This window comes from Chitinophaga sancti, assembly GCF_034087045.1.
In the GTDB taxonomy this organism is placed as follows: Bacteria; Bacteroidota; Bacteroidia; order Chitinophagales; family Chitinophagaceae; genus Chitinophaga; species Chitinophaga sancti_B.
The window spans coordinates 6,333,885-6,391,555 of sequence record NZ_CP139247.1 but is presented as its reverse complement, the minus strand read 5'-3'; the positions used below and the strand labels follow the sequence as shown (position 1 = coordinate 6,391,555).

Sequence of the window (57,671 nt, the reverse complement as noted above, 5' to 3'; positions counted from 1 at the left end):
CAGTTATGTAGAAGCTCACGGAACGGGTACCTCCCTGGGAGATCCCATCGAAATTCAGGGGCTGGTGAAAAGTTATGGTCAATATACACAAGACAAGGAATACTGTGCGATCGGTTCTGTGAAATCAAATATAGGCCATGCGGAATCTGCCGCAGGCATCAGTGGCTTAAGTAAGGTAATATTACAGTTGTATCATAAAACGCTGGTACCTTCTCTTCATTCGCTGGAAGTGAACCCATACCTGCAGTTATCGCAAACACCTTTTTATATCCAGCATGAAACGGAACACTGGAAATGCCCTGTAATCGAAGAAGAGGGGCAGGAAAAGGTATACCCGCGCCGGGCGGCGGTAAGTTCTTTTGGTGCTACAGGCTCTAATGCGCATGTTATACTGGAAGAGTATGTGCCTGCGGAAGATGTTTATAACGTCATTTCCGTACCTCATGTTGGGCTTCGGGTAATCCCCTTGTCAGCCAAAAGCAAAACGCAGCTACAGGAGTATGCATATAAACTCCTGATGTTCCTCAAAAATGCAGATACGGCAGAAGAGACGGTGCAGCCACAACTGGAGAAAGCCATTGGGGATACTATCAGTACTGTGTTGTCTACTGTAATGTCTGTTCAGAAAGAGGCGATTGAACCGGATCAGGAATGGAACGAATATGGTATAGAATCGATTCATCTTTCCAGGCTTAAAAAAGAGCTGGAAGATATACTCAGGGTAAATATTGACGCGGTGGAACTCGGAGTGGGAACTTCCGTTTCCTCTTTGGCGGCGTTTCTTGTTAAAAATGAGGCGCGAAAACTTGCTGCATTTTATGCACACGGCAATGCTGCTGTTAAGGCCGATAGAAAAGAACGGGTTGCAGACACAAAAATTAGTCTGGATGATGTTGCCTATACGTTGCAGGTAGGCAGAAAGGTAATGGAAGAGCGCGCGGTGTTCTTAGCTGTTGATATATCTGATTTAATTTCAAAGCTGGAAGCATTTCTGCAGGAGCAAACACTTGTTGATGGTTATTACGCGGGCCGCATAAAAAAGCCTAAAGAGTTAAGTAATTATATTAATCCTGGTGATACCGCTGAAAAACTGGTGGAAACATTGTTGGGTAGCGGTCAGCTGACGCGTTTGGCGGAGCTTTGGACGCTGGGATTTGAGGTGAACTGGTCGTCGCTATACAAAGATGATTATCCGGGAAAAATAAGTCTCCCTACGTATCCTTTTGCACGGGAACGTTACTGGATACCGGAACAAAGCCCCCTTGAGATTGCGCCGGTGCATACTTTGTTGGGAGGAGTGGTATTACACCCGTTATTACATACCAATACCTCTACTTTTTTTGAGCAACGTTTTACTTCCCGTTATACCGGAACAGAATTTTTCTTAAAAGACCACCAGGTACATGGAGTACGTATCCTGCCTGGGGTGGCTTACCTGGAAATGGCCCGGGTGGCGGTAACGGAGGCAATGGGCGCAGCAGTGGAAGCCGGCAGCAGCTGCTGTCTGAAAAATGTAGTATGGATACAGCCTTATGCATTTAATAGCGATAGTTTACTGCATGTAAGCCTGTTGCCGGGAGATGACGGGGAAATCGCTTTTGAGATATATAGTGAAGCCGCTGAGGGTACCCGGATGGTACATAGCCAGGGAACAGCGGTATGGCGGCAGACCATGTCTCCTGCAACAATAGACCTGCCTTCAATAAGTGCGGGATGTACGAAAATACTTTCATCCGCCGCATGTTATGAAATGTTCCGTGAGATAGGGCTTGCGTATGGTCCCGGCCATCAGGGAATACAGGATTTGTACAAAGGTAGTGATACCGTGTTGGCGCGATTAGAATTGCCTGTTGGAGATGCTGGTTTTGTGCTTCATCCCGGGATGATGGATGCGGGCTTTCAGGCTGCGATAGGGATGGCGTTAGGTGCGGGCGGCGAATCCCCGGCAGGGATGGGTGCCATGTTACCCTTTGCACTGGACCAGCTGGAAGTTTATAAAAGCTGCGTGTCGTCTATGTGGGCGTTTGTTCGTTACAGTGATAACGGTCAGGGCTCTTCCCGTATGGGGAAACTGGATATTACCTTATGTGATGAAACCGGATCGGTATGTGTTAAGCTGAATGGTTTTTCTACACGTGCATTGGGTAATACAGGCACAGGTGTATTGATGATGGAGCCGCAATGGCGTCAACAGGCGTTGGCATCTGTAGTGCCAACCGTCGCCAAACGGCTGGTCATATTGGTAGACAATGAAGATGCGGTGGCCAGACAAGTGTCGGTGCTGTTGGGGAATGTCCGTTGTCAGCATCTGCAATCAGGAGAAAACCAGTATCGGGAAGCAGTTTACTGCATTTGCGCTGGAGATATTTGAAACGGTCCGGCAGTTGTTGCAGAACAAGGGTACCGATACTCAGCTGGTGCAACTGGTTGTCACCTTGGGAAGTACCCGGCAATTATGGGGCGCACTATCAGGGCTGCTTAAAACAGCACAACAGGAAAATCCCCGTATAATGTGGCAGCTGATAGAGTTGCCATCAGTTGCAGATGCGGCGTTAATAGCTGGTAAAGTAGCAGAAAATGCAGGTTCGGCGGAACGCATTGTACGCTATAACGGCACTACCCGTGAGGTATTACGTTGGGAGGAATTAGCCGTGACAGCCAATGATAACAAGCCCTGGAAGCCTGGCGGCGTATATCTAATAACTGGAGGTGCTGGTGGCCTGGGCCAGGTGTTTGCGCGTGAAATAGTGGCCTATGCTAAAAACGCGCAGGTGGTACTTGCCGGGCGCTCAGCGCTGGATGAGACCAGGCGTCAGCAGGTGGCGGAATTATGCGTTAACGGAGCTAATGTGACCTATTACCAGGTAGACATCAGCAACGGGGAAGCGGTGTCTGAAATGTTGGGTACAATCACAAAAAATTATGGCGGATTAAATGGTATCATCCACAGCGCGGGTGTTATCCGAGATAATTTCCTGACGAGGAAAACCCGGGCAGAAGTAGAAATGGTACTTTCTCCGAAAGTAACAGGTACGGTGCTGCTGGATGAATACAGCCGGAACCAGCCCCTTGACTTTTTTATACTGTTTTCATCGGTAGCGGGGGCGCTGGGCAATGTAGGGCAGGGAGATTATGCGATGGCCAATGCTTTTATGGATAGTTATGCTGGCTACCGGAATACGCTGGTGGCAGCAGGGCAGGCCAATGGGAAAACGATTTCCTGTAACTGGCCGCTGTGGGAATCGGGAGGAATGCAGGTAGATACCCAGACGGCAAAAATGATGGCGGAGAGTATCGGTATGCACGCGATGACAACGGCCAGCGGATTGCGGGCGTTTTATGATATTGTGAATAGTGATAAACAGCAGGTGCTGGTCATGGAAGGGGACCTGGCAAAAATGAGAGCTGGTTGGCAGCAACAGCAAAAGGAACCTGCTGTAACAACCGTGCGGCCGGTGGTAACGATTGCCGCTCAGCAGGATGGAATGGGAGAGCGGGCAACAAATTTTTTCAAGAAGCTATTGTCATCTGTATTAAAATTACCAGCAAACAGGATCAATGCAGACGCCGCATTTGAAGAGTTTGGGATTGACTCTGTAATGGTGATACAACTTACCAATGAGCTGGAAAAAGTGTTTGGCTCCCTTTCTAAAACATTACTTTTTGAATACCAGACAATAGAGGCGTTAACCGAATACTTCATCGCAGCATACCCTGATCAGTTACAAGCCTTAACAGGAGTGAAAGACAAACAGGTTGCGATTGTTGCTAAGGAAGAGATGAATGTTGCCCCCGCGCAGGAAGTAATAAAACGGAAGCAGCGTCGTTTAGGTGATCCCATTATTTATACTGCGAAGGAGAAGGAAACAGAAGAGACGGATATTGCTATCGTGGGACTGGCAGGCAGATATCCCCAGGCAGTCGATATAGCAGCCTTCTGGAACAACCTGAAAACAGGAAAGGATTGTATTACGGAGATACCCAAAGACAGATGGGACCACAGTCTATATTATGATGCGGATAAAAATAAACCTGGAAAAACGTATAGCAAATGGGGTGGTTTTATAGAGGGGGTAGATCAGTTTGATCCTTTATTTTTCAATATTTCCCCCCGTGAAGCAGAAATAATGGACCCTCAGGAACGTATTTTCCTGGAGTGTGTGATGGCCACGCTGGAGGATGCAGGCTATACCCGTGAAACGCTGGCGGCGAACCGGAACAATGGCCTGGAAGGCAATGTCGGCGTTTTTGTGGGCGTGATGTATGAAGAGTACCAGTTATACGGGGCACAGGAAACAATTCAGGGCAGGCCGCTGGCCATCCCTGGTAATCCATCCTCGGTTGCTAACCGGGTATCTTACTACTGTAATTTTCATGGCCCCAGCCTGGCTGTTGATACCATGTGTTCCTCTTCACTGACAGCCATTCACCTGGCTTGCCAGAGTATTATCAGGGGAGATTGTGAGGCGGCGGTAGCAGGCGGTGTGAATGTTTCAGTTCACCCCAATAAATACCTGATGCTGGGTCAGGGAAGATTTGTTTCCAGTATTGGCCGTTGCGAAAGTTTTGGGGAAGGAGGAGATGGTTATGTGCCAGGTGAGGGCGTAGGAGCGGTGTTGTTAAAACCATTGTCTAAAGCTATTGCCGACGGAGATCATATCTACGGTGTTATCAAAAGCAGTGCTGTTAATCATGGCGGTAAAACCAATGGTTATTCTGTGCCCAATCCGGGAGCACAATCTGGCGTGATCAGCCATGCATTCAAAAAGTCAGGTGTTGATCCCCGCAGTATCAGCTATATAGAAGCTCATGGTACGGGCACCTTCCTGGGTGATCCGATAGAGATAGCCGGATTAAATAAAGCATTCCGGGAGTTTACGTCAGATAAACAATTTTGTGCTATTGGCTCAGCAAAATCCAATATTGGGCATTGTGAGAGTGCTGCTGGCATAGCGGGGCTGACAAAAATCCTGCTCCAGCTAAAACACCGGCAACTGGTACCGTCTTTACATTCGGCTGTATTGAACGTTAACATCGATTTTGCCAATAGTCCTTTTGTGGTGCAGCAGGAGCTATCCCCGTGGGAGCGGCCATTATTGGAGAAGAACGGCCGTATGGAGGAATGTCCGCTGCGTGCAGGAATCTCTTCATTTGGCGCCGGAGGCTCGAATGCACATCTGGTGATAGAGGAATACCGGGTTACGTCATCTTCACCGGCATCCACAGCTGGCCCATATATGCTGGTCTTGTCAGCCCGTACGGGAGAACGTTTAAAAGCCTATGCGGAGCGGTTATTACATTACTTCACCTCTCCTGCAGGGGAGTCGCTGCAGGATATCGCCTATACGCTGCAAACAGGCCGTGAGGATATGGAAGAGCGTATGGGTATGTTGGTGCACACCCGTGAAGAAGCCACGGATAAATTACAACGATATATAGCCGGGGAAGAAGATATAGAAGATCTCTATACGGGCCAGTTGAAGAAAGATAAAGAGAGTTTATGGTTGTTGACTGATGAAGATTTTCACCAGGGTGTAGTCAGCTGGATCCGGAAAGGGAAGTACGGCAAGTTACTGGAGCTTTGGACGAAAGGATATCATCTGGACTGGCATCTTTTATATCCATCCGGAACGGTGAAAAAGGTGAGTCTTCCTACATATCCCTTTGCACGGGAGCGTTACTGGATACCGGAACAAAGCCCCCTTGAGGTTGCGCCGGTGCATACTTTGTTGGGAGGAGTAGTATTACACCCGTTATTACATACCAATACCTCTACTTTTTTTGAGCAACGTTTTACTTCCCGTTATACCGGAACAGAATTTTTCTTAAAAGACCACCAGGTACATGGAGTACGTATCCTGCCTGGGGTGGCTTACCTGGAAATGGCCCGGGTGGCGGTAACGGAGGCGATGGGCGCAGCAGTGGAAGCCGGCAGCAGCTGCTGTCTGAAAAATGTAGTATGGATACAGCCTTATGCATTTAATAGCGATAGTTTACTGCATGTAAGCCTGTTGCCGGGAGATGACGGGGAAATCGCTTTTGAGATATATAGTGAAGCCGCTGAGGGTACCCGGATGGTACATAGCCAGGGAACAGCGGTATGGCGGCAGACCATGTCTCCTGCAACAATAGACCTGCCTTCAATAAGTGCGGGATGTACGAAAATACTTTCATCTGCCGCATGTTATGAAATGTTCCGTGAGATAGGGCTTGCGTATGGTCCCGGCCATCAGGGAATACAGGATTTGTACAAAGGTAGTGATACCGTGTTGGCGCGATTAGAATTGCCTGTTGGAGATGCTGGTTTTGTGCTTCATCCCGGGATGATGGATGCGGGCTTTCAGGCTGCGATAGGGATGGCGTTAGGTGCGGGCGGCGAATCCCCGGCAGGGATGGGTGCCATGTTACCCTTTGCACTGGACCAGCTGGAAGTTTATAAAAGCTGCGTGTCGTCTATGTGGGCGTTTGTTCGTTACAGTGATAACGGTCAGGGCTCTTCCCGTATGGGGAAACTGGATATTACCTTATGTGATGAAACCGGATCGGTATGTGTTAAGCTGAATGGTTTTTCTACACGTGCATTGGGTAATACAGGCACAGGTGTATTGATGATGGAGCCGCAATGGCGTCAACAGGCGTTGGCATCTGTAGTGCCAACCGTCGCCAAACGGCTGGTCATATTGGTAGACAATGAAGATGCGGTGGCCAGACAAGTGTCGGTGCTGTTGGGGAATGTCCGTTGTCAGCATCTGCAATCAGGAGAAACCAGTATCGGGAAGCAGTTTACTGCATTTGCGCTGGAGATATTTGAAACGGTCCGGCAGTTGTTGCAGAACAAGGGTACCGATACTCAGCTGGTGCAACTGGTTGTCACCTTGGGAAGTACCCGGCAATTATGGGGCGCACTATCAGGGCTGCTTAAAACAGCACAACAGGAAAATCCCCGTATAATGTGGCAGCTGATAGAGTTGCCATCAGTTGCAGATGCGGCGTTAATAGCTGGTAAAGTAGCAGAAAATGCAGGTTCGGCGGAACGCATTGTACGCTATAACGGCACTACCCGTGAGGTATTACGTTGGGAGGAATTAGCCGTGACAGCCAATGATAACAAGCCCTGGAAGCCTGGCGGCGTATATCTAATAACTGGAGGTGCTGGTGGCCTGGGCCAGGTGTTTGCGCGTGAAATAGTGGCCTATGCTAAAAACGCGCAGGTGGTACTTGCCGGGCGCTCAGCGCTGGATGAGACCAGGCGTCAGCAGGTGGCGGAATTATGCGTTAACGGAGCTAATGTGACCTATTACCAGGTAGACATCAGCAACGGGGAAGCGGTGTCTGAAATGTTGGGTACAATCACAAAAAATTATGGCGGATTAAATGGTATCATCCACAGCGCGGGTGTTATCCGGGATAATTTCCTGACGAGGAAAACCCGGGCAGAAGTAGAAATGGTACTTTCTCCGAAAGTAACAGGTACGGTGCTGCTGGATGAATACAGCCGGAACCAGCCCCTTGACTTTTTTATACTGTTTTCATCGGTAGCGGGGGCGCTGGGCAATGTAGGGCAGGGAGATTATGCGATGGCCAATGCTTTTATGGATAGTTATGCTGGCTACCGGAATACGCTGGTGGCAGCAGGGCAGGCCAATGGGAAAACGATTTCCTGTAACTGGCCGCTGTGGGAATCGGGAGGAATGCAGGTAGATACCCAGACGGCAAAAATGATGGCGGAGAGTATCGGTATGCACGCGATGACAACGGCCAGCGGATTGCGGGCGTTTTATGATATTGTGAATAGTGATAAACAGCAGGTGCTGGTCATGGAAGGGGACCTGGCAAAAATGAGAGCTGGTTGGCAGCAACAGCAAAAGGAACCTGCTGTAACAACCGTGCCGCCGGTGGTAACGATTGCCGCTCAGCAGGGTGGAACGAAAGAATATATGGAAAGTTACGTCACAAATCTGTTGTCGACCCTTCTCAAATTACCGGTACACAGGATTGACGCAGATGCAACATTTGAAAAGTTCGGTATTGACTCAGTGATGACGATACAACTTACCGGTGAACTGGAAAAAGTGTTTGGCTCTCTTTCTAAAACTTTACTTTTTGAATACCAGACAATAGGTACGGTGGCGGAATATTTTGCAACGCATCATCCTGAAAAAATACAAACATTAATGGGCGTTAATGTACCAGTTGTTGCAGCTGTTATACCTGTACAACCGGTCATGCATGCTGCAAAGCAGGTAGTGGCTGTAGGTAATCGTTTTAAGGAGGCCGTTGTCGCGGAAAGAAAAGTAGTGAAAGCCGACCATCAGGACATCGCTGTAATTGCGGTGACTGGTCAGTATCCACAGGCGGCGGATATCAATGCCTTCTGGGATAACCTGAAAGCAGGGAAAGATTGTATTACCGAGGTGCCGAAAGAGAGATGGGACCACAGTGAATATTACGATCCCAAAAGAAACCAGCCGGGAAAAACGTATAGCAAATGGGGCGGATTCATAGATGGAGTAGATCAGTTTGATCCGTTGTTTTTTAACATTTCTCCACGGGAAGCCGAAATGATGGACCCACAGGAAAGACTGTTTATGCAAAACGTCTGGACTTTATTTGAAAGCGCCGGTTATTCACGAAGCCGGATACAACAGCAGTTCCAGTCGAAGGTGGGCGTGTATGTGGGTGCCATGTACAAACAATACCATTCATTTGACGGGGATAATATTAACGATGCTGCTTTGTCGCTGAGCTCCTACAATTCCATTGCTAACAGGGTTTCTTATTATTTTGATTTACAGGGCCCCAGTGTTGCAATTGACACAGCTTGTTCATCTTCCCTGATTGCCATACATATGGCGTGTGATAATTTGCTGAAAGGCGAATGTAACCTGGCGGTAGCGGGAGGTGTAAATCTCTCTATTCATCCTAAAAAATACCTGGGTTTAAGTCAGTTGCAGTTAATTGGCAGCAGCAATAGCAGCAGGAGTTTTTCAGAAGGAGATGGATACCTGCCTGCGGAGGCTGTAGGTGCTGTTTTGTTGAAACCCTTGCAGGATGCTGTTCAGGATGGTGATACAATTCTGGGGGTGATCAAATCAACGATGATAAATCATGGTGGTAAATCAAATGGTTTTTCTGTTCCTAATCCCAATGCGCAGGCTAAACTGATTGCAGATAATTTTAGTAAAGCAGGTATTGATCCCCGCACAATCAGCTGGGTAGAGGCAGCGGCAAATGGTGCACCCATTGGCGACTCTATCGAGATGACAGCATTGGGGAAAGCTTTCCGCCAGTTTACGGCGGATAATGGATTTTGTCCGATTGGTACTGTTAAATCAAATATTGGGCATGCTGAAGCGGCTTCCGGTATTTCGCAGTTTACTAAAGTGTTGTTGCAGCTGCAACACAAACAGCTGGTTCCCGCTATTATGACGGCCCCGTTGAACAGTTTGATAAATTTTTCGAATAGCCCCTTTTATCTGCAGGAAAAATTGGAAGACTGGAAACGACCGGTTGTCCGGATAAACGGCACTGAAAGGGAATACCCGAGACGTGCGACTGTTAGCTCTTTCGGCGCTGGTGGGTCCAATGCTCATGTCATACTCGAAGAATATACGCCGGAAAAGGAATCTATCCAGGAGACCCATATAACGGGCGCTCCACATTTGATGGTATTCTCGGCCCGGACTCCGGACAGGCTGCGGGCCATCATCTCTGACATGCTGAATTACCTGAAAGTGGCAGATAATATCAGTATGTATGATCTGGCCTACACCTTACAGGTAGGGAGAGAAGCAATGGAATGCAGGATGGCTGTGGTGGTAAATTCTATGGAGGAATTATTGACAGTCATGGAGGATTATCTTCAATCCTCCGGAGAGGATAGCAAGAGTGCAACTCCTGTTTATACCGGTAATGTAGAAGATAAGTCAGCCGAAATAACCCGGCTTTTTTCCGGGAAAACGGGAGAATTGTTTTGCCAGTTATTGTTGAAAGAAGGCAACCTGGAAAAACTGGCTGTTTACTGGACGCAACAACAGGGCAAAATAGCATGGGACACGCTTTATGCCGGAAGAAAGGCCCAATTTATCGGGTTACCTGCTTATCCATTTGAAAAGCGCCGATGCTGGGTTGCTTTTAATAAGACCAGTAAAAAGGTATCGTTGCCTGCACCCGCTGTAACTGCGCCGGTTACGCCGGTCCGGGAATCAGGACCGCAGGAGTCTGTTGGCAAAACCGTGGCCAATATCATTGCAAATATGCTTGGGTTATCGGCAACAGAATTGAATATCAAAAAACCATTGGACCAATATGGTTTTGATTCCATTCAGCTGATGGAGCTGTTCCAGCAACTGAAGTCTGCTGTACATCCGTTATTAGACCTGGAGACATTACAAAACTGCGTCAATACGGAAGATATTATTCAAGTGATGCCAAAAGTAAATGGTGTTGCGCCACAAATGGCAGAAGAAAACCTGGCAGATGAACCGACTGTCAAAACTGATTGGCCGCAGTTCCCTGAACTTTTCCACCTGAATAATAAATTTAAGGGAAGGCCGGTATTCTGGTTGCATGCCGCGCTGGGTGGGGTACAGTCTTACAAAGCAATTGCAGAAACGTCTGAAAGGCCCTTTTTCGGTATCCAGGCGCGGGGATGGATGACTAAACGTTCTCCGTTGCATGGGCTGGAAGCCATGGCTACTTATTATATTCAGATCATACAGTCGGTACAACCTCAAGGCCCGTACGATCTGGGCGGATATTCTATGGGCGGTATCCTCGCCTATGAAATTACCCGGCAACTGCAGGAACTGGGGCAAAAGGTAAATTCAGTGACGATGCTGGATGCTATTTACAGGACCGATCTCAAAAGAGGAAAAGTAGATAAGCAGACCTCTATTTTGCAGGCAGTAAATTTATCATTGTTAACCAAAATAACGCAGGAGCCGGAGAAGTTTACATCGGTGCTTATCCATAGAGATGAGGTAGATACAGAACTTGATGATGAATCGTTTCTGAAAGCGCTTATTGCCATCGCGGAAAAGCGGGGACTGACCAGGACAGAAGATCAGTTAAAAACATTGATAGCTCAAAACGTAAAAGTACAACAGGCATATGAAATTGATAAATATGTGGTGCCTGAATTGCCGGATCCTGCTGGTGTTGTATGTTATTACTTCCGCAATAAAAGCGGCTTGTTTTATGGCAATCTCGAGCCATTTTATAAGATCAGGGCAACAGAGTTTACACTAGATCACAAAAATTACTGGGAAGAATGGGAAAAACAAATGCCTAATCTGCATATCATGGATGTGGATGCATCCAATCATATGATGATGCTGTCTGAACAAAAGGTGTATGAAACCATTTTTGAGTTCAGCCGCAATCTATATTCTCTTAGTGGTCTTGTATCATCGTTTTTGAGTGATTTTAAGTCCAGGACGATTGCTATACATGGTATCAAAAATACAGACGATAATATATCTGAACATATTAATGGCAAACATGTGAATGTATGAGTGAAAAAAATGTATTCATGTTTTCCGGGCAGGGAGGTCAGTATTATCACATGGGAAGCGAACTTTATACAAAAGAGCCTGCCTTCAGGTATTGGTTAGATAGTATGGACGGGTTGTACAAGGGTATTACGGGATCGTCTGTTATACCGGTTCTTTTCGATACCACAAAAGGGAAATGGCAGGATTTTTCTGATACGGTGTATACACATCCGGCCATTTTTATGGTAGAATATGCACTGGCGATGATGCTGACAGACCGGGGTGTGAAACCTGATTACGTGATAGGTACGAGTTTGGGAGAATTTGCAGCGGCAACCCTTGCTGGCATGGTCACTAAAGAAAGAGCGCTCGAATTGGTGGTCCAGCAGGCTTTGTGTATTCAACGGTTTTGTGAGGAAGGGGAGATGTTGGCTGTAATGGATACTCCGTTGTTATATGATAAGCTTGCTGCTATATTCCCAACGGTAAGTCTGGCTGCTATCAATAGCGACAATCATTTTGTTCTGGCTGGAAATAAGAAAAGCTGCGAAGCGGTGCGTAAATATTTTACGCAGCAGGAGATCTCCTTTCAGGCGCTGCCGGTTTCGCATGGGTTTCATGCTGCAAATATTGATGCCGCAGCAGGGGCTTTTCATTTATATGTAGAGAAGGATAATTTTAAAAAACCTTCCCTGTCATATATTTCATCCTTAACAGGAAAGATAATAACGGAACCTCCAGGTGGCAGTTATTATTGGGATGTTGTAAGAAAACCTATTCTTTTTAATGCTGCTTTGGATACCCTTTATGAAACAAATCATACCTATAATCTTGTGGATGTGGGGCCTTCCGGCACGCTTGCGAATTTTACGCGCCGTCATCCGCTGACGGCCCGGCAGGGATCTGTGTACCTGGTGATGAGTCCTTTTGGTAAGGAGATGGAGAATTTAAGTAAACTAAATTTTAAAAAAGACATTAATATGCTCACTACAAAAGCTAATGGCCATGATAAACTGGCGTATGTATTTCCTGGTCAGGGTTCACAGAAAAAAGGAATGGGAGAGCCTTTGTTCGACGAGTTCAGGGAGCTGACTGACAAGGCGAGCAATATTTTGGGTTATTCCTTGAAAGATTTATGTATTAATGACCCAGAAAATAAACTGGGTAAGACACAGTATACGCAACCGGCGCTTTATGCGGTGAATTGTCTGAGTTTTCTGAAGATACAGCAGACAGAAAACCAGCAGCCTGATTTTTTAGCGGGACATAGCCTGGGTGAATACTGTGCTTTATTTGCTGCAGGCGTTGTTGATTTTGAAACAGGATTACAGCTGGTGCAAAAACGCGGAGATCTGATGGCCGGCGCCCGCGATGGTGGTATGGCGGCTGTGCTGGGAATGACGGAAGATATGGTGAGAGATGTGCTGGTTAGCGAAGGGCTTCGTTCCATAGATATTGCCAATTTAAATTCCCCGAAACAAATTGTTATCTCAGGTCCTAAAAGAGATGTGGAAAACGCACGGAGCATTTTTGAGAAGGCGGGTTGTAGTTTATATGCATTGCTGAATGTAAGTGGTGCTTTTCATTCCCGCTTAATGGCAGAAGCAGGGAAAGAGTTCAGTGGATTTGTCAATCGTTTTGTATTCTCGGAGATGAAAATACCGGTTATTTCAAATGTTTTGGCTCGCCCTTATATACACAGCCAGATCGCACAGTTATTGTCAGATCAGATTACGCATTCTGTAAAATGGACGGAATCTGTTCGTTACTTAATGGGTAAAGGTGTAAACAATTTTGTGGAAGTAGGGCCGGGCAATGTATTGAAGGCAATGGTAGCGAAAATAAAAAATGAAGCGGAACCGTTAATTGTTGCCGAAGAGACGCCTTACCAGCAAAAAGTGCCAGCAGCGGACCATCAGCAGGTGATAAAAGCAACAAACAACCCTCCGGCGGAAAAAGTAACTGTAAATATCGAACCTGGTATTTTACCCAATCCTCCGGCAGTTTTAATAACGGCAGAAAAGCTGGGCAGTGAAGCGTACAAAAAGGATTATAACCTGAAGTATGCATATGTTTCCGGTGGTATGGTACATGGTATTGCATCTAAGGAAATGGTGGTCAAAATGGCGAGAGCCGGTATGATGGGGTATTTTGGTACTGGTGGATTGAAGGTACCGGATATAGAAAATGCGATCCTGTATATTCAACGGGAATTGGGTCCGCAGCAGTCCTACGGGTTTAATTTGCTGAACGGGTCCCGTGAACAGGAAACGGTGAATCTTTTGCTGAAGTATAAGGTAAGAAATGTTGAGGCGGCGGCGTATATGGAAATTACACCTGCACTGGTGAGGTTCAGGCTTAAAGGACTGCATCAAAACCCGCAGGGCCAGATAGAGACCAATAACAGGGTGATGGCAAAAGTATCGCGGCCGGAAGTGGCTGCCTGCTTTTTGAGTCCTGCTCCGGAAAGAATAGTACAAAAACTGCTGGAAGAAAACGCTATTACCAAGGAAGAGGCGGCGTTGTCTCAAAAGATACCGATGGCCGATGATATATGTGTGGAAGCTGATTCCGGCGGACATACCGACATGGGGGTGGCATCTGCACTGATACCTGCTATAATTGCCCAACGTGATGAATATATGAAGCGGTATAACTACCGGAAGAAAGTAAGGGTAGGTGCAGCCGGAGGGATTGGTACTCCCGGAGCGGCGGCAGCGGCGTTTATATTGGGGGCGGACTTTATCCTTACAGGGTCTATTAATCAATGTACTGTTGAATCGGGCGCCAGCGACGTAGTGAAAGACCTGTTGCAGGACATTGATGTACAGGACACTGATTACGCACCGGCAGGCGATATGTTTGAAATGGGCGCTAAAGTACAGGTGTTGAAAAAAGGCGTGTTTTTCCCGGCCAGGGCCAACAAACTGTATGACCTTTACCGTAATTATAACGCCATTGAGGAAATTGATGAAAAAACAAAAAACCAGCTGGAACAGCGATATTTTAAGCGGAGTATTGCGGACGTTTATGAAGATGTGAAAAAATATTATAGCGCGGAAGATATTGCACGTGCAGAAAAAAATCCCAAACAGAAAATGGCTTTTATTTTTCGCTGGTATTTCGGATATTCAACTAATCTTGCCTTGAAAGGTATTGCGGAACATAAAGTTGATTTCCAGGTACATTGCGGACCAGCATTGGGGGCCTTTAATAAATGGGTAAAAGGTACTGAACTGGAAAGCTGGCGTAAAAGAAATGTAGACAAGATAGGAGAAAAAATAATGCAGGAAACAGCAGTATTGTTAAATGAAAGATTTAAAAATCTTTTATCACAATAGAATCATTAGAAATGAAGGACTAAAAAAGGATACATGATTTTTAAAGATGCGATAGCTAGTGAAATAAGTGTTTTTTCAATTAAGGTAAGAAAGCAGAATTTTATCAATTACACCTACCTGGTAGTAGATGCCAACAGTAAGTGTGCTATTATGGTAGATCCTGCATGGGAGGAAGATAAGATTGAAGAAGTGCTGGTATCCATGAATGTTAAGCTGACAGGTATCCTCCTTACGCATTCCCATAAGGACCATACTAATTTAGTAGATTATTTTGTCGCAAAATATCATTGTAATGTTTGGATGTCGGTGGCGGAAATAGACTATTATGGTTATAAATGTGATAATTTGATAGGGTTTAACCAGGATCAGACGTTAGTTATCGGAGGGATAACTGTTAAGGTGCTGCTAACACCTGGTCATACCAAGGGGAGTACCTGTTATCTCATCAGTAATAACCTTTTTTCCGGAGATACCCTGTTTATAGAGGGTTGTGGCTTATGTTGGGGCAATGGAGCAAACCCGTATGATATGTTTGATAGTTTACAGTTGTTAAATAATAGAATTGGAAAGGAAGTACTTGTTTTCCCGGGGCATTCGTATGGAAAGGCTCCGGGAATGGCTTTTGAGGAAGTGTTAAATAGTAATATTTACCTTCATTTTAAGCAGAAGGATATGTTTGTGGCCTTTAGAATGCGCAATGATCAGCGAACGGTTTTTTCATTCAGGTAACGGAATATTTATAATATGATTCATGTTTTGGCGGCAAAAGTGGAGATGCAATTGGCGGATGATATTTACCGGAAATACCTGGATTTTTTACCTCCATCCCTGAAGGAAAGGAACTTAAAATTTGTAAGATGGGAAGACCGGCAAACAAACTTATTCGGTAAAATTTTATTGATGGAAGGCCTGCAGCAGTTGGGTTTTGAGCGTAGTGTGCTGGACGATTTACGGTATAATAGTTATGGGAGGCCATTTCTGAACGCTCATATTGATTTTAATATTTCACATTCGGGTTATTATGTGTTATGTGCTATCAGCAGTGGGCAAAGGGTAGGAGTGGATGTAGAGATGCTAAGGCCAGTTAACCTGACCTACTTTGAATCGGTGATGACAGCAGCGGAGTGGGCGCTTATCAAAAATTCCGGTAATGACACACAATTGTTTTTTAAGTACTGGACGATAAAGGAAAGTGTTGTAAAAGCAGACGGACGCGGACTTAATATCCCTTTACAGCATATTGCAGTGCATAATAATGAAGTCTGTTACGATGGGGTTACCTGGTATCTTAGCGAGTTGGACCTGGGGCCGGGATATTGCGGACATGTTGTAACTGATCGTCCGGCTGATAACATAACGTTTCATCTGAAGTCGTATGCATAGGTTATCAGGGGACATAAAAAAACTGTATTTAAAGGCCTGAAGTTATCTTGGTCCTTTAACACAGTTTAATTGTTGTCCGCGAAGCGGATAAACAGAAATAAGCTATTCTGATAGCTTTACGCACATCCAGGAAGCTTCTGCCACAGGTACATCTTGACTATAGGCTACGCCTGATTGTTTAATGATGTTGCCACTTAACTTGATATTTTTAATAACATATTTTAATTCCTGATCATATTCAGCAACTTTAAAAAACTCGGCATGCTCAATACTTACAAGTCCAAAAAGCCCATCCATGACACCAAGGAGTTTTACGCCTGCGCCCCCACATTGTGCCATTGATTCTATGATAAGGGGTCCAGGTACAAAATTGGAAAGATTCTTTTGTAATATAGAATTGGAGCGGCGGAAGGTATGTAGGCCAATAGTTCCTTCCGGAGTAACGGACAGGATTTCGTCTAAAAACAAAAATGGGTGTCTATGAGGTATTAACTGTTCAATTTCACCTGATTTAGCGGAAGTTTTCATGTTTGATGATATATATATTATCTGTTTAATTGTATTGAATTACCCGGGTTACGGTTTTAACAAAGGAACTTTTAAAGTCTTTAAGGTTATTTATAAGCTTGTATTAACTTGGCTCGACTCGAAGGTTAAATATATCTGAACAACACTCAGGACGCCAAAGAACAAACAGGTATTCATGTGAATATGCTATATCTTAGCAACCAAGGTATAGTATTTTATCTAAATCGCAAAATCAAATTAGCTGACAGGCAATTGAATGCGGGTTCCATTTTCAGCATGGCAATTAGCAGAAATGAGGGGGAGAATTTATTAAAATGCCATCGGTTGGAAGCCGGATAAAATAAGGATACATTTTGTAATACTTTTTATATATAGAATGCAGATGCAGGTTTTGATGGAACAGTATTTAGAGAGTATTGCTTAGAAAAGGGACTGGAAGCAAATATTGCCTCCAATCCTCGTAATAGAAAGAAAATAACCACATTATATCAATACTTTGATGATCAATTGTATAAAAGACGATATAAAATTGAACAAGCGAATGCTTGGATGGATAGCTTCAAAGCGCTACTGATTCGATTTGAAACTAAAGTTGCTAACTGGAAAGCATTGCAGTGGATCGCAATTATTATCATCTTTTGTAGAAAATTTAAAGACTAAACAACTTCATTAAAAAAATAAACTTCTTTTGAATATTTTTTGAATATTTTGCCTCCTATTTTAATACAGACTTACTGCTCCCGTCGATGAAATGTGGTATTGAGCGGTATTTGAATAGGATTGACAATAAAGAAACATGATAATAATCAATACTTTTGAAGAGTACAAGACGTATCTTGGTAAAGAATTAGGTGCTTCCAACTGGCATAAAATAGGCCAGGAACAGATTAATAAATTTGCTGATGCAACCCTGGATCATCAATGGATACATACAGACCAGGAAAAAGCTAAACGCGAAGGCCCATTTCATGCCACTATCGCTCACGGCTATTTGACTTTATCATTGATTCCTTATCTCTGGAAACAAATTGCGGACGTACGTAATATTAAAATGGAGATAAACTATGGAATCGAGAATTTAAAATTTGGCCAGCCCGTTTTGGTGGATAATGAGGTGCAGCTGAAAGCCAAACTCAATTCGATCGCCAATTTAAGGGGTGTTACCAAAGTTATTATTGAGGCTACGCTTATTATTAAAGATCAGCCCAAACCTGCCTACACTGGTAATGTTGTTTTCCTGTATCATTTTGTATAGTGGCTACGTATATATTACGTCAAACGTACCTATTCTGAATACTGTTAGATGATGCAAAAAACTATATCTATAATTGTTATAATCAACTGTTATTGCTGGATATAGGCTAATTTGGTTCGAAATTCGTAACGGCTGGATCACCTCTTCGGACCGGCTTCCAATTTTGGAAGCCGGTCCTTTTTTTGCCGTTCGTAATCCGCTCCCAGCCGGCAATGGTATTGAGTGAGCGGCGATCATTCTCTACCTCCGGGGCCGCCAGATAGAACGCCAGCATGATTCTTAGAAACAATTGAATAACTGCAGTTCAACTTAGCGGTTTCGCTCCATTATAATAGCCAAGCTATTATTGTGCGTTTGTATTTTTAAATTTCGTATCAAATATTTTTCCTCTGAATAAGAAAATAGGCTTCCTGCAAACATTTTTTACTAACCAACGGCTTGAAAAATGAACCTCAATTAAACGACTGTCTAAACGCCAATGGAGAAACGCTTGTCTTTATCTTAAATAGTTTACTGAATGATTGTGAATGTTCAAATCCTAATTGATAGGCAATTTCACTTACCGTTAAGTCTGTAGTTGATAGTTTCTCTTTTGCTTTTTCAATCAGTTTGTTGTGTATGTGTTGTTGTGTGTTCTGTCCTGTAAGTACCCGTAGCAAATTGCCCAAATAACTTGGTGAAACATGTAAATTTTCTGCAACGAATTGAACTGAAGGCAATCCCTTTGAAATCAAATCATCGCTATTGAAATATTCAGATAATAGATTTTCCAATTGTTCCAAGATTTGGTGATTGGCTTTCTCTCTTGTTATGAATTGTCGATTATAAAACCTTTCTGAATAATTTAGCAGGGTTTCAATATGTGAAATGATGATTTGCTTGCTATACTTGTCAATATTTGAATGACATTCCTGATTGATATTTTCAATGATTCCATTAATGATCCTTTCTTCCTTATCTGACAAAAACAAAGCTTCGTTTACGGAATAGTCAAAAAAATCGTATTGTTTTATGGTTGCCGCCAAAGATGTATTCCATAAAAAATCTGGATGTACTAATAGCATGTAGCCGCTAGGATGAAACTTATTTTTATCTTCGATTTTTACACCAAAAAGTTGGCCTGGTGACATAAAGAACAATATTCCATCATCAAAATCATATTGCTGTTGCCCGTATGTAAACTTACTGCCGAAGTTTCTTTTTAAGGAAATGGAATAGAAATCGAATATCCAATTTACTTCTTCTGTTTCTTCTGTATATTCAATACTACTAAAATTAACAATACTTATCAATGGATGCATAGGCTTAGGTAAGCCCCTAAGCCTATGATATTCACTAATTGTTTTTATCTTAATTAATTTCTTGCCCAACATTGATTAAAGCATTATTATATGTTTTGTAAAAGTAAAAATTAGAAGGCATACTATTAAGCATTTGCTGCAAAGTCAGTTGATGTTGAAACTGATTGCCACTTTTGAAATTCATCTATATTTGCTTTCATTTTTTCCATTGCCATTTGGTAAGCATCGCTTCCTAACAATAAATGCAACGGTGGGTTTTCTAATTCAGTTACGTTTTTTAAAGCTATTGCAAATTTATTAGGGTCGCCAGGCTGATAACCGCTATATTGTTGCCACATTTTCATTTGCTCTTCTGATTTGTAATCACCAATTAAGTTCGAAGCAATTTGAAGTGAATCGTTATTCATAAAATTGGTTCTAAATAAGCCTGGAATTACTACGGTGACTTTTATGCCTAAATCTTTCACTTCATTATGAAGTGATTCCGTTAAGCCAATAACAGCAAATTTTGCTGCATCATAACTACCAGAAAATGACGACCCAATGTACCCTGCTATAGATGAAATATTGATAATATAGCCGATCTTCTGTTTTCTTAAATGGGGCATCACTACACGTATAACATTTATGGTTCCAAATAGATTAACATCCATTGTACTTCTAATTTCTGCGTCAGTAAGTTCCTCCAAAGCCCCAACCAGTCCATAACCAGCATTGTTTACTATTACATCAATTGAACCAAATCGGGCAATGGTTTTAGCAACTGCATTTTTAATTGCTGTTTCGTTGGTTATATCCATATTCACTGCCAACAAATTTTCATTGTTGCCACATTCAGCTATAATTGAGGTGGCATTACGGGAAGTTGCAACAACTTGCTGACCTGTTTCTAATAAGTATTTTGTGAGAGCTAAGCCTAAACCTTTTGAAGCTCCTGTAATAAACCAAGTTTTGTTTTCTGTATTACTCATTGTTTGTTTTCTAATTTAAAAATCTAAATGCTTATTGTTGATTGTACACAAATGCAAACTCCTTCGCAAAATCTTTCATTTTTACACTACCCAATACAGGTCTATTACTGTTATAATCATCATACAGATTTTGAACTCTTCCAGTATTCATTTCTACCAATCCTTTTGCTGTATTATGATTAAAACCAGCACATAATAACCCTTCCAGAAATTGATCAGATGGAATGGAGATCCATTTTAGCCCGGGTTTACCAATGGTTTCTCCCAAAATTTGGGCTACTTCATTAGGCGAAACTTCATCGCTGGCAATATATCTCACTGTTCGGCCCGAAAATGGTTTGTCAAATTCTTCGGCAATTACAGTTGCAATATTCATATTTCTGCTTTTTGTTTATGCAAAATTGCAGCAGTTTCAAAAAGCGGATGTAGCCAATATGACTGTTTTTGTAGTTAAAATGAACTATTTGCAAAAGTCATATTATTGGGTTTAAGCTTGACTCTTTTATTGTTCCTGAGAAGTCCGGTTTTTCTTGTGGCTGAAGGGCTTGGCTATTCTGTCGAAATCTGTTCGATGTTTTTTTAGACCTGCAAAATATACCGGCACGGGCTTTTGTCGTTTGTGTATTGTTTTATGAGAATTGACTTTTAATTACTTTGTCAAGCAGTTTGTCCGACAGTATTTTTCGCATAAAGAGAGTAGGTTTTGCCATAAAACCACCTGCATATCTTGCTTTGGGATTTTTTGCTTCAATAGCTTTGTAAATTAAATCAACTATAACTTTTGGGTCTGAAGATTTGCTTTCAAGTTTTTCAACTGATGCTGCAAAACTTAACGCACCTTTTTTATAGGCTGAATTTTCGCTCTCTGACACTTTCCGCAAATTGTCCATAGCAATGTTTCCCCATTCTGTTTTTATTGACCCTGGCTCAATAACGATTACGTCTATTCCGAATGATTTTACTTCGTTGCGAAGGCTGTCACTTAAACCTTCTAATGCAAATTTACTTGCGTGATACCAACCGCCGAAAGGTCCGGCAAATTTTCCCCCGATTGAGGTGATATTGAGAATTTTCCCGAATTTGTTTTTTCTCATATAAGGTAGTACCAACTGTGTTAATCTTACCAAGCCAAATAGATTTACTTCTAGTTGATACCTTGCGTCAGCTATTGGCACGTCTTCAATTGCTCCGTGAGAGCCAAAACCTGCGGAATTAACTAATACGTCAATCCGTTTTTCGGTTGCAATAATTTTTTCTACAACCATGACCATTGATTGATCATTGGTAATGTCCATTTCTAATGTGTGGACACCCAATTTTTCCAAGTCTTTCATTTTTTCTGTTCTACGAGCTACACCATATACGATATAGCCTTTTTGTACTAACAGTTTTGCAGTTTCTTTACCCATTCCTGCCGAAGCACCTGTGATTAATGCTACTTTCTTATTACTCATTTCGTTTAATTTTTAATGTAAAGGTATCAGTAAAATGATATACTTTTACAACCAGTATTCAAAAGGATACCAAAATGAATTATGAAAGGAATGACAGACGAAGAAGCAATGAAACACTTGCAAGACACATTATTTGTAATAGGCGGGAAATGGAAAATGCCTATATTGACGGCATTGAACAAAGGTTGTAGTCGTTATCGGGAAATACAACGAAATGTCCCAAACATTACCACACGGGTATTATCAAAAGAGTTGAAACACCTTGAAGAAAACAAATTAATTGAAAGAAAGGTTTTTGATAGTCCGCTTTCAGTAGAATACAAGTTATCTCAATACACCTATTCGTTGTTGCCCATATTGGAACAAATGGTTGTCTGGGGAAAAAACCACAAACAAGTGATTAATAAAAAATGATTTACATATTATAAATATAAATCTTTTTATATGCAGTTTTTCTTTGGTCTAAATTGTTTCGGCAGTTGATTTTGAGACGCATTTTCAGCAATTTCTAAAATTCTTTTTAGCTGTGTTATGTCTGTTTTTGCGAGTGCTATCCAATATAGTAAAACCTTTTTCTTGCTTTTACTTAACGATAAAAAATAGTCTTTTGAGTTCTCAAAACGGCAAAAAGCTTTTTCCAATTCTGTCGGTACGGTAAGTTCTTCTGCTTCGTCCAAAATTGTCCAGGAGCCATTTTGTTTTGCTATATCAATAACCTTAAAACCTGCGTCTGCCATTAATCCCTTTGCCGCTAAGATTTCAATTTTTTGTTTGTTGATTTTACTCCAAGTGCTTGTTGGTTTCCGTTTGCAAAAATATTGCCTAAATGTATCCTTGTCTATCGTTTCCCCTTTACTATCTATCCAACCAAAACAAAGGGCTTCGTCAACTGCATCAGTCCGGGCTACTGATGGTTTGCCAGTATGCTTCTTATAAAAAATAAGCCAAACAGCATCTTTTGTTAAATGATTTTCTTGTAACCATTCTCTAAAATGCTGTTTGGTTGTATATTCCTATGCATTGTGACCACCCTTTCTCAGCATTCTGACCATCACTTCCTGGCATGTTGACCATTAGCATAAAATGGTATTCCTGTGATTTTGACCACCCCAAGAATGGTCCATTCAGGATCATTCCTGTGATCCTGACCACTTGAGGTATCATGAGCAACTGCCATTCTTACCATCTTGACCACCTGGTAAGCTATTTATGCTGACATTCCTGCAATCCTGACCACCCTTTGGTATGGTGCCTATAATCGTTTTGCTTTGCAGTTTTACCTCAAAAGACTGCGGATCCATGGCTGGAAAAACGATTATCATGAGTAAGTTGAAGCAAATTATCATGTTGCGTAATGAAGGCACTCCACTTCAAACGATTGCAAAAGCTGTATCGATAGCTCGTAATACAGTCAAAAAGTATTTACGCCTTATCGAAATCAAAGGGTTAGATGCTGCGGTGCTACTAAAAATGGAAGATACAGCTCTTGAGGCATTACTTGAAGATCCGGATCCTGAAGACCAGGAGCGCCTGGCTAACCTGGAAGAGTTATTCCCATATTTTGAGCAGGAATTATCAAGAACAGGTGTGACGAGATGGATTTTATGGGGTGAATACAAACAACAGTATCCTTCCGGATTTAGTTATTCCCGGTTTTGCGCACACTTTAGCCAATGGAAAAGAAGCAGGTCAGCTACGCTTTTCTTTGAACACCAGCCTGCTGATAAACTATTCATTGATTTTACAGGCAAAAAACTAATAATAGTTGATCGCAACTCCGGCCAGGTGACAGAGGTAGAAGTATATGTTGCTGTTTTAGGATACAGTCAGCTTACTTATGTACAGGCTGTTCCTTCGCAGAGGAAAGAAGATTTTATAATGGCAACAGAAAACGCACTGCTTTTTATTGGAGGAGTACCTAAAGCTTTGGTACCGGACAATCTAAAAAGTGCTGTTGTAAAGGCTGATAAATATGAACCTGAAGTCAATCCTGATTTTTTGGATTTTGCTAACCACTATGGAATAACAGTCCTGCCCGCCAGAAGTTATAAACCCAGGGACAAGGCACATGTGGAACGAGCAGTTAACATTGCTTACTCAAGGATCTTTGCACCATTACGCAACCGGGTATTTTATAGCATCCAAACTCTAAATGATGCAATCCTGGAACTACTGAATGAACATAATAATAAACCTTTCCAACAGAAGCCTATCAGCAGGAAAGTACTTTTTGAGCAGGAAGAACGTCACCTGTTAAACCCACTGCCAATTACCCGGTTCGAACTTAAAAAGTTTAAGGAGGCCACAGTTATGAAAAATGGTTATGTTCAGTTGTCAGAAGATAAGCATTACTACAGTGTTCCCTACAGATTTATTGGGTGCAAAGTCAAGATCATTTACTCGCCCACGCAAGTATCTGTTTTTTACAACAAAGAACGCATCGCCTATCACTCGCGGAGTTCAAAACGATATGGGCACTCAACCATACATAATCACATGTCCTCTTCTCATCAGTTCGTTAGTGAATGGAATCCTGATAAATTTATTAGTTGGGCTGAAGGCATATCGCCAATAGTGCAGGATTATATTACTCATATTCTGGAAACAGTCACATACCCTGAAACTGCCTATCGTAGCTGTATTGGTATACTTAGTTATGAAAAGAAGGTTGGTCGTCAAAGATTAATATTAGCAGTACAAAGGGCGACTTACTATGGAGCATATAATTACACGATAATAAAAAGAATACTACAGACAGGTCTGGAGCAAATAGCGTTTGGGGATGAATCAACAGCGAATGGAATGCTACCTGCTCATAATAACATCCGCGGAGCTTCGGAATACAAATAATAAAATATATGAGTACCATCATTTTAAACAAAATGGCGCAGCTAAAGCTGCACGGTATGTTACGAACATACCAATCATTGCTGGATAATCGTCAACATCATAACCTGACACATGATGAATTTATTAACACATTAATCCAGGCAGAATGGGAAGATAAGGAGCATAAGAAAGTCACTCGCCACCTGAAATCAGCCAGGTTCCGATATGCTGCAAGTATTGAAGAACTAAATTTTACAGGTGATCGGGGACTAGATAAGACACAGGTACTCCACCTTGCTGATGGCTGTTATATTGACAAAAAAGAAAACTTACTAATAACTGGTCCGACAGGTGTTGGGAAAAGCTATCTGGCCTCTGCACTTGGGCATCAGGCATGTCAATTGGGTTATAGAACGCTTTATTATAATGCTCAAAAGCTGTTCGCCAAACTCAAAATGACAAAAGCTGATGGATCATATGCGAAGGAAATAGGTAGAATTGAAAAACAAGACCTTCTAATTATTGACGATTTTGGATTAGCGCACTTGGACAATACTGCAAGGATGATCCTTATGGAGATTATAGAAGACAGACATGGAAGAAAGTCAACCATTATAGCCTCTCAACTTCCTGTGGCTCAATGGTACGAAGTTATAGGAGAATCAACGGTTGCTGACGCAATACTTGACAGGATGGTACATACAGCCCATAGAATGGATTTAAAAGGACAATCTCTAAGAAAGAAATAGAAATCACTATTTTTGCAACACCAGCTCTTTAACAGATTATAGTAACCACCATCCCAGGGTGGTCAGCATCGTAAGAACGATGGTCACAATGACGAGATTATACATTTGGTTTCCGGGTAAAACTGTTCTATTTCATTTTTTTTTGCTCATTTCTTACACATTGCTTGCAAAATAAGGCAAGACACTAATATACTAATCAATTGAAATGCACCAACTAACAATCCATATGCCATTGGATGTGGAATATTTGGATCAATGGCTATATTAAATGTATTGGCAACCAAAAATCCCGAACCTATAACCAGGGTAAATTCAATTTCAGCTTTTCTTTTGTGGATATTTTGCACTATCATCAACAAAGCAGTTGTCAAAATAGTGGGTAAAATGGCTAATGCTGGCCCATAAAAATAAATAGGGTCTGGCTTGGCTGGCATAATTCCTAATTTATCTAATGTGCTTGCATATTGATTTGGAAATAATGCAGTGAACCATAGCCAACCGAAAAAAGAGTAAAACACTAATGACAGCAAGACGGCTAACCAATTAATTCTTGAAAAACTTTTTATCATTTTAAATTTGCTTATATTATTTATGATGCAAAAGTAAAATGAGCCCTTGACAATAGTATGTCAAGGGTTTTAAATGACCGTGAAATTTTTCGAAAAATTCTTGTAACGTCATTTTATGTGGTGTAAAATTGTCTGGTTGAATTTGTAAGTTTTGAATTCTGTCCAACCTAAAATAGCGAAATTCATTTCTTAATCTACAAAAAGCCACCATCAACCAACCTTCTGTTATGCTTATTAAAGCAAAAGGCTCAACAATTCTTTTACTCTCTTTGTTTTCAGCATTGATTTATTCAAATTTAACAAGGTAGAAATTGGTAAGTGCATTTTGTAAGGAAGATAAAATGTTGCTCTTAATTTCATAATTGTCAAGTTTCGCAAATTTAGTTCTTAATGAAAGCAAATTAGCTTTGTCTTTTTCAGTTTGTCTTAAAACAGCTTTTATTTTATCAATGGCTTCGGCATAATCTTTAATTAAAGAACTATCCCTGTTTTTTAAAACTAACTGTTTCGGCAATAATCAATGCGTTTGCTTGTTTTTCGCTAAACATAATTAGTGGAATTTTGTAGCCTTCCATCAAAGTGTAGCCTTTTCCGTCTTCTGTCAATATAGGAACACCTGCCTGTTCTAAGGCTTTTAAATCTCTATAAATTGTTCTTGTACTTACACCAAATTTTTCAGCAAGTTTCGTAGAATTTACTATTCGTTTTGTTTGTAAAATTGTTAAAATTGCTACAAGTCTGGATAGTCTTTTTGTATCGTCATCATTCATTCTTCAAATGTCTGAAAATTTTGATTAGTAGTAGGGTGTCTTAAAATGGCAATACCTTCTTAGCGGCTGGTCTCTTTCGTTTGTCTGGCAATTTCTGTTAGTGTTACACCAAATTGCTTTTTGAAGGCATAAGAAAAATGGGATAATGTTTCAAAACCCAAATCCAAATAAATGTCCGACGGTTTTTGTTTTTTCTTTTCAATAAGAAAATGGGCTTCCTGCAAACGTTTTTTTACTAACCAACGGCTCGGCGTGTCGTTGAAAATGGCTTTAAAATCACGCTTAAATGCAGACAAGCTACGACCTGTCAAAAAAGCAAAGCGTTCAACGCTTACGTTGAATTTGAAATTTTTATTGATAAATTCTTCAATATCGATTTTTTGTGGAATGCTAAAATCGAAAAATAAACCAACCAAATCAGGTTGTTTTTCTAAAAGAATCAAAAGCAATTCTTCACGCTTTACATATGCAAAAGGTTCCCGGATTATTCCTTGATGCATTAAAGGGTATAATGATTGAAAAAAAACAGGCAACAGCTCATTTAGATTTAATTGTATAAACGTGTTTTCGGACTTGAATATGACTGCTTGAGTGTTATATTTTTCTTGAAAGCTTTTGAGGAATGTTTCATCAAAATGAATAAATACCGTTTCGTTCTCATTGATCGTTTTTTTCTTGCTGTATCTTGCAAGGCGGTTTTTTCGGATGAGTCCATACTCTCCCGATTTGAAAACAAATGTTTTATTCCCGTCATAACACGTTGTCTCCCCTTTCTTGATATAAAAGAACATGTGTTCGGAAATAAAATGTTCTCCCGAAATTTCAGCATTTACATATTCTGATGTTTTATCTAAACTCATTTTGACGTTCTTATTTAAGAAGCAACCCAAGACAAAAAGGCCGGTGGATAACGTTCTCCTTTAAATGCCCCTTCGTTAAAGGTTTCATTTAATAGTTGAAGCTCACTGTTTGTGAAATTAATTTTTAGTGCTTCTGTATTTTCTGTTATCCGTTCAGGTTTTGTCATTCCAACAATCGGAATAATGTCATCACCTTGATTTAAAAGCCAGGCCAATGCTATTTGGCTGGCACTTGCATTTTTGCTTTTTGCAAATTCCTTTAGCTGTTCTACCATTTTTAGGTTATGTTCCAAATTTACATTTTCAAATCGTGGCAACATATTTTTATAATCATTTTCAGGTAAAGGAAATTTCATTTTACCGGTAAGTAAACCATAGCTGAAAACAGAATATGGAACGATAGCTGTACCCAGGGTTCTTGCGACTTGTAAAATCTCATTTTCAATAAACCGGGTTGCTAATGAATACTCGATTTCCAATGCAGAAACCTGATGTATTTTATTAGCCCGCTGTAATTGCTCCGCATTTGCTTCGGATAGTCCTAAATATCTAACCTTTCCTTCTGCAATCAAATCTTTAATTGCACCAACAGTTTCCTCAATTGGAACTTCAGGGTCAACACGGCAAGGTTGGTACAAATCAATCTCATCTACCCCCAAACGCTTGAGTGAATAGGCGCAATAATTTTTTATCCCTTTTGGACTTCCGTCCAGTCCTGTAAAATGTCCATGCGGGTTGATGACTGCACCTGTTTTAACGCTGATGAATACGTCTTTTCTTTGTTCTTTAATGACTTCTCCAATCACAAGTTCACTAATCCCACAACCGTAAAAATCAGCGGTATTGATAAAATTAATTCCTGCGTCTATTACCTGATGCAAAGTTTGGCTTAATCGTTCTTTAGACTGATGCCATTCTGATAAACTGTTGATTCCCCAGCTTGTTCCTATGGATATAGCAGAAACTTCCGGTCCGTTTTTTCCTAATTTTCTTGTTTGCATCGGCTTACATTATTTCGGTTACAAATTCGTCTTTGGGTACTCTACATTTTTTTAGATTTACCAACCAATCGTTGGCTTCATCTCTGTACCCTATGGGCATTGCCAGTACACTTTTAAGACCTGAATCGCCACCAATCCCAAGAAATTCATCCATTTTTATCTTGTCAAAACCCTCCATTGGCGTAGTATCTACCTTTTGCTCGGCAGCAGCCATAAGAGCTATGCCAAAAGACAAATAGGCTTGCCTGGCGCAATGGTTTTCCTGCCAATTTTTATCGAATGATTCGAAATGCGTATAAAGCCTTTGTATATATTCATCCGAATGGTTTTCGGGCAGACCACGTTCAATAGCCGATTGGTTTAGTGGCATTTTTACCCTTTCAAAGGTGTATTCAGAAAAGGCCGCCCAAACCAACAAATCCGAACAAGTTGAAATTTGGTTTTGATTAAATGGAAAATTCTTAAAAACCAAGTCGTTCAGTTGTTTAAGTTTTTCACCTTGTTTAATGACAAAAACCCTATACTGTTGCAATCCGGAAGAGGAAGGTGCTAATCTTGCTGCTTCCAGTATATAGTCTAATTTTTGTTGCGGAACGGTCTGTCCGTTCATTTTTTTTGTAGCGTAACGCCATTTTAAATCTTCTAATAACGCCATCTTGTATCTATTTTAAGCTACAAAGTTGAGCAAAATATATTCATTTAGCTTTCTTGAAAAGTCCAAAATCATTGTCTTGAGAAGTCCATTTTTTAGCTGGTAGGCTTGCCTAAGTGTGCAAGCGTTTTGTGAGACTTGTCGCTAAAGGTACGGCTTGGGGATGACCTGAGTTTGAAAACGTATTCCGCCTTGCCGAGAATGAATTTGTTTAGAAAATGAATTACCAAGTAACATATCTTACCGGCTATATCCAAAACCGATGTTAGTGGTTCGTTGTTTTCTAACCGGTCTTTCTAAAAGTTTTATTTACTTTCAATCAGTTGTTTCAAATTTCTGCCGAGAAGATTATCCCAGCCCCATTCAAATCGTTCTTTACTGAAATGTGAGTCTTTGGGAAAACTGTCTAAGTCTGTTTGCCTAACTCTTAGTCTGGTTGTGTCTCCTTCCGAAAAAATATCGAATATCACTTCCGAACTTCCGGGATAACCTTTATATGCCCAGTTATGAGCTAATCTTGTTCCTTCAACAACCTGAGTAACAATCCAGTCTTTTTGATACTCGGCGTCGTCATCGTTGAATTGAAATTTATACCCAACAATAGGTTTGAAATTTTTAAGTTGAGGAAAATACCACACCCTCATTTTATCGGCATCTGTCAAAGCTTGCCAAACCTGCTCAGTCGGCACATTATAAATAAATTCTTTACTAAGAGAAGTTTTCGCACTGTTTGAATGTTCCATTATTCTTTTTTTTCTGTAACAAACTGCTGCTACCGGTTCGTTGTTTTTTTTCTCAGTCATTTATAAATGATAAGATATATTCTTGAATTTCTTTTCGTTGTTCGTTAATAGTGGATATGCCAGTGAACTTGACCCCTCAAAAACGCGTCTTATAGAAGCTCAAGAGTAGCTGTTTTCAAGGCAAAAATAATGAATTTACATATGTCCTTCTTTATGATTAAAGTTGATGCCTTAGCGGCGCAGTGGAGTGAGGTGGAGCGTAGCGGAACCGAACGCAACGGAGCCGCTAAGGGGTCGCTGGTAGCTCCTCACTGTTCTTTTTGCTCCATTTCCTCCGCAAGGATTCTCCTTTAAGTTTTATACGTGCTGCCTGGTGTACCACTCTGTTCAGGATGGCATCCGCCACTGTTTTTTCTCCGATCACGTCATACCTCTGTTTTACGGGTAGCTGTGAGGTGATAATGGTGGATCGCTTGCCATGCCGGTCTTCTATTATGTCTATTAATGTCGTTCTGCTCTGTGCATCCATTGGCTGTATACCAAAGTCGTCTAGGATAAGCAGATCCTGCTTTTCTATTTTCATCAGTTCTTTAATCAAGGAACCATCTGCTTTCGCCATTTTAAGTTGTGCGAACAATCAGGTGGCATTGGCATAAAGTACTTTAAAGCCCAGCATGCAACATTGGTGACCGATGGCAGAGGCCAAAAAACTCTTGCCCGTTCCTGTGCTGCCTGTAATCAACAAGTCTTCCTTCTTTTTAACGAACTCGCCACCTGCCAGACGTAAGACCAGGTTTTTATCAACTCCTCTTTCCGATGCATAGTCCAACCAAGGCCGAAAAAAAGCATGTTTAACTAAGAAATCATTTTTAGTGAGAGAGGGAGAGATCTTATAATCTATTTGTTATAATTAATTTAAGTTTATAAATTCTCTTCAAATCTTCATAAAACCGGTTCGAGAATTGTCCAATCCGGGTCACAAGAGACGCCAAGTGAAGACAAATGTTTCCACTTGGCGTCATTTTTTATAGGAATTTATTCTCTTCTTAATTTTTCAACCAGCGGTTTCTTAGGAAGGTTGGAGCGGATATTTTTTTGTACTGTTGCATTACTTCCCGAATTCCGATTGTAGTATTGATATTTTCCGCGGCCGTTATAGCAACCGCTTCTAACATAAACAGTAGCCACAGTGCCCAATCGTTGTTGTTCCGTACCTGCTGAAGCAAGCGATAATAATCGTGTTTGTGCCGTATGATGTAACTAATGAGATAGTGTACCGGAATCTTAAAAATGCCGATGTTTTGTGCATTTTGTACATTCAGACTAATCAAGAGAAAAGTAAAGTCGCCAACCTCCTCAAATCCTCCACCAAAGAGTTGGAACATTGTCCCAGCGGGTTCACTGGAGACGCCAAGTGAAGACCAATACTTCCACTTGGCGTCATTTTTATAAGAATTTATTCTCTGTGAAATTTTTCAAGGATGAAGTTATTTGTTGCCCGAAGGCACCTTGGATTAATTTGAAATGAATATTTTAGTAAAAGATAAAGAGGGCCTTTTATTTTCTGATGCCATCTATCTGAACCGTCAGGAAATAACGCAGCTATACAATACTGATCTTTCAGACCAACCCTATCCTGAACTTTACAGGTATTTATTTGTATTGGCCTGTTTAAGAGGGTTGCGTTTCTCTGACTTGGCTAATATTCAATGTCTATTTAGCCATTTAGCCTGAATTTGTGAGTATTGTGCTTTTAGACATATTTTAGTGTTTTTTGAACATTTGTTTGAATTTTTTTTTGGAGAACTTTGCTTAAAAATTTTAGACAAAAGAGGATGACAGCAAAAATTGAGAGCAGGTTTAAACCGCTATTCGAGCCCATCAAGATTAACAAAGTCAAACTGAAAAACAGGATTGTAATGGGGCCTATGGGGCTTTCTGTCCCTACGGCGGAAGGCGCCCCGAGTGACCAGGCAATCGCTTTCTACGAGGCGCGTGCCCGGGGCGGTACAGGTATGATCATTATCAGTGCGGCTGCCACGGCACGTAGTGCGGATGAAGCACCACCTACCACACCTTGGTTGCGTTGGGATATTGAAGAAAACGTTCCAAAATTTCAAAAGTTGGCGGAAGCTATACATGCTTTTGAAACTCCGGTTGTGATAGAGTTAATGTCGAGTTTTGGTCGGCTTGGAATGCCTAAAACTATGAATAAAATAGCAGCGAGCCCTAAAGAGCTGACTATACCTGAAGACCATTTCCCAAAGGGATTTGTAATCCCGGGTGGCATTACGCTGTCTGCACCGAAGGCTGCGACTATAGAGGAAATCAAGGAAGTTGAAGCTGGCACAATACAAGCTGCTGAGCGGGTTTTTCGTGCGGGTTTTGACGGGGTAGAGGTCAATGCTAATATGAGTTATTTTACGAGTTCATTTGTAATTCAACGGACAAACTGGCGTACAGACGAATATGGTGGTCCTTTGGAGAACCGCGCACGAATACTTATAAATATCGTGCGGGGAATTCGTGCAGTCACAAGCCCTGACTTTATTATTGGGCTGCGTATTCCAGCGAACGATTTCCTGCCGGACGGTGCAAAAGCAGTGGAATTTGCCACTATTGCTAAGATAGTGGAGGCAGAAGGGATTGATTATGTAGCGTTGACCTACGGCGCTTACGAAACGATGGATAGGAGCATACCGATGAAGGACGGTGAAATGGCGGAGAGTGGAGATGCTCGTGTGTTTAGGAAAATGTTGTCGGTTCCAATTTTCATACAAGGTTTTCATAATCCCGAACTTGCGGCAAAGGCAATTGCTGAAGGACATGGTGATGTGGTAATGTTAGCACGACAATTGCTTGCCGAGCCTAATTATGTCAACAAATTGCAGGAAGGAAAAACCAGTCAAATTGTTGCATGTGACCGCGACCAACTTTGTATGCGAAGGATGTTTTATGGGTTGCCTGTGCGTTGTTCAATGAATCCGGAAATGGGACGTGAAGCACGCATTAGAGATGGTAAACGTCGTCCGCTAAAGCGTTATTTCCAAGCGCCGCTGGAACACTTAATACTATTACTTACAGCAAAAAAATGGTTTATGACACCTTTGATGAAGATAGTCCGAAAGATTTTAAAAAAAATCGGTTACTAATGATTGAGCTGGATAGGATACACAAAGAATAAAGTGCCAGTAGTATATAGGGCTGATAAATTTTCGGTTCTTCATTAATTTTAAAAAGCCCTTCTTCTATCTCTTTGCCATCCTTTTTATACATAAGAGTAACCAGGCGGTACATCTCTTCTTCTCCATCTACACAAAAAAATCCAGTACCAAAGCTGAGCTAATACTGATCGACTGCCCTTAAATGAAGTACATCCAGGCCAGCTGCTTCATTACTATTGTAAGCATGCTCAATGAACAGGCTCCTTTATTGTAAGTGGTTATATCCTCTTTATTAAGGCATGTGCAATATCACCCAGCAGCTTCTTTTAAAACACCAATCGTCTTATTAACATTACGATCTCCAACATGAATCGTCATTATTAAAAGATCCTTGGCAAACCGTCCCCTCGGTCATACTCAAAAAGAACATTATGTCTTTTGAAATTAAAATCAGTCACCTTCTTTTTAAAAATCAATATCAATATTCGAAGCAAATATCCGTGGATTATCATGATGATAAAATGTAGGCTACCCTACCTGTTTGCATCCTTCCTAACGGATTATGACAGAATAAAAGTCTTGCATAAATAATCGTTAATAACTTGATATAAATGATGTATGCAATATAACAAGATCCATACCTTAGTGAAAAAGGGCGCACTAAAATATATCAACACAATATCAGCAGATCTCAATACTTAATTTTAATGCATAATAAACACTGTGCTGGTTGGAGGTTTACACACAAACAATTGCTGTGCACTGAAATCCGCAATCTTCAAAGGGCCCTCGATAGGCAGTCATTCCTTCACTAAAACAGGTTCAAGGGTAGGCTGGAAATCCTTTTTCAACAGTGCTTCGTCAATGTAACAGCTCGTGTATCGTCTGCGCTTTCAGGCTGGCGAAGCATATCACGGAACATATTTGCCAGCATAAAATAGTATGTTGTCATATCGGCTGTCGTTTAAAAAAGATGCGGGAAACTCGGGATTAAACAAACGATAGACTAAAGAAGTAAGTAAGTGGATCGTACTTCTTTAGTCTATCGTTTGCCTATACGGTACTGCGAGGGAGTGGTGCCCGTATATTTTTTAAAAAAATGGCTAAAGTGAAACTGGTCCGAAAATTTGAGTTCTTCGGCTATTTGTCCAATGGAAAGTGATGGATTATCAAGTAGTATTTGGGCATCTAGTGTTATCATTTCTACGATGTATTGTCTGGCAGTTTTACCTGTTGAAGCCTTGAGTGTTTGTGATAAATATTTAGGATTTACAAAAAGTTTATTAGCATAGAAGCTGATCTCCCGCTCCATTCTGTAATATTGAGGCAAAAGCCTTAGAAAACGTACTGCCAGGTCGTCTTTACCGTTTCGTTGGTGCTCCATGCGCATATCCTTGCTTTTCTCATTTATAAGGCTAAGCTCTAAAAGAAATGACTGAAACAATAATTGGGTAATTTCTGCGGAAGCATTGTCTTTTGACTTTTCGAGAATTTTCAGAGAGAGTAATTCAAGCATGCTCCTAATTATTCCTACGGCTTGCTGGTCAGGATAGACATTAGGCTGGTAATCATCATCAAAAAAGCGAAAAAGTTTAAAATGTTTTTTATAAAATCCGGTATTGAACAAGTATTGTGAAGTGAAGAAAAGAGCAATAAACTCAGTATCCGGGCTCGCTAGGGATAATTCACGGATAGCGGCGGGAGGAATAACTATCAGCTCGTTTTCCCTAATTAAAAACTGTGTCAGATTGATTTTGAAATTTACCGTGCCTTTTACAGTCATCAGAATAGTAAAATGCGCAGCGCGGAAAGGACGTTGATGTATGTGCTGGGTTGTTTGTTGGTCTCCTTTCAGGATCATGATGGTACCCGGGGCATCATGATATCCGTAATAAGCAGAGATATTCTGGATCTCTAGATTTTCTACCCCCATTCCTGTGGTATTTATATTATACGTAAAATTGGAAAATGCCGGATTGACATATTTAGGTTTGCTGGTGTCCGTAAAGTTAGTAAATATAATAAAGAAAAAGTACTTATAGACATATTTTGAAGAATATTAATCATTTGTTCAAAAATAGCTGTGCAGGATATTTGCAGTATGAATTTTTGATAATGAAAAACAATTCAAAGTATAATGCATTAGTGTCTCTAAGCCTTGCTGTGTTAGCGGGCAGCTCGTTGTTCACTTCAGCTTACGGGCAAGTACGGGTCGAGAAAAGACTTAGTGTCGCAGAGATGTTTGCGCTTGCGGATTCCAACAGTACGCAGATCAGGTTGTCGGAGGAGGGAATAAATGAAGCCGCAGCCCGATTCGAAGAGGCCAAAGCTAATAAACTTCCTTCACTTAAATTTTCCGCTACAGCGGGTTACCTTGGGAACGCGGAGGTTATCAGCTATGAAGACCCACTGCCGTCCGGCTCTTATGAGATGCCTCATTTTTCCAATTCTTTCGGGCTGGAGGCTTCCTATGTTATTTATGCGGGGGGAGCCCTGACAAAGCTCGTTGACCTGGCAGGGTTCCAAAAAAATATTGCATCCCTAAATTATGAAAAGGATAAGATGGATGTCAGACTTTACCTGGTGGCAAACTATATCGACCTCTACGTCGCCCAAAACCACAAAAAGGTATATGAAAAAAATATAGAACAGACCCAGAAGTTACTTGATATGATGGTAAATCGGCTTGCTAAAGGGGTTGCCCTGCGCAGTGACATTCTTCGTACCCAGCTTCAGCTTTCGAATTATACTTTCGGCCTATCGAAAATTGAAAACCGTATAAGTATCCTAAATAAACGACTTGTGGAAACTCTTGCACTTTCTGAAGGTACACAGTTAATTGCTGAAGAAATTGGCGTGCAAAGGGAGATCAACGAATTAGAGACATCGTCATTGGGAAGTAATGTTGAATTGCGGCAAGCAGATGTAAAGGTATCTATTGCCCAAAAAGGTGTTGAAATCTCTAAGGCAAAAAATAGTCCGGTTTTCTCCTTATATGCGAGTAGTAACATGTCGCGGCCATTTGTTTATGACCTTCCTCCGCTTGACCTGTATGCCAATATCTGGACTGCCGGGATGTCACTGACTTATAATATTGACGGTCTTTTTAAAAACACAAAGGCCATAAAGCGTGCCAAAACACAGCTTTCCGAGAGCAAGCTTTCGCAGAAACTGACACGTGAGCATGTGGAGCTAGACTACCATGAGAATATTGTTAATTGTACTGAGAGCCGCGAACAATTGAAGGTCGCTAAAAAGGACCTTGAGCTGGCAACGGATAACTATAATTTGGTCGTAAACCGCTACAACACTCAACTGGCCTTAATTACAGACCTTATGGATGCCAGTGCTTCAAAACTCAGGGCTGAGCTACAGTTACAGAACGCCAGAGCTGCTATTGCTTTTGCCGTATACAAAGTTCAGAGGATATTAGGGAATTTATAAATAGAAAAACAATACTAATGGATAATAAAACAGGAAATGAACGGGGATTTACAGTATTCAATGCTATAGCCGCAATTGTTATTATTGTAGGATTGGCGGGTGCAACGGCTTACTATTTTCGCAGCCGAAATGTGACTTTTACAAATGACGCACAGGTACAGCAGTTAGTTTCGCCGGTTAATGCCAGGGTAGGGGGATTTTTAAAAGAAATACGTTTCAAGGAATTCCAGGATATCAAGGCGGGTGATACCCTAGCTATTATCGACCAGACAGACCTGCTAATACAGCGTGACCTTGCAGCTGCGGGTCTTGAAGATGCTTTAGCGGGCCGTAGTGTAGCGTCATCGTCTTTAAATACAATCGCCAATACTCAAACAGTTTCTGCCGCGAACATTGAGGAAACCAAAGCCAGGCTGTGGAATGCCAAGGAAAATTATAATAGGTATAAAGACTTGCTGGCCTTACAAAGTGTGACACAACAACAATTCGACCAGGTAAAAAGCGAGTATGAATCCTTAAAAGCACGTTATACTTCACTGGAAAGCGCCGGAAAGGGGTCATTGCTTTCTACCAGTGAGGCCCGCAAGCGACTACAGGTAAATGACGCGGCAATAAAAAGGGCAAAGGCAAATTTGGCGGCAGCTGAGCAAAACCTTAAATATTCCATTATTTTAGCTCCGTGTGATGGTATTGCAGGGAGGAAGAACATTAATGAAGGCCAGCTTGTCCAACCAGGCCAGAGTATTGTCGCCATTGTTGATGATCAGCAGAAGTGGGTAAATGCTAACTTCAAGGAAAAGCAGATGGAATATGTAAAGGTTGGGGCTGAGGTTGAAATCAAAATCGATGCTATTCCTGACAGGGTTTTCCATGGCAAGGTAGAATCTATTGCGGGTGCTACCGGAGCGGTATTTTCACTAGTCCCTACTGATAATTCCACAGGCAACTTTGTCAAGGTACAGCAGCGTGTACCTGTAAGAATTGCTTTTCTGGACAACAATTCTGCGGACTTATTGCAGAAAATAAGGGCGGGGATGAATGCGGAAGTTTATTTAAAAAGGGACTGAAGTTATGGAACCGAAAAAATATAAAATCAGGGCGCTCAGGGACTGGGTTCCGCAGAAAGCAGGCTTTGTAGTTTTGGCTCTTGTGGCACTCGTTTGTCAGTTCAGCAACCCCACGTACCTTTCGATCATGGGTGATGTGGTCGGAGCGAATCAATTTTACAGGGAGGATTTAAGTTTCGCTTTTCAGGTATCCATGATTTCCTTGACAATGATGTTTCCTGTACTATGGAAAATAAAGGCACAGTTCAGTTCCTATAGTATTTTGATGTTTAGCCTTTTTATGCTGGCAGGATCAATGTTTCTTTGCGCTATGGCGGATTCGGTGCTGTTATTATGCATTGGTGGCTTCGGGGTCGGGATATTCAAAATGTTAGGTACTTTTGAAGCGTTGTCTTCAGTAATGTTGATTGTCACACCAAAGGCAAATTTTAAAATATGGTTTACAGTAATGTATACCTTTATTCTATTATGTGTGCAGGCATCTGGAATGCTGGCAGTTTACCTCAATGACGATTATGGCTGGCAATATATATATTATGTAATAATTTTTACGCTCTTGGTTGTGATGCTCCTGGTTGTGATCTTTTTTCGGCCTATTGAGCCGATACCACAGCAGCTGATCCAGTATATTGACTGGAAGGGCTGCCTGTTATGGACGACTTTATTGCTGTTAATGGCTTATGTCCTTATTTATGGACAGGTCGACAACTGGTTGGATTCTCCGTATATTGCGTATGCTACCTGCGGTATTTTTATCGTTGCCGGATTGTTATATTACAGTTACAGGCTAACACCGCACCCTTATGTTCCAGTTCGGTCATTTAGTTTCCGAAATGTGAAGGTTTCATTTATTGTTATATTGGTCTTAATGATTTTTCTTAATACAAGTGGGAGTATCTTAGGGCCTTATACGGGAGCGATTATGAAGCTCGACAGCCTGACCAATATAAATCTAAACCTCTTTGTAATATACGGTATTCTTATAGGCCTCGTATACTGCCTGTTTTGGTACTTTGTTTACAAGGGTGGGTTCAAGGGTATGTTCTTTACGGGCTTTTTAAGTCTTACCGTATATCATCTGCTGATTTATATTGATTTCAGTTGGCAGTCCGGGGAAGAAATTTTGTTCCTGCCTTATTTTCTTAGAGGCTTTGGAAATATTGTAATTTATGCCTCTGTGGCCGTCTATATGATGAAAGATGTCTCATTTGATATTTTTCCGGGAACGCTGTTTGTTGTGGCAGTTGCCCGTAACGCAATCGGTGGTGCGGTTGCCTCCTCAATACTGTCAAACCTTCAGCATCATAAAGTAATAGAAAATATTCAAAAGCTCGCCCTGCGTATTGAGGCGAACTCCTATACCTCCACCACGGTTTTCCAGCAGGCGAAAAATAGTGTTTTGATGAGGGGGGGCTGGGCAAGGGATGCGGAGATTGCGGCAAGTGGCGGCTTATATGGAAAGGTCTATTTACAGAGCGTGCTACTATCCGGAAGCGAGATATTTGGTTATGTGATTGCCTTTGGTGCTTTAGTGCTCTGCATCATATTGTTGTATCATTTTTTAAAGCCTTTGCAAAAGAAAATGTTTAATAATGTTTTTGGGGAAACAGTATAGTAGTATTTGTAATTAACCCTGATATTATGAAGGAGGATAAAAAGAAAGACAAGATTTTACATGTCGCCGAGCACCTTTTTCAGCTTCAGGTTCTTACGCCAGATCATTTGGACCTGATGTATCCGGCAGGGCATGAGAAGGCTGGGAAGCCATTGGACAAGGTGTTTATTATTGGGCAGAGTGGGACGGGGAAAACTACTTTGTTAAAGTTGTTATCTGTTATTTCTTATAATCAGGCTAATTATGATTCAGTTGGCCCTTTAGATTTGATAAGGAATATAGAGATGGAGTTTGAATTGGGGGTATTAGTGGGAAGACAGGTCATCCTTAATGATGAGGATGAGCAAACGGGGGGCATACATCTGGCAGAATTTATCCATCAATGGTGAAAATGTCGATTTAGATAAAGGACCTGAATTATGGGAGAAGTGTTATGAAAATAAGAATAATAATTCTATTTATTTTCCGGCAGAGTTGGATTATACCCTCGAAATTGATCCTTCATAAACAGTGGATCTGGCTGACAATTGGATAATAGATTTTTCATTTGAGAAAGCTGCCAATGCCTGGAAAAAAATCTTAAAAGATATTCAAAAATACCAGGAAGAGGAAATCAAATACGGCAGGGTATTTCGAAGGTCGCTGAGATGTCTAATGATATTGTATCGATTCAAAAAGCAGTGAAAATATTAGAAAACAGGCTGGATGATTTAGCCCAAAAAGGCAAATCTCATCCCAAATACACTTCTTCCAGCTTTAAATATTATTACGACATAGTCGCCAACCTCATATGGTTACAAGCAGAACTATGCGCATATTCGGAAAGAAGAATGCAGGACCATCGTAAATGTGCCCCCGGAAAATGGGCAGAAGGTACTTTTCAGCAATTCCAGTTTTCCGGACAATTAGACCATTACGACGCAACTTTAAAAAACACCAAAGGCCGGGACTAGGATAATTTCTTCCTCATAGACGCTGACCTGAATGTGAAAGATAAAAGGGAACACCGTCCTAATGGTTTATTAAAACCAGATCCGACAACCTTTGATCCCAATATATACCTTGAATATAAATTAACCGATCACATTTTTGTTCCCAACAGATACCTTGACTTCGCAACGCAGGAAAAAGTGCGTCATGATCTAACCTGTCTGGGCTTAAACTTTGAACCTATCATAGATATAAGGAAAGAATATCTTGGTCCATATTTAACTGATATTGAATACGAGGCCCAAACAACAGATCAGGTTCGTGTCAAATTAATCCAATTTTATACTGCCTTTGAGATGGCTGTACCCCAAATACAATAAAAAACATTCTAAAAACCCCATACTTTTTGTATTTTAACCGCAAGGCCGTTAATATGTTTGGGACAGCTAGAACATCTGAATTTAATACCGTGGTAAAACACTATTACCCGGCTATCGTCTTTTTTGCAGAAAAAATAATCGACAACCATGCCGTAGCACAGGAAATAGCCCAGGATGTATTCGTCAAACTATGGGAAAAAGAACAAAACTTTGACAACGATACCAACATCAGAAACTTCCTGTACCTATCTGCCAGAAACCGCTGCCTTAACTACATCCGGGACACTAAAAGAAAACAACAACGCGAAGAATCCATCCCGCTCGCCCCCATCCCTGAAGACGACATCACCAACAACATCATCCTCGCAGAAGTATGGAGAGATATCGACCTCGCCATCAACACCCTGCCGGAACAATGTAAGAAAGTGATAAAAATGACCTTCCAGGAAGGCAAAAGCACCGATGAAATCGCCAACCAATTGAATATCACCGAAAGTACCGTTCGCAATCAGAAAGCCAGAGGCCTTTCTCTGCTTAAAAAATCACTGTCTGACAAAGCATTTACTTTCCTGCTGTTATTTATTTGAAATATTTCTTCAAACCCTTTAGATGAATACCATCCATTTGGTGTTATTATATTATGATGAGCAAACCACCATTAGAATTGCCATTTCGGATCGCTGCTTTAGTAAAAAAGTACATTGCAGGCAATATCACGCCAGATGAACAGGCGGAGTTGGATGCATGGATCAACCTATCTGAAAAGAACAGGGTACTATGGGCCGAAATTTCACAAGGCGCAACTAATGAATGGACTTCCACACCATTCCATAATTATAATATGGAAAATGTGATCGGCTCAATTCATCATAAAATAAAGAAGAACAAACAGCGACGCACATTCGTTTACCTGTCTGCAGCAGCAGCTATTTTAATGATGATCGCCGCCGGTCTGCAATACCTGAAGGTGCCAAAAGAACCAGCCATGGAGTACGTTGTCATTGGCAACGAAGTTCCTCCCGGCACCACAAAAGCCCGCCTCGTAATGGCCAATGGCCATACAATCGGGTTAGACAAAGCGCGCGATTCCAGTTTTACGGAGGGCAATGGTGTACAGGTACAACAACAGCAAGGTGTATTGTCATACCAGGCAAAAAACAACACCAAAGAAATGCCGACTTATAATACGCTGATCACACCCAAAGGGGGAGAGTATAAATTAGTGCTTGGTGATGGTACTGTAGTATGGTTAAATGCAGCTTCTTCCATCAGGTTCCCGAACCGGTTTTCAGGGAATCAACGTGAAGTACAACTGACCGGTGAAGCTTATTTCGAAGTGACACACGACCCGAAGCGACCTTTCATTGTAACAGTCAATGGTACGGAAGTACAGGTATTGGGAACTTCCTTTGATGTAAGAGCCTATCAACCTGCTATTACCTATACCACACTGGTAAATGGCGCTGTCAGAGTAGCATCCAAAGGTAGTAAAGGACAGGTCCTGCAACCCGGACAAATGGCCAGATCTGGTAACGGTGGGCTGAGTATCACCAATGCCGATATCGAGCAGGTAACCGCCTGGAAAAACAAACAGATTATATTAAGAGATGCAGATCTCAGGGACATTATGGAGGAACTGTCGCGCTGGTATAATGTAGATGTAGCATATGCAGGCGATTTCAATACTGCCACAGGTGTAACTATTGAAATCAGCAGAGAGGTGCCGTTAAAGAAGATATTAGAGATGATCATGCTGACAAAATCAGCCAAATTTAGAATAGATGGTGATGTAGTAACAGTTTTGCCGTTCAGATAAAACCAACATTTAATAATCAACCAAAAAAAGCCGTAGACGTGTGGCCAGCGTTACGGTCCTTAATCCTCCGACTATGAATCTAAAAATTACTTCACGGATGTGGAGACGGCTATGTATTGTCTTTACCCGGGGATATCTGGTGCTGCAATTGATGCTCTTCATGCCCGACGTCATTGCGCAGTCTTCTATTTCATTCAGTGTAAACAATGCCAGCTTACAATCGGTATTAACTACTATCAAGGCACAAAGTGGTTATGGAATCGTGTATACAAAGGAGCTAATGAAAAATACACGGCCTATTACTGCGTCATTTTCCAATCAACCATTGTCTGCTGTACTGGCCCGCTGTTTCGACGGTCAGCCTGTTACCTACAAAATTGTAGACCGTAATATCATTATTACTGAAAGGCCGAAGGAAAACCTGTCTCAGCAAATGGCAGAAGATACCACGGTGGTAGTAACAGGGCAGGTGAGTGGTGCAGACGGATCTGTGCTGATCGGTGCTTCTGTAAAAGCACTGAATGGCTCTGCTGGTGTGACCACCAACAGGGATGGTCGTTTTGTGATCGCTGTTCCCAGGGGAAGTATCCTTTCTATCTCCTATGTTGGCTTTAAACCTTACAAGGTAAAGGTCCAGACAAACATGGGTCGTTTATCTATCAACCTGGAACAATTAGAAACCACTTTAGGTGCTGTCAATATTTCTAATACTGCAAAGGTGAAAGATCCCACCCTGCAGATAGACCTGACTAACCGTAGCTATATGAACCTGGGACAGGTCTTACAGGGCACTGTGCCGGGATTGAGTTTGCAAACGAGAAGTACGACCGTCAGATCAATTACCAGTATTGGGGTGTATAATCCAAGACTGCTCTGGACATTTATGACGCCAGAACAGTTTTTGAAAGCCTATCCTTCTTATGGTCAGTTAGTATTGGATGCATTTCTCTCCGGCAATTTTCCCACATGGATGAATAAAAACATCTACCAGGTTCGCTTTTCTACCCGGGTTTCTACTACACTGGTGCCTGAATTACGTGGCTCCAACTCATTTGCCGGCAATACAGATGGAATGCTGATCGTAATTGATGGCTTTCCAAGAGAGGGTTTCCCCGCCGATTTTCCAATGAGCAATGTAGAATCGGTAGAAGTGGTCAAAGACCCAAAGGAACTCGTGAAATGGGGCCCTAAAGCCATAAATGGGATCATCATGGTGAGAACCAAACAAGGCAAAATCGGGGAGATCCATGTCAACTACTCCGTAAATTTATACTACACCCCTGCACCTAAATTTAACAGGGAAAAACTTTATCTACCCTCCACAGGAGATGTGCTGGACTATGTAAGACAATCAGATACTTTATTTAACCAAAACACCTATAACCCCAACAACACCTTCCAGATCACACCGGCTGCCAGGTTGCTCAGCAAACTGCATAATAATATGATTACGCAGGAAGGGTTTAATGCTAGCTGGGATTCGCTGGGACGACTTGACAACTCCGCTCAGCTGAACATGCTGCAGCAAAATTCATTTAACCAGAATCATTCCCTCTCTGTAATCGGGAGCACCAATAAATATAAATTCTCCTTAATCGGCGGGTACGCCACCAACAGTGATAATGCGCTGAACGGGTCAAGCAGAACCGTTAGCCTGAATGCCAATAATAGTTTTAACCTGCTGCATGACAACCTGAATGTCAACTGGACTTTATATGTGGCCAGTGTGAAAAGTCGCGCAGGCTATAGTGTAAATCCCAGCAACTTAACGATACAGCCTTACCAGATGTTGCTCGATAATAACGGGAAATATGTATACGATTATTCATCGTTCAACCCTGATGCGAATGATATTATTATGAGCAAAGGCTACTATAACAATGGGGTGAACCTGCTGGAGGATGCACGGGTGAATAATTCGACGGATAAAAGTCTGCAGGCCCAATCCAGGTTAAACTTCAGCTGGAAATTGCTACCCGGATTACAATGGAGTGCTTCGGTGTTAAATACGTTACAGGATAATACCACCGATTTATTTTATGACAAATCATCCAGTTACGTCAGGCAACTGGTCAATCAATATGGTCAGTATTATCAAAACGGGGTGAAGTTTTATGTACCGTATGGTGATATCCTGAACAGGACTAAAAGCACTAACAAAGAGTGGAACGTGCGATCCGGTTTATCGTACAATAAAACATCCGGCAGGAATGAGATTGAACTATCTGTAGGCGGAGGCGCTGCCAGCGTAGGTTACAGACGCCCTGGCAATTATGTATTGTATGGTTATAATTCAACTACCGGTACCGGTGCGCCTATATATCTGCCTACCCCTGATCCGGATGCTTCTATCGCAAACTATTATGCATTGTTTGCCGGCCAGGGGGCTACCGTCTATCCTTCCAGCCTGGTCGTGCCTGTCAATTTACTGAATACAAATTCAAGAAATATCAACTGGAACGGGGCAGCAAAATATGCATACAATAAGCGATTCACCTTGTCCGGCCGTTATAACAGTGTGCTGAACCCAAACTATGGCCAGACTTCAAAGTACTCCACTTTGACGAATTATAACTTAGAGGGTAGTGTTGAATTGTTCAAAGAACCCGTCAACAAATGGATCGATGATGTGGCAGTTGCTACAGGTATTATGACCATGCTGATGCCCGATCTGCCTGTCAATTTTTCTACCAGCAGATACCAGCAGGTGTATTGGGATGACTATGGAATATGGGTAAATGGTTATTCACCTTCCCAACAGAATGGTCAATCTACCCGGAATATTTATCAGCGTGTGAAAGTGGGTTTGGGTAGAGGAAGATATGAATTGTCTGTTGGATATAACTCCCAAAAGATGACAGGGTTGAGCAATACAGGTAGTACTGACTTTACAACGGCAGGCGATAGCAGTGCGTTAATTCATTATGTAAGTGCATCCCTGAAAGCTAACCTGCGCAAAGGATTATTCAGCACCATAGTTACTTACAATAAATCTCCTGAAGGACAATCGCAGGTCAATGGCGTACTGAAATATAACCTGGCAAAAGAAAAATACTTTCATTCTAACCTCATAAGTACTTTGGATATTGAAGGTTTGATACAGAATATCAGCTCTTATCAGGGATTGGATTTAATGATGGGTACCAATGTGGCCGGAGGCGGTTCTTATACTATGGCGACCAACAGCACATTCACTACGTTGCCACCCCGAAACCTCAATTATGAAGCAAGGGGCCGGATCGGGATTCTCCATGACCAGTATATGCTGGATGTAAGGTATTATAACCGCACCTCATCAGGTGTGAACAGTAGTATCTCCGTCGCTGCAGATGCATCCAGTGGCCTTAGCAGCCAGGTAGCCTATAGCAATATCGTGAATAAAGGGGTAGAGTTTTTCCTGAAGTCTGATTTTGTAAAGACAACGAAATTTTCCTACACCGTTACGTTAAACGGGGCCTACAATGTCAATATGGCAAAGTCGGTACCTACCCCGGGTTTTACCGCAACCGATGCTTATGCCACAGCTTACCGTGACGGTTATAATACAAGCAATCTCTGGGCCTTTAAATGGGCTGGTCTGGATAACAAGGGCAATCCCCAGATCTATGATAAAGAAGGCAAAAAAACAGCTGTATTGGACAGTACTACCCTCGCTACTTCATTGACCTATGCTGGTGTACTGAGAGCTCCATGGAACGGTGGATTTATACATGAAGTGGCCTGGGGATCCTTTTTTGGAAGAGCCGCACTGACCTTTAGCTGGGGTGCTGTGATGAAAAGATTTATCCCTACACCGTCTACTGATGTGGCCAATAGCAGTTTGATCCGGTATAGATGGAAAAAAGAAGGAGATGAATTACATACAGATGTTCCTGCGATGACAAAAGATGGCGCCAGTAGTTTCCGTGGTTTTGTTACGAACAATTCAACGAATAGTGTGATGTCCGCCAACTTCATCCGCTTGCAGGAAATAATGATTGGCTGGCGGTTCCCTCAGCAGCTGGTGAAAAGAATGAAACTGAACAGTGCGCTGGTTACCCTTCAGGGACAGAACCTGGCCATGTGGACGCAAAATAAATACCATATGGATCCCACCGTGGTCGGTTCTAATGGTGTGATGGGAATGCCTATCCCCAAGCAGTATTCATGCAGTTTCATGATCGGTCTCTAATGTTGAATCTTTAAACACATGGCAATGAATAAGTTGATTTGTTTTTTACTGATGGTAATTGTGTTCACCGGTTGTAAAAAATTCCTTGATGTGAATCCATCTACACAGACTGTTAATCCTACGACTATAGCTGACTTCCAGGAGATGTTGAATTCAGACTCACTGGCTATTGGCAATTATATGCTGTCTGATCTGATGAGTGATGATGTGCGTTTGACAGATGTGGAATTGAGCGGGCAGGATAATTTTTATACCCGCACTTACCTGTGGAGCAATGTGATATGGAATCCTGCTGATGAAGATTACATGTATAACAGCTCTTATACCCGTATTCTGCAAATGAATATTATCATGAGCAGGGTTGGTTCCGCACCACAGGATTCTGTTAATACCGTGGAGAACCGGAGTAATGTGATCTCACAGGCGCTCATTCAGCGAAGCTACTATTATTTACAACTGGCGAATATTTACGGGGCCGGATATAACAGTGCGACCGCAACAACTGATCTGGCAGTGCCTTTAGTGCTGTCACCAGATGCATCTGCCAAGCCATCCAGGGCAACTGTACAAGAGGTGTATGACAAAGTGATCACTGATTTGCGACAGGCGGTGAATAACCCTTATCTGTCAGGTATGGGCCGTAATATTATCCATCCCGGAAAGGCCGCAGGCTATGCACTATTGTCTCGTGCTTATCTCTATAAGGCTGCTTTTGATTCCGCATTATTATATGCAGATTCTTCATTGGCATTGGCTGGTTCCCTCATGGATATTTCATCAAGTTATTCAGGTCCCACACAGTTGATAGACCTGCGCACAAACCCTGAAATCCTCATGGCCAAGGTGGCATATGAGCGGAATTTCTATTCACTGTCTAATTATTCTTTCCAGCTAAGTTCCTCCCTCTATTCCTTACTGTCTTACTATGATGGAAGGTATAATACCCGGCTCAGTGGATATTATTACAGAACGTCTACTTACAATGGTGCCACTACCTTGTTTTCTGACTTCAGCGTAAGCGTTCCCGAAGTAATGCTGACAAAAGCTGAATGCCTGGCCCGTAAAGGAGATGCTACCGGAGCTGTAACCCTTGTCAATACGCTGGCTGCTAAAAGGATCAGGTCTTATGTGGCTTTAACAACGGGTAATGCAGATACTGCTTTGAGTTATGTATTGAGAGAACGCCGTCGTGAGTTGTTTGTACGTGGTGGGTTACGCCTATTCGATCTGAAGCGCTTCAATGTGAATACCAATACGCAGGTTACCCTGACCAGGAAGCAGGATGACAGTACGGTGATAGCCACCTTACCACCTTTGTCCGGCAGGTACGTAATGCCATTTACGCAAACAGTACTGGCCAACAATCCTAATATGGTGCAGAATGTCAGACAATAAATTTTATCTCATCAAAATTCAGCATGTATTTATGAAAAGATATGGTGTCGCAATATTATTATTAATACTGGTGTCCTGTACGAAGAAAGATGATGCGCTGACTGAGCTGGCAAGGGAATTAGGATCCTACAAATATTCCTATATAGAGACAGGTAACGCTATAATTTTAAATGGAGTAACGTCAGGAGAAAAAACGCTGACTTACCGCGGATTTCCGGTGTCCCTGACAGGCAAAGCTTCGGGAGAGACGGTGGTGACGGCTACTATTGATACCTCGCTCATTGCTTCTTACAATACATTATACAATGAAACCAATCCTTCCATTAGTGCAACTGCTTTTCTGCCATCATTTAACGGAAGCTACCGGATTGCTGCCGGTGAAATTACGGCTACAGATTCGCTGTACATCACATTAAATGATGCATCAAAACTGAAAGACAGCACCCTCTACCTGGTTCCGGTCAGACTGACTGCTAATAATGGAGGACAGATTTCTACATCTATCGTGTTCTTCAAAATGATGGTGACCATTTCACCGGTGAATCTTTATATTAATGGAGGCTCCAGTTTCGGGTATAGTTATCCCTACGCACGAAATGGTAGCCAGTACTGGGGGTTATACCTTTCGAAAGATGCCTCCGGTCAGCCTATTGGTCCGGCTTCCCTTAACATAAGTGTGGCGGCAGGGGTGAGTTATCCTTCTGATGAATTGCATGCCTATGCAGTGACAGACGTTAGCGATTCACTCATCACTGCTTTTTCAGCAGCAGCATATACGACCTACGAACGGTTCCCCGAGGGTACTTATGCAATTACGAAATCCAGTGCGACTGTAGCCCCCAATACTTTGTACAGCAAAGATAGTCTCACAGTATCATTCAGTAACTATTCCGCATTTAAGCCAGGTACCTTTTACCTCATGGGGGTAAAGCTGGTGACAGATTCGAATGATCCTTTAAGCGCACCCGCCAGAAAAGGGGTGACATCTTATGCGTTGTTTAGTTTTTACATTTTTCAATAATTATGAAAAGAATATTTATCGTACTAGGTCTGTTGTGGTGTAATGGCGTGAAAGGGCAGGAGTTGAAAGATACAGTGGCTTATGCTGCAACACTGGATGCTTATCAGTACAAGTTTGCAGATACCGCCGGCGTGCAACATTCATTACAGGAGTTCGAAGGGAAATATATATACCTGGACATTTGGGCTTCCTGGTGTTATCCATGTCGTAAGGAATATCCCTTTCTTAAAGAGCTGGAACACGTAGTCGATCCACGGAAGATAGAAGTGGTTAGTATATCAATAGACGAGCAGGAATACCGCTGGAAGGGAGGGATGAATGGATATGGGATGAATGGAGGGGTACAATGGTGGGCCAGTGATACAATGTTTGTAAAGACCTTCCGGATAGACCGGATCCCACGATTTATACTGCTGGATAAAAAAGGGAACATCATGCAGTTTTCAATGACACGTCCGTCGAATGAACAAACCATTACTTTCTTAAAAAAACTTAAATAAAAGGTATGAGGTGTAAAGTAAGTATGCTGTTATTATTGCTGGCGGGTTCCTTTGGCATGGCAAAGGCACAGCAGCATTTTGTAATCAAAGGAAAGCTGGGCCATGTAAAAGAGCCGGCGAAGGTATTTATTATGTATAGGAATAGATACATACAGACAGATTCTGCCGAAGTGAAGAATAATGAATTCACTTTGTCAGGGTCAGTGGACCTGAAACAACGGGTAAACATTTTTATGCGGCAGGGTGGTGAGAGGGTGAATTCAGGAAGGATCTCCGACCAGGTCGCTATTTATCTCGAAGATGGGGTGATAGAAATAACATCACCTGACTCATTAACGCATGCAAAGGTAGGTGGTTCACAGCTTAATAAGGACCAGCAGGAAATGGTAAAAAGTGTTGGTAACCTGAAAGAATTACAGGCGGGTATTGTTGAGAAATTTAAGAACGAACCAGATTCTGTAAAGCGGATGCAACTGATGGATGATTATAAGCAACTGGATGTATTACTGCAAACCAACCTGGTTGGATTTATCCAGTCACATCCTAACTCACTGGTGGCGATGCATGCATTGAAGAATAATTTTAATCCCACTGATAATGTAGAACTGGCATCCAGCCTGTATAATGCGATGTCTGACTCCGTAAAGGCTTCCTCATCCGGGGAGATATATAAAGAGTCTATTGAAAATGTATTTAAACTGGGTATTGGTAAAACCGCGCCTGATTTTGCTGCCAAAGATCTGTTGGGAACTGAAAAGCATTTATCAGATTTCAGAGGGAAATATGTATTGCTTGATTTCTGGGCCAGCTGGTGCGGCCCTTGTCGCAGAGAGAGCCCGAACCTTGTGAGTAGTTATGAAAAGTTCAGGAGTAAGAAATTTGAAATCATCAGTTTCTCGGTAGATAAGGAGGCCGCTGACTGGAAGAAAGCGGTAGAAAAAGACCAGTATACCTGGACAAACCTGGTTGATTATATAGACCCTAACACATCAATTGCTAAACTGTATGGTATAACGGCATTGCCTACAAATTTTCTGTTAGATCCTACGGGGAAAATCATAGCACTGAATCTCAGGGGAGAGGAGTTGGAAAAACAATTGACTGCAATTTTAAATTAATCATTCATGTTTAGAAAGTTATTGTTAGTAGGACTGTTGTTGAGAGCAGGTTCATTGTGTGCGCAGGATACCATGCGATTCCGCGATGATGAAAAGTTCAAAAATTTAGTATATACAAATGCGAGAGCAGAAATGGAGCAGGGAGGAATGAAAGGGTTCAGGGAACTATGGGCACAAGCGGTCAATGTCGTTCCGTCACAAAAAGTGACCGTGAAATATGGACGGGCCAAAGCGCGCAAACCAATGACAGCTGTAGAAGTAGCAAAACAATTAAATGACCAGGTATTTGTGATCTGGAAGTTTTTCAGAAAGACAGATAAGAATATAGAAGGGATTGCTATTTCAGCGACCGCATTTCCGATTAATGAAGAGGGAACCATGGTAACCAATCATCATGTATTTGAAATGTTGTTTAAGAAGACTCCCGGGTTTTATGAAATGGATAGCACCCTGTTTTTGTCTGATGTAAATGGCAATGCATTTAGCATAGACAAAGTGTTGAGTTATGATGAAAACGCGGATCTGGCCCTGTTTACGATCAAAAATAACCATGGGGTTAAAATACATCCCATCACATTGGGCAATGAAGCGCCTGTAGGTGCCCCGGTTTATTTGCTATCTAATCCTGAAGGATTTCCATATTACTTTTCAGCAGGACAGGTCGCCCGGAATGCAAAGTATGAGGAATTCGGTGCCAATACAGAAAGAATGGATATCACTGCTGACTATGCCATTGGTTCTAGTGGAGGTCCAGTCGTCAATGAATTTGGCGGATTGGTGGGGGTTGTATCAAGTACGCATTCTATTTTTAGCAGCCAGCGGCAGGATTTGCAGATGGTAGTGAAGCAGACTATTCCCGTAAGATCTATTTATTCAATCATGACAAAATAATTCAAATGAACAGGGGTTTAAAATATATGCTGGTTGCTTGTGCAATGGTGCCGGGAGTGCTGAAAGCACAGGATCCACAAGCGTTCAGACTGGAAGGTGCTATCAAAAAACTCGCAGCAGAGAAAAATAATAAGGCAGTGTTGATGCATATGTTGCCGGGTAAGATGGTATTTGATACGGTGGATGTAGTAAACGGAACATTTACAATAACAGGAACGAGCCCCATGAAACAGAAAGCATTTCTGTATGTAACACATGGAGGTATTATGCCGCAAAGTATAGGGATGGGAGATAATGTACCGGTATACCTGGAAAACGGAACAGTGAAGGTGACAGCTGTTGATTCGTTAAAGCATGCCAGGATAGGTGGTACAGCACTGAATGATGATCAACAGGAGTTAGTAGATCTGCTGGCACCTATTCAAAAGAAGGTAGCGGTATTGGAGCAACAGTATGCAGCGGCTAATGGTACGGATGATTCGCTGGAAGTGGGGGTGGTAAGAATGCGTTATGAAGCGGTGGCTGCGCAACTGGATAGCGCCGTATTGGGTTTTGTGACCCGACATCCAAAGTCGCTGGTGTCATTGCTTTCATTGCGGTCATATTTTGATCCTGCTACAAAGATGGATAAAGCGGCAGCAGGTTTTGATATGCTGGATCCTTCACTGAAATCGTCTGCGCAGGGGCAGTTATTTGCAAGAATGATTAAGAAGGCGACGGTATTGGATATAGGTGGAGAGGCGCCTGAATTTACAGCGCAGAATACTTCAGGAGAAAATGTTTCGCTGAAAAGCTTTAGGGGAAAGTATGTGCTGGTCGATTTCTGGGCCAGCTGGTGTGTGCCTTGTCGTCATGAAAATCCCAATGTAGTAAAGGCTTATGATAGATTCAGGGAAAAGAACTTTACGGTAGTAGGGTTCTCGCTGGATGAAGGGAATGATGGCAAAGAGAAATGGCTGAAGGCAATAGAGAAAGATGGATTGCCATGGGTGCAGTTATCAGACCTGGCTGGTTGGTCGAGTCCTGTTGCGATGATGTATAACCTGCAGGCGATACCTGCAAACTTCCTGCTGGATCCTTCCGGGAAGATAGTGGCGAAGAACCTGCGGGGCGAGGAACTGGAACAAAAGCTGGAAGAACTATTTGGGAAAAGTTAACCAATAAAGATGCGATATTTTCTTTTATTATTCCTGTTGGGAATGCCTGTAGACCTTTGTGCGCAGCTTTCTAATATCTATCAGCTTTCGAATGGCAGGATGATGGATTCTGTCTATAAAAGTGAGTTGCATGATAGTTTCAGCATCAGTAAGCTGGATGATATCAGGTCTTATATAGCGGCTGAATTTGCATTTGAAAATAATCTTGCAAAGGTCGATGAGTATGTCCGTCAGTTGCAATACGGGCCTGAAAAGTGTAACCAGTTTTTCAGAATAGCAAGGTCATTTGAAAAAGTCAGTGACCTTCCGAATACAGAGCGATTTGCAAAATTGGCGGTGGATACGGCGGCGAGGTACCTGAATGACCAGGGAAATGGGGTGACGCCAGCTTCCATTCTTGCGTCTTCATTGGTATTGTTGACGGGTGCATTGGAGAAGCAGGAGAAGTATGAGGAGGCGATTCAGTGGTTAACTGACAAAATGGGATATAGTTCAGAGAAGAACAGACCTGGTCTGATGCGGTTGAAAGGGGATATGCTGGTACGTGCAGCAAGATATAAGGAAGCATTGGATACGTATACGGCGGTGTTGAAAGCGAGGGCAGGAGGGCAGGTAGTAGAGCAGAAAATGAAGCAGGCTTATATTGCATTGCATGGTGCAGATACATTGGGGTTTGATACCTATTTATCTGGCGTTAAGAGCCGGATAGCCTATGAGTTTAGTGATAGCATCAGGCGATCGACTGTAAAGCAGAAAGCCCCTGTGTTTGAACTAAAAGATCTGGAAGGAAAGGTGGTCAGACTGGAAGATTATGTAGGCAGGGTAGTGGTGCTGGACTTCTGGGCTACCTGGTGTGTGCCATGCAAAGCCTCGTTTCCGGCCATGCAGAAGGTGGTCAATAAATATGTGGCAGATACATCCGTTGTTTTTCTTTTTATAGATACGTGGGAGTATACCAAGGATGTAGGGCCTGCTATTAAAGACTTTTTGGGGAGGAAACAGTATGCATTCAGGGTATTGCGTGATGAGAAAGATGCTGTAGTGAAGCAGTATGGGGTGGATGGTATACCCGCTAAATTTATCATTGATAAAGAGGGATATTTACGATTTAGCATGAAGGGGTCTAATGGGACAGATGAGGAGGCGGTGAATGAATTGGTAGAAATGATTACTTTAAGTAGAGGTGGAAGTATCAAAAATGAATAAACCTCTTCAGAATTACTAAAAGACTACTTATCTCTTTAGGTACCCGAATAAAGGGAATGTATCATAAGTAACAGGAAGGCCATGAGAATTGCATGTACGAAAATTCTCTCCATCTGGTACCCGAATAAAAAGGGCCCGTCTCGAAGTTTTGAGACGGGCCCTTTTCTGAAACTGATTTTATTTTCGTTAAAACAAGATCGGCATAAATCCTCCCTGCGTACATCCCGGAATAGGAATCAACTGATCGCCCGCCTGATCTACATGGGGCAATTTAGTGATGCTTTGGTACCATCTTTTCTTAAATGGCTCCTCAACTGAAGTCGGATCCACCAATACATGAAATCCTCCTCTCGTTTCTACGAACTGTACTTTGGCCGATTGGCCTACCCGCTCATAAATATTACGTTTTAACGCCTCTCCGAAGTTTTCATCTTTATAGTCAAAATCAAAATCCACAAAACAGCTCCTGCCTTTGGATTTTTGAATTTCATTCATCACTTCCTGATGAGGATTTGCCGACATATTTTTATGTTGAATTGTCCTGGCCAGTGTAACAAGAGAACTGAACATGGCATCGTGCATACTCCTTGGATTCGGGGTAATGTAGATAGCAAGGGCTTCCTGTGGGATAGGTTCACCTTTTTGTGTGTAAGCACCAATGGGGCATTCCAGTTGCCATATCTTGGTAAAGAGATCTTCTTTCCGGCTGGTGAACCGTTTCAATTGTTGCTTATCTGACTTGATTATATCAGAATATTTGCTTCTGGCAAGTAATGACACATAGTATACTTCACTTTCTTCCAGTACTGGCAGCCAGTCTATAAATGCGCGCAATACAGCTTCGTCCCTGATGATTTCGTAATTCATTGCTGAGGCATAGGTTTGTTCGAAAAATACAATATTTATTTATAAAATTATTATCTTACTGACTAAGATATTTATTCAATAAGATATATATGGGCACCGAGTTCATCACCCAGATCAGGCGGTTAAGCCAGTTATACGCCTACACTTCTATTCAAATGCACGAAGCCATTGGCCGAAAGGCAGGGTTATCAGGTACTGACCATAAATACCTGGGGTTTTTGATGCAGAAGGGGCAAATGACAGCGGGGGAGCTTTCAACCCTCACCGGTTTGACCACTGGGGCTATAACCGGATTAATAGACAGGCTGGAAAAGAAGAAGCTGGTAAAAAGGCAATTTGCCGAAGATGACCGGAGAAAGGTGATCATCGTACCGGATACTAAAAAGATCATGGCCTTGTTGGAGCCTTTATATAAAGAATTTCGTGGCCAGTCAGAAAAACTGATTGCTTCCTTTTCAAATAAGGAGCTGAAGGTATTGGAGAAGTACTTTTCTGTAGCCATCGACATCATGAATGAAACAACTAATAAATTATGATACTGAACTTTCAGGAAATTGATCATACTAAATTGCCATTAGTTGGAGGCAAAGGTGCGAACCTGGGAGAACTGACCAGAATAGACGGAATACAGGTACCAGCTGGTTTTTGTATTACGACAGATGTGTATAAAGACATTATTAAAAAAGTAGGGATACGGATTGATCAGGATGATATTTCCGGATCATGTGCCAGGATCAGGGCTGCTATTGAAAGTGTGCCTGTTCCTGAGCAGATTGTAGCGGTGATTGCCACATTAAATGAAGACGAAACTTATGCCGTACGATCCAGTGCTACTGCAGAAGATCTGCCAACAGCTTCATTTGCGGGGCAGCAGGATACGTATCTGAATATTAGAAAAGAGGATATTGTAAAGAATATCAGTAAATGCTGGGCTTCGCTGTTTACTGACAGGGCGGTGATTTATCGGGAGCAACACGGATATGATCATACTAAGGTGTACCTCTCTGTTATTATTCAGAAAATGGTCTTTCCGGAGGCATCGGGAATTATGTTTACAGCAGACCCCGTGAATGGAAACAGGAAGGTGGTATCTATCGATGCGGGTTTTGGGTTAGGAGAGGCTTTGGTAGGAGGGCTGGTAAATGCGGATAATTATAAAGTAAGGGGCAGGCAGATCATTGATGAAAAAATATCGGGCAAACAACTGGAAATAGTTGCAGCTGATAAAGGCGGCACAATAACGCAGGAAATTGAAATAGACCGCCAGAATTCGCCTGCTTTGACTTCGGAAGAGGTATTGTCACTAAATGATCTTGGGCGTAAAATTGAGGCTTATTTTGGCAAACCTCAGGATATTGAATGGTGTCTGGCGAATGGCTCCTTTTATATCGTGCAGAGCAGGCCTATTACTACCTTATTTCCGCTGCCTGTAGCCAATGACGATGAAAACCATGTTTACCTCTCCGTCGGTCATAATCAAATGATGACAGATGCCATGAAGCCATTAGGTTTATCTTTTTTCTTAATGACAACGCCTGCCCGTATGTGCACTGCTGGAGGCCGCCTGTTCATTGACGTCGCCCTGCAATTGGCACAGCCATCGGGTAGAGAAAGATTGATAAATACCTTTGGGAAATTAGATCCATTATTCAGAGATGCGCTTCAGACTGTGGTTGACAGAGAAGGGTTTATACAATCATTACCAGATACTACACCACCCCGCTCACAATCGCCAGTTGAAAATGATCCGGCTATTGTGGCTGAATTAATTAAAGCGACGCAGGCTTCTATCAACGAATTAAAACAGAATATCCAGGATAAAACCGGCGTAGCATTGTTTGATTTTATTGAAAAGGATCTACAGGATTTAAAGAAGTACCTCTTTAACCAGCAAGGCTTAGCTGTCATCATGGCTGCTATGGACGCCTGCAGCTGGGTGAATGAAAAAATATACGAATGGCTGGGTGAAAAAGGGGTGGCTGATATCATTTCTCAATCTGTTCCTAATAATATCACTTCCGAGATGGGATTGGACCTATTAGATGTTGCGGATGCGATCCGTCCTTTCCCCGAAATGATTAAATTATTACAACAGGGGGAAATGCCACCTTCAAAAGCGATAGATGATTACCTCGAAAAATACGGGATGCGGTGTGTGGGAGAAATTGATATTACGAGAACCCGGTGGGGTGAAAACCCCTCAATGCTTTATCCTGCAATCCTAAGTAATATCCGAAATTTTGCTCCTGGTGAGCGCGTGCGTAAGTTTCAGAAAGGATTACAGGAGGCGGAGAATAAAGAAAGGGAAATACTGGCTCTTTTGAATGATGAACAACGGGCAGAAACGAAGGAGAAAATTAGCCTGATCAGGAACTTTTTAGGTTTTAGGGAATATCCAAAATATGGGAAGGTCTGTCGTTATTATATTTATAAACAAGCGATCCTGAAAGAAACAGCAAAGCTTTTTCGTGAAAAAGAAGATATTTTCTATCTCACTTTTGATGAATTGCGCGAAGCGGTACGTGCGCAACAAGTGGATGAACAACTCATCCACACAAGAAAGCAGGAATTCAAATCATTTAAAAAGCTGACACCTCCACGGGTTATCACCTCAGATGGTGAGGTCATTACCGGTTCTTATAAAAGAGAAAATATTCCTGCCAATGCGATCATTGGATTACCTGTTTCTGCAGGTATCATTGAGGGCAGGGCGAGGGTTATTTTAAATATGGAAGAGGCAAACCTGGAAGAAGGCGATATCTTAGTCACTACCTTTACAGACCCCAGCTGGACTCCATTGTTCGTGTCTATCAAAGGTCTGGTGACCGAAGTGGGAGGCTTGATGACACATGGTGCTGTAATAGCGCGGGAATATGGATTGCCGGCAGTGGTAGGGGTAGCAGGTGCTACCAAACTGATAAAAGATGGAGACTGGATCAGGGTGAATGGAACAGATGGGTTTATAATAAATCTATAAAAAATAAAATAGCCTTCAAAGCAGCATAAATACAATACTTATGACAAGTCA

At 42.0% G+C, this 57,671-nt stretch carries 46 protein-coding genes and 1 pseudogene (2 of these 47 cut by a window edge); 30 read left to right on the top strand and 17 right to left on the bottom strand.

Features of this window, described 5'->3' with window-relative positions; all coding sequences use genetic code 11:
* The 5 genes in view from SIO70_RS25800 to SIO70_RS25780 are tightly spaced (at most 33 nt apart) and all read left to right on the top strand, a layout consistent with a single transcriptional unit that may run on beyond the window.
* Nucleotides 1-2,371, top strand: the 3' portion of a protein-coding gene (locus SIO70_RS25800) for a beta-ketoacyl synthase N-terminal-like domain-containing protein (RefSeq protein ID WP_320575648.1). 2,168 nt of this gene lie to the left of the window's left edge; only the last 2,371 of its 4,539 coding nucleotides appear in the window; its start codon lies beyond the left edge, outside the window; its stop codon occupies nt 2,369-2,371.
* Entirely contained in the window at nt 2,292-11,516 is a 9,225-nt protein-coding gene (locus SIO70_RS25795) for an SDR family NAD(P)-dependent oxidoreductase (protein WP_320575646.1), read from the top strand. Before SIO70_RS25800 ends, SIO70_RS25795 begins: the two co-directional genes overlap by 80 nt.
* Entirely contained in the window at nt 11,513-14,836 is a 3,324-nt protein-coding gene (gene fabD, locus SIO70_RS25790; RefSeq protein ID WP_320575644.1) for an ACP S-malonyltransferase, read from the top strand. The genes SIO70_RS25795 and fabD overlap by 4 nt, the downstream gene beginning before the upstream one ends.
* Nucleotides 14,837-14,869: 33 nt before the next feature.
* Nucleotides 14,870-15,565, top strand: a complete 696-nt coding sequence (locus SIO70_RS25785; RefSeq protein WP_320575642.1) for an MBL fold metallo-hydrolase — start codon at nt 14,870-14,872, stop codon at nt 15,563-15,565.
* A 15-nt stretch (nt 15,566-15,580) separates the two neighbouring features.
* Nucleotides 15,581-16,219, top strand: coding sequence for a 4'-phosphopantetheinyl transferase family protein (locus tag SIO70_RS25780; protein ID WP_320575640.1), 639 nt, complete (start codon nt 15,581-15,583; stop codon nt 16,217-16,219).
* A 102-nt stretch (nt 16,220-16,321) separates the two neighbouring features.
* Here SIO70_RS25780 and SIO70_RS25775 read toward each other — a convergent pair whose 3' ends face one another.
* Nucleotides 16,322-16,747 (bottom strand): hypothetical protein, encoded by a 426-nt coding sequence (locus SIO70_RS25775; RefSeq protein ID WP_320575638.1) that lies wholly within the window; start codon nt 16,745-16,747, stop codon nt 16,322-16,324.
* Nucleotides 16,748-17,179: 432 nt separating this feature from the next.
* Here SIO70_RS25775 and SIO70_RS33515 point away from each other — a divergent pair, with 432 nt between their 5' ends.
* Both SIO70_RS33515 and SIO70_RS25770 read left to right on the top strand, forming a co-directional pair.
* Entirely contained in the window at nt 17,180-17,407 is a 228-nt protein-coding gene (locus SIO70_RS33515; RefSeq protein WP_414017939.1) for a transposase, read from the top strand.
* Between the two features lie 136 nt (nt 17,408-17,543).
* Nucleotides 17,544-18,002 (top strand): MaoC family dehydratase, encoded by a 459-nt coding sequence (locus tag SIO70_RS25770; protein ID WP_320575636.1) that lies wholly within the window; start codon nt 17,544-17,546, stop codon nt 18,000-18,002.
* Nucleotides 18,003-18,454: 452 nt separating this feature from the next.
* Here the strand turns inward: SIO70_RS25770 and SIO70_RS25765 are convergent, their stop codons facing one another.
* From SIO70_RS25765 to SIO70_RS25750, 4 genes are all read right to left on the bottom strand, one after another.
* On the bottom strand, nt 18,455-19,375 hold the full coding sequence (locus SIO70_RS25765) for a helix-turn-helix transcriptional regulator (RefSeq protein ID WP_320575634.1): 921 nt from the start codon (nt 19,373-19,375) through the stop codon (nt 18,455-18,457).
* Between the two features lie 53 nt (nt 19,376-19,428).
* Nucleotides 19,429-20,274: an oxidoreductase gene (locus tag SIO70_RS25760; RefSeq protein WP_320575632.1), complete on the bottom strand. Its 846-nt coding sequence runs from the start codon at nt 20,272-20,274 to the stop codon at nt 19,429-19,431.
* Between the two features lie 31 nt (nt 20,275-20,305).
* Nucleotides 20,306-20,650, bottom strand: a complete 345-nt coding sequence (locus SIO70_RS25755; protein ID WP_320575630.1) for a hypothetical protein — start codon at nt 20,648-20,650, stop codon at nt 20,306-20,308.
* 253 nt (nt 20,651-20,903) lie between these two features.
* Nucleotides 20,904-21,728 carry an oxidoreductase gene (locus SIO70_RS25750; RefSeq protein ID WP_320575628.1) on the bottom strand — a complete coding sequence of 275 codons (825 nt, stop codon included), beginning with the start codon at nt 21,726-21,728 and terminating at the stop codon, nt 20,904-20,906.
* Between the two features lie 90 nt (nt 21,729-21,818).
* Between SIO70_RS25750 and SIO70_RS25745 the strand changes: the two genes are divergently transcribed.
* Complete coding sequence (locus tag SIO70_RS25745; protein ID WP_320575626.1) at nt 21,819-22,142, top strand: helix-turn-helix domain-containing protein; 324 nt, start codon at nt 21,819-21,821, stop codon at nt 22,140-22,142.
* A 26-nt stretch (nt 22,143-22,168) separates the two neighbouring features.
* Here SIO70_RS25745 and SIO70_RS25740 read toward each other — a convergent pair whose 3' ends face one another.
* Nucleotides 22,169-22,465: a YdeI/OmpD-associated family protein gene (locus tag SIO70_RS25740; protein ID WP_320575624.1), complete on the bottom strand. Its 297-nt coding sequence runs from the start codon at nt 22,463-22,465 to the stop codon at nt 22,169-22,171.
* A gap of 583 nt (nt 22,466-23,048) precedes the next feature.
* Between SIO70_RS25740 and istA the strand changes: the two genes are divergently transcribed.
* On the top strand, nt 23,049-24,578 hold the full coding sequence (gene istA / locus SIO70_RS25735; RefSeq protein ID WP_320575622.1) for an IS21 family transposase: 1,530 nt from the start codon (nt 23,049-23,051) through the stop codon (nt 24,576-24,578).
* Nucleotides 24,579-24,586: 8 nt separating this feature from the next.
* The gene (istB, locus tag SIO70_RS25730; protein WP_320575620.1) at nt 24,587-25,306 is read left to right on the top strand and encodes an IS21-like element helper ATPase IstB; all 720 of its coding nucleotides are present in this window, start codon (nt 24,587-24,589) and stop codon (nt 25,304-25,306) included.
* A gap of 146 nt (nt 25,307-25,452) precedes the next feature.
* Here istB and SIO70_RS25725 read toward each other — a convergent pair whose 3' ends face one another.
* The 9 genes and pseudogenes from SIO70_RS25725 to SIO70_RS25690 form a co-directional block, all read right to left on the bottom strand.
* Nucleotides 25,453-25,875, bottom strand: coding sequence for a DUF1761 domain-containing protein (locus tag SIO70_RS25725; protein ID WP_320575618.1), 423 nt, complete (start codon nt 25,873-25,875; stop codon nt 25,453-25,455).
* A 16-nt stretch (nt 25,876-25,891) separates the two neighbouring features.
* Nucleotides 25,892-26,104, bottom strand: a complete 213-nt coding sequence (locus SIO70_RS33510; protein WP_414017938.1) for a WYL domain-containing protein — start codon at nt 26,102-26,104, stop codon at nt 25,892-25,894.
* 250 nt (nt 26,105-26,354) lie between these two features.
* A complete protein-coding gene (locus SIO70_RS25720; RefSeq protein WP_320575617.1) occupies nt 26,355-26,645 on the bottom strand; it encodes a helix-turn-helix transcriptional regulator in 291 nt (96 codons plus the stop codon).
* Between the two features lie 59 nt (nt 26,646-26,704).
* Nucleotides 26,705-27,505: an AraC family transcriptional regulator gene (locus SIO70_RS25715; RefSeq protein ID WP_320575616.1), complete on the bottom strand. Its 801-nt coding sequence runs from the start codon at nt 27,503-27,505 to the stop codon at nt 26,705-26,707.
* 14 nt (nt 27,506-27,519) lie between these two features.
* Complete coding sequence (locus SIO70_RS25710) at nt 27,520-28,506, bottom strand: aldo/keto reductase (protein WP_320575615.1); 987 nt, start codon at nt 28,504-28,506, stop codon at nt 27,520-27,522.
* A gap of 4 nt (nt 28,507-28,510) precedes the next feature.
* Nucleotides 28,511-29,161, bottom strand: coding sequence for a nitroreductase family protein (locus tag SIO70_RS25705; RefSeq protein ID WP_320575614.1), 651 nt, complete (start codon nt 29,159-29,161; stop codon nt 28,511-28,513).
* A 302-nt stretch (nt 29,162-29,463) separates the two neighbouring features.
* On the bottom strand, nt 29,464-29,961 hold the full coding sequence (locus tag SIO70_RS25700; RefSeq protein ID WP_320575613.1) for an SRPBCC domain-containing protein: 498 nt from the start codon (nt 29,959-29,961) through the stop codon (nt 29,464-29,466).
* A gap of 226 nt (nt 29,962-30,187) precedes the next feature.
* A pseudogene (locus SIO70_RS25695) lies at nt 30,188-30,730 on the bottom strand (ATP-binding protein).
* 217 nt (nt 30,731-30,947) lie between these two features.
* Nucleotides 30,948-31,286 (bottom strand): hypothetical protein, encoded by a 339-nt coding sequence (locus SIO70_RS25690; protein WP_320575612.1) that lies wholly within the window; start codon nt 31,284-31,286, stop codon nt 30,948-30,950.
* Nucleotides 31,287-31,736: 450 nt separating this feature from the next.
* Between SIO70_RS25690 and SIO70_RS25685 the strand changes: the two genes are divergently transcribed.
* Entirely contained in the window at nt 31,737-33,053 is a 1,317-nt protein-coding gene (locus SIO70_RS25685; protein ID WP_320575610.1) for an NADH:flavin oxidoreductase, read from the top strand.
* A 1,054-nt stretch (nt 33,054-34,107) separates the two neighbouring features.
* Here SIO70_RS25685 and SIO70_RS25680 read toward each other — a convergent pair.
* Entirely contained in the window at nt 34,108-34,998 is an 891-nt protein-coding gene (locus SIO70_RS25680) for a helix-turn-helix domain-containing protein (RefSeq protein ID WP_320575609.1), read from the bottom strand.
* 116 nt (nt 34,999-35,114) lie between these two features.
* Between SIO70_RS25680 and SIO70_RS25675 the strand changes: the two genes are divergently transcribed.
* From SIO70_RS25675 to SIO70_RS25600, 16 genes are all read left to right on the top strand, one after another.
* Nucleotides 35,115-36,509: a TolC family protein gene (locus tag SIO70_RS25675; RefSeq protein ID WP_320575607.1), complete on the top strand. Its 1,395-nt coding sequence runs from the start codon at nt 35,115-35,117 to the stop codon at nt 36,507-36,509.
* Nucleotides 36,510-36,526: 17 nt separating this feature from the next.
* A complete protein-coding gene (locus SIO70_RS25670) occupies nt 36,527-37,576 on the top strand; it encodes an HlyD family secretion protein (protein WP_320575605.1) in 1,050 nt (349 codons plus the stop codon).
* Between the two features lie 4 nt (nt 37,577-37,580).
* Nucleotides 37,581-39,191 carry a hypothetical protein gene (locus SIO70_RS25665; RefSeq protein ID WP_320575603.1) on the top strand — a complete coding sequence of 537 codons (1,611 nt, stop codon included), beginning with the start codon at nt 37,581-37,583 and terminating at the stop codon, nt 39,189-39,191.
* 26 nt (nt 39,192-39,217) lie between these two features.
* Nucleotides 39,218-39,580: a hypothetical protein gene (locus tag SIO70_RS25660; protein ID WP_320575601.1), complete on the top strand. Its 363-nt coding sequence runs from the start codon at nt 39,218-39,220 to the stop codon at nt 39,578-39,580.
* Between the two features lie 258 nt (nt 39,581-39,838).
* Complete coding sequence (locus SIO70_RS25655) at nt 39,839-40,144, top strand: hypothetical protein (protein WP_320575600.1); 306 nt, start codon at nt 39,839-39,841, stop codon at nt 40,142-40,144.
* Nucleotides 40,145-40,177: 33 nt separating this feature from the next.
* Nucleotides 40,178-40,501 carry a hypothetical protein gene (locus SIO70_RS25650; protein ID WP_320575598.1) on the top strand — a complete coding sequence of 108 codons (324 nt, stop codon included), beginning with the start codon at nt 40,178-40,180 and terminating at the stop codon, nt 40,499-40,501.
* Between the two features lie 53 nt (nt 40,502-40,554).
* Nucleotides 40,555-41,088: an RNA polymerase sigma-70 factor gene (locus tag SIO70_RS25645; protein WP_320575597.1), complete on the top strand. Its 534-nt coding sequence runs from the start codon at nt 40,555-40,557 to the stop codon at nt 41,086-41,088.
* Nucleotides 41,089-41,141: 53 nt separating this feature from the next.
* Nucleotides 41,142-42,317, top strand: a complete 1,176-nt coding sequence (locus tag SIO70_RS25640; RefSeq protein WP_320575595.1) for a FecR family protein — start codon at nt 41,142-41,144, stop codon at nt 42,315-42,317.
* Nucleotides 42,318-42,390: 73 nt separating this feature from the next.
* Nucleotides 42,391-46,488 (top strand): SusC/RagA family TonB-linked outer membrane protein, encoded by a 4,098-nt coding sequence (locus tag SIO70_RS25635; RefSeq protein WP_320575593.1) that lies wholly within the window; start codon nt 42,391-42,393, stop codon nt 46,486-46,488.
* A 24-nt stretch (nt 46,489-46,512) separates the two neighbouring features.
* Complete coding sequence (locus tag SIO70_RS25630; protein WP_320575591.1) at nt 46,513-47,883, top strand: RagB/SusD family nutrient uptake outer membrane protein; 1,371 nt, start codon at nt 46,513-46,515, stop codon at nt 47,881-47,883.
* On the top strand, nt 47,870-48,904 hold the full coding sequence (locus SIO70_RS25625; RefSeq protein ID WP_320575589.1) for a DUF1735 domain-containing protein: 1,035 nt from the start codon (nt 47,870-47,872) through the stop codon (nt 48,902-48,904). Before SIO70_RS25630 ends, SIO70_RS25625 begins: the two co-directional genes overlap by 14 nt.
* A gap of 2 nt (nt 48,905-48,906) precedes the next feature.
* Nucleotides 48,907-49,404: a TlpA disulfide reductase family protein gene (locus SIO70_RS25620; RefSeq protein WP_320575588.1), complete on the top strand. Its 498-nt coding sequence runs from the start codon at nt 48,907-48,909 to the stop codon at nt 49,402-49,404.
* Nucleotides 49,405-49,409: 5 nt separating this feature from the next.
* The gene (locus SIO70_RS25615) at nt 49,410-50,522 is read left to right on the top strand and encodes a TlpA disulfide reductase family protein (RefSeq protein WP_320575585.1); all 1,113 of its coding nucleotides are present in this window, start codon (nt 49,410-49,412) and stop codon (nt 50,520-50,522) included.
* A 6-nt stretch (nt 50,523-50,528) separates the two neighbouring features.
* Nucleotides 50,529-51,413 (top strand): serine protease, encoded by an 885-nt coding sequence (locus SIO70_RS25610; protein ID WP_320575584.1) that lies wholly within the window; start codon nt 50,529-50,531, stop codon nt 51,411-51,413.
* Between the two features lie 5 nt (nt 51,414-51,418).
* The gene (locus tag SIO70_RS25605) at nt 51,419-52,570 is read left to right on the top strand and encodes a TlpA disulfide reductase family protein (RefSeq protein WP_320575581.1); all 1,152 of its coding nucleotides are present in this window, start codon (nt 51,419-51,421) and stop codon (nt 52,568-52,570) included.
* A 9-nt stretch (nt 52,571-52,579) separates the two neighbouring features.
* Nucleotides 52,580-53,776, top strand: a complete 1,197-nt coding sequence (locus SIO70_RS25600) for a TlpA disulfide reductase family protein (protein ID WP_320575579.1) — start codon at nt 52,580-52,582, stop codon at nt 53,774-53,776.
* A 186-nt stretch (nt 53,777-53,962) separates the two neighbouring features.
* On the opposite strand, the gene SIO70_RS25595 is transcribed toward SIO70_RS25600, so the two are convergent.
* A complete protein-coding gene (locus SIO70_RS25595) occupies nt 53,963-54,643 on the bottom strand; it encodes a hypothetical protein (RefSeq protein ID WP_320575577.1) in 681 nt (226 codons plus the stop codon).
* Between the two features lie 89 nt (nt 54,644-54,732).
* Between SIO70_RS25595 and SIO70_RS25590 the strand changes: the two genes are divergently transcribed.
* The 3 genes in view from SIO70_RS25590 to SIO70_RS25580 are tightly spaced (at most 40 nt apart) and all read left to right on the top strand, a layout consistent with a single transcriptional unit that may run on beyond the window.
* Nucleotides 54,733-55,179 carry a MarR family winged helix-turn-helix transcriptional regulator gene (locus tag SIO70_RS25590; RefSeq protein ID WP_320575575.1) on the top strand — a complete coding sequence of 149 codons (447 nt, stop codon included), beginning with the start codon at nt 54,733-54,735 and terminating at the stop codon, nt 55,177-55,179.
* Nucleotides 55,176-57,620: a phosphoenolpyruvate synthase gene (gene ppsA / locus SIO70_RS25585; protein ID WP_320575572.1), complete on the top strand. Its 2,445-nt coding sequence runs from the start codon at nt 55,176-55,178 to the stop codon at nt 57,618-57,620. Before SIO70_RS25590 ends, ppsA begins: the two co-directional genes overlap by 4 nt.
* 40 nt (nt 57,621-57,660) lie before the next feature.
* Nucleotides 57,661-57,671: the 5' portion of a hypothetical protein gene (locus SIO70_RS25580; protein ID WP_320575570.1), read on the top strand. It continues 457 nt past the right edge of the window; only the first 11 of its 468 coding nucleotides appear in the window; its start codon is at nt 57,661-57,663; its stop codon lies off the right edge, out of view.

Excerpts from the sequence above, each read along its gene's own strand:
- SIO70_RS25795 (WP_320575646.1), top strand. The coding sequence starts at position 2,292 with ATGTCCGTTGTCAGCATCTGCAATCAGGAGAAAACCAGTATCGGGAAG.
- fabD (WP_320575644.1), top strand. The coding sequence starts at position 11,513 with ATGAGTGAAAAAAATGTATTCATGTTTTCCGGGCAGGGAGGTCAGTAT.
- SIO70_RS25785 (WP_320575642.1), top strand. The coding sequence starts at position 14,870 with ATGATTTTTAAAGATGCGATAGCTAGTGAAATAAGTGTTTTTTCAATT.
- SIO70_RS25780 (WP_320575640.1), top strand. The coding sequence starts at position 15,581 with ATGATTCATGTTTTGGCGGCAAAAGTGGAGATGCAATTGGCGGATGAT.
- SIO70_RS25775 (WP_320575638.1), bottom strand. The coding sequence starts at position 16,747 with ATGAAAACTTCCGCTAAATCAGGTGAAATTGAACAGTTAATACCTCAT.
- SIO70_RS25770 (WP_320575636.1), top strand. The coding sequence starts at position 17,544 with ATGATAATAATCAATACTTTTGAAGAGTACAAGACGTATCTTGGTAAA.
- SIO70_RS25765 (WP_320575634.1), bottom strand. The coding sequence starts at position 19,375 with ATGTTGGGCAAGAAATTAATTAAGATAAAAACAATTAGTGAATATCAT.
- SIO70_RS25760 (WP_320575632.1), bottom strand. The coding sequence starts at position 20,274 with ATGAGTAATACAGAAAACAAAACTTGGTTTATTACAGGAGCTTCAAAA.
- SIO70_RS25755 (WP_320575630.1), bottom strand. The coding sequence starts at position 20,650 with ATGAATATTGCAACTGTAATTGCCGAAGAATTTGACAAACCATTTTCG.
- SIO70_RS25750 (WP_320575628.1), bottom strand. The coding sequence starts at position 21,728 with ATGAGTAATAAGAAAGTAGCATTAATCACAGGTGCTTCGGCAGGAATG.
- SIO70_RS25745 (WP_320575626.1), top strand. The coding sequence starts at position 21,819 with ATGACAGACGAAGAAGCAATGAAACACTTGCAAGACACATTATTTGTA.
- SIO70_RS25740 (WP_320575624.1), bottom strand. The coding sequence starts at position 22,465 with ATGGCAGACGCAGGTTTTAAGGTTATTGATATAGCAAAACAAAATGGC.
- istA (WP_320575622.1), top strand. The coding sequence starts at position 23,049 with ATGAGTAAGTTGAAGCAAATTATCATGTTGCGTAATGAAGGCACTCCA.
- istB (WP_320575620.1), top strand. The coding sequence starts at position 24,587 with ATGAGTACCATCATTTTAAACAAAATGGCGCAGCTAAAGCTGCACGGT.
- SIO70_RS25725 (WP_320575618.1), bottom strand. The coding sequence starts at position 25,875 with ATGATAAAAAGTTTTTCAAGAATTAATTGGTTAGCCGTCTTGCTGTCA.
- SIO70_RS25720 (WP_320575617.1), bottom strand. The coding sequence starts at position 26,645 with ATGAATGATGACGATACAAAAAGACTATCCAGACTTGTAGCAATTTTA.
- SIO70_RS25715 (WP_320575616.1), bottom strand. The coding sequence starts at position 27,505 with ATGAGTTTAGATAAAACATCAGAATATGTAAATGCTGAAATTTCGGGA.
- SIO70_RS25710 (WP_320575615.1), bottom strand. The coding sequence starts at position 28,506 with ATGCAAACAAGAAAATTAGGAAAAAACGGACCGGAAGTTTCTGCTATA.
- SIO70_RS25705 (WP_320575614.1), bottom strand. The coding sequence starts at position 29,161 with ATGGCGTTATTAGAAGATTTAAAATGGCGTTACGCTACAAAAAAAATG.
- SIO70_RS25700 (WP_320575613.1), bottom strand. The coding sequence starts at position 29,961 with ATGACTGAGAAAAAAAACAACGAACCGGTAGCAGCAGTTTGTTACAGA.
- SIO70_RS25690 (WP_320575612.1), bottom strand. The coding sequence starts at position 31,286 with ATGTTCCAACTCTTTGGTGGAGGATTTGAGGAGGTTGGCGACTTTACT.
- SIO70_RS25685 (WP_320575610.1), top strand. The coding sequence starts at position 31,737 with ATGACAGCAAAAATTGAGAGCAGGTTTAAACCGCTATTCGAGCCCATC.
- SIO70_RS25680 (WP_320575609.1), bottom strand. The coding sequence starts at position 34,998 with ATGGGGGTAGAAAATCTAGAGATCCAGAATATCTCTGCTTATTACGGA.
- SIO70_RS25670 (WP_320575605.1), top strand. The coding sequence starts at position 36,527 with ATGGATAATAAAACAGGAAATGAACGGGGATTTACAGTATTCAATGCT.
- SIO70_RS25665 (WP_320575603.1), top strand. The coding sequence starts at position 37,581 with ATGGAACCGAAAAAATATAAAATCAGGGCGCTCAGGGACTGGGTTCCG.
- SIO70_RS25660 (WP_320575601.1), top strand. The coding sequence starts at position 39,218 with ATGAAGGAGGATAAAAAGAAAGACAAGATTTTACATGTCGCCGAGCAC.
- SIO70_RS25655 (WP_320575600.1), top strand. The coding sequence starts at position 39,839 with ATGTCTAATGATATTGTATCGATTCAAAAAGCAGTGAAAATATTAGAA.
- SIO70_RS25645 (WP_320575597.1), top strand. The coding sequence starts at position 40,555 with ATGTTTGGGACAGCTAGAACATCTGAATTTAATACCGTGGTAAAACAC.
- SIO70_RS25640 (WP_320575595.1), top strand. The coding sequence starts at position 41,142 with ATGATGAGCAAACCACCATTAGAATTGCCATTTCGGATCGCTGCTTTA.
- SIO70_RS25635 (WP_320575593.1), top strand. The coding sequence starts at position 42,391 with ATGAATCTAAAAATTACTTCACGGATGTGGAGACGGCTATGTATTGTC.
- SIO70_RS25630 (WP_320575591.1), top strand. The coding sequence starts at position 46,513 with ATGAATAAGTTGATTTGTTTTTTACTGATGGTAATTGTGTTCACCGGT.
- SIO70_RS25625 (WP_320575589.1), top strand. The coding sequence starts at position 47,870 with ATGTCAGACAATAAATTTTATCTCATCAAAATTCAGCATGTATTTATG.
- SIO70_RS25620 (WP_320575588.1), top strand. The coding sequence starts at position 48,907 with ATGAAAAGAATATTTATCGTACTAGGTCTGTTGTGGTGTAATGGCGTG.
- SIO70_RS25615 (WP_320575585.1), top strand. The coding sequence starts at position 49,410 with ATGAGGTGTAAAGTAAGTATGCTGTTATTATTGCTGGCGGGTTCCTTT.
- SIO70_RS25610 (WP_320575584.1), top strand. The coding sequence starts at position 50,529 with ATGTTTAGAAAGTTATTGTTAGTAGGACTGTTGTTGAGAGCAGGTTCA.
- SIO70_RS25605 (WP_320575581.1), top strand. The coding sequence starts at position 51,419 with ATGAACAGGGGTTTAAAATATATGCTGGTTGCTTGTGCAATGGTGCCG.
- SIO70_RS25600 (WP_320575579.1), top strand. The coding sequence starts at position 52,580 with ATGCGATATTTTCTTTTATTATTCCTGTTGGGAATGCCTGTAGACCTT.
- SIO70_RS25595 (WP_320575577.1), bottom strand. The coding sequence starts at position 54,643 with ATGAATTACGAAATCATCAGGGACGAAGCTGTATTGCGCGCATTTATA.
- SIO70_RS25590 (WP_320575575.1), top strand. The coding sequence starts at position 54,733 with ATGGGCACCGAGTTCATCACCCAGATCAGGCGGTTAAGCCAGTTATAC.
- ppsA (WP_320575572.1), top strand. The coding sequence starts at position 55,176 with ATGATACTGAACTTTCAGGAAATTGATCATACTAAATTGCCATTAGTT.